Raw genomic sequence first — 54,347 nt, forward strand, 5'->3', positions numbered from 1 at the left:
CCCGGCGCCCGGGGTGCCCTCCTGCGCGGCGAGAACCGGCGACCGGGCGAGCAGGAAGACACCCACCGTGAGCAGGAGGGCGCCGAGCACCCCGCCGAGGACCCAGAGTCCGCCGGCCACCTGCTCGCCGAGCAGACCGACCCCCCACAGGAACGCGAGGATCGGGTTCCCGAGCGTGAGTCCCGGCTGCGAGGCCAGCAGGCGCCCGGCCCGCAGCCCGCTCTGCAGGGTCCAGAACGCCACCGGGGCCACGGGGATCAGCAGGTAGCTCTGCCAGGTGGCGAAGACCTCGCCGAGGCCGCCGACCGCCAGCGCGTCCGCCATCGCCTTGATGATCACCGCGACGAACCCGGAGCCGACCCCGGCCGCGATGCCGAAGAAGGCCGCCTTGCCCACCGCCCGCGACGACCGGGCGATCGCGACGCAGACCCCGAGCGCCAGCAGCGTCACCAGCGTGCCGAGGATCCAGCGCAGGTTCCCCGCCGCGAGCGCGTCGCCGCCGTGCGGGCGCAGGCTCGCGAGCATGACGACGAGGCCGACCGACATCAGCCCCACCACGGACCACTCGTAGGGCCGCAGCGCGCCACCGAGGATCCACCAGCCGACGAGCAGCGTGAACGGCAGCTCCATCACGAGCACCGGCTGGACCAGCGAGATCGACCCGAGCTGCAGGGCCAGCACCTGGCACAGCACCGCGCCCACGAAGATCGCGGTGCCGAACAGCCACGGCGGCCGGCGCACCATGTCGCGCAGCGAGCCGGCGGACCGCCCCCGCTGCCGGGCGCTGTCCTGCGCGGCCTTGCGCTGCAGGGTGAGCGCCAGCGCGTTGCCCAGGCAGGCCAGGAGGACGAGCACCACGGCCATTCGGGTGCAGCCTCTCGTCGCGTACGGCGGATGACGATGACCCCGGTCATCCACAACCGACGCCTTCCGTCCCCATTGTCCACAGGGCGTGATCGCGGCGACCCGTCGGGTGGTCGGCCGACCTACCGTGCGCGACGTGGCGAGACGGGCCCCACGGCGGGACGACGACGGCGGGCGGGCCCTCGCGCGGTCGCGGTTGCCGACCGGGTGGCGGCGGGCCGTGCTGGTGCGCCGCGGGGTGGCCGGGCTGCTCGCGGTCCTCGCCGTGGTCGTCGGCGTGCTCTCGGCGACGTCCCCGGCGGTGGTCGGCGCACCCGCCGTGGTCGCGGCCCGCGACCTCTCCCCCGGCGACCCGCTCGTCGCGGCCGACCTGGTCGTGGCGTCCCGGCCGCCCGACACCGTGCCCATGGGGGCGCGGACCGTTCCCGACGAGGTCGTCGGGCGCCGGCTCGTCGGAGGCGTGCGGGCCGGGGAGGTGCTGACCGACGTCCGGCTGGTGGGCCCCGAGGCGGCGCGGGCCGCGGTCGGGGCACCCGACGCGGCGGGGGTGCCGCTGCGCCTCGCCGACCCGGCCATCGCGTCGCTGGTGCGACCGGGCGCGCTGGTCGACGTCGTGGGCGGCGCCGGGGCCGGGCGCGACGACGGGGCGGTCCTGGCGTCCGGGGCCCGGGTGCTCACCGTGCTGCGGGGCGACGAGCGCTCGTCGTCGGCGCCGCTGGTGGTGGTCGCTCTACCGGGCCCGGAGGCCGCACGGGTGGCCGCGGCGACGATCGGCCGCGACGTCACACTCACCCTGCGGTAGAACGCGCCGTCGGCTTGACGCGACTGCTGCGCCCTACTCCCGGTCGTGGTGGGGCGGGCGCTCGTCGGTGTACCAGCGGTCGGGCACGCCCTCGGCCGCGCGGTCGGCCTCGTCGCGCTCGTCCGCGCTCGCCGGGGAGGTCGGACCGAACAGGGCCTCCCGCGCCCGGCGCCGGGCGGCGTCGGCGCGGGACTCGCCCTCGGTCAGTTCTCCTCCAGGCCGGAGAGCTCGGCGATCACGTGCGAGATCAGCGGCGTCAGGGTCGCCATGCCGTCGCGCACCGCCGCGCGCGAGGCGGCGAGGTTGACCACGAGGGTCGAGCCCGACACCCCGACGAGCCCGCGGGAGAGTCCGGCGTCGACCGCGCCCGCGGCGAGCCCGGAGGCGCGGATGGCCTCCGCGATGCCGGGGATCGGGCGGTCGAGGACGCCGGCCGTCGCGTCGGCGGTGACGGCGCGCGGGGACACGCCGGTGCCGCCCACGGTCACGACGAGGTCGACGCCGCCGATCACCGCGGTGTTCAGCGCGTTGCGGATCGCGACCGACTCGCCGGGCACCACGATCGTCCCGTCCACCACCAGGCCGGCCTCGCCGAGCAGCTCGGTGACGAGCGGGCCCGTGTTGTCGATGACCTCACCGGTCGACACGCGGTCGTCGACGATCACGACGAGCGCGCGGCCCAGCAGATCGTCGCCGCCGCCCAGGGGACCGTTGCCCATCGACGTCACCTGCGGGAGCTCCATACCCCCAGACCCTAGTCGGCGGTCGTCGTGCGCCTACCGTGGCGTCGTGCGCGTCCTCCTGACCGGCGGAGCCGGTTTCATCGGTTCCGCGATCGCCGACCAGCTCGCCGATCGGGGCCACACCCCGGTCCTGCTCGACGCCCTCCTGCCGCAGGCCCACGCCGACGGCAAGGCCCCGGAGTGGACCGACCGGTACGAGCTCGTGCGCGGCGACGTCCGCGACGCCGACCTGCTCGACCGGCTCCTGCCCGACGTCGACGCCGTCTGCCACCAGGCCGCGATGGTCGGGCACGGGGTCGACCCGAACGACGGGCCCGCCTACGCCGAGAACAACGACGTGGCGACCGCGGTGCTGCTCGCCGCGATGTACCGCTCGGGCCACCGCAGCCTCGTCATGGCGAGCTCGATGGTCGTCTACGGCGAGGGGCGCTACTCCTGCCCCGAGCACGGTCTGCAGCCCCCGCCCGCCCGCACCCAGGCCGACGTCGACGCCGGCCGGTACGACCTCCCGTGCCCGGTGTGCGGCCGCGACCTGCAGGGCGAGCTGATCCCCGAGGACGCCCCGCTCGAGCCGCGCTCCATCTACGCCGCCACCAAGCTCGCGCAGGAGCACCTCGCGGTGGCGTGGGCCCGCGCGACCGGCGGCCGCGTGCTCGCCATGCGCTACCACAACGTCTACGGCCCGCGGATGCCGCAGAACACGCCCTACGCGGGGGTCGCCTCGATCTTCCGATCGGCGCTCGAGCGCGGCGAGGCCCCGCGGGTGATGGAGGACGGCCGGCAGCGGCGCGACTTCGTCCACGTCAGCGACGTCGCCGGGATCAACGTCGCCGCCCTCGAGGCCGCCGACGACACCACACCCGTCGGCACGTGCGTCCCGCTGAACGTGTGCTCGGGCGAGGTCCGCACGATCGCCGATCTGGCGGGCCAGCTCTCCTCGGCGATGGACGGGCCGGAGCCGCAGGTGATCGGGGGCGCCCGGCCCGGCGACGTCCGCCACGTCACCGCCGACCCCGCCCGCGCGGTCGAGGTGCTCGGCTACCGGGCGCAGGTCGGGTTCGCCGAGGGCATCACGCGCTTCGCCACCGACCCGCTGCGCGCGGCGGTCGGCTCCTAGCCCGGAGCTCCCGACGAGGCCCCGGGTGACCCGGGGCATCGTCGGGAAGGGCTACCAGGTGGTGAACAGGAGGCTGTTGACCGCCAGCGCGAGCACCGCCTGGGCCGCGAGCCACCACCGCGCCGAGCGGGGCGGCAGCAGGGCGCAGGTGAGCACCATCCACGTGCCGAACGGCAGCCAGATGCGCTCGACCTCGGACTTCGAGAGCCCGGAGAGGTCGGCGGCCGCGACCGCGAGGACCGCCCCGGCCACGAGCGCGAGCACCGCGAGCGGTGCGCGGCGGGGCCACCAGGCCAGGCGGCGCAGGCCGGCGACCACGGCGGGGCCGAGCGCCAGCGCGAGCGCCGCGAGGTTCGCCCACACCCAGTACTCGTACGGACGCCGCAGCCCGTACTCGCCCACCTGGTAGTAGCGCAGCTTGACCTGCTCGTAGCCGTCGAACCAGAAGAAGCCGCCGAGGTGGAAGGCGCCGACCACCGCCAGGACGCCCACCGCGGCCACGGCGAGCGGCCACCAGCGGCGGACCAGGACCGCGATCACCATGGGGATCAGGCCCGCCGCCGCGAGCCCGTAGGACAGGAAGAGCGAGGCCCCGAGCACCACCCCGGCCAGCAGGGACAGCACCGTGCCGAGCACCCCGCGCCGCACCGAGCCGAGCGCCAGCAGCGCGACGCCCCAGGCGAAGACGCCGGCGAACATCCCGTCGGCCGACACCCCGACCCACACCGCGCCCGGGAACAGGATGCCGAACGGGATGTAGCGCCGGGCGAGGTCGCGGCCGGCCTGCACGGTCTCCGGGGCGGGCGGGAGCGTGACCGGGCCCCACCGCAGTCCGCCGAGCGCGCCGATCGTCACCGCGACGGCCGTGGACGCCGAGGCGCCGACCAGCAGCGTCACCAGCCCGGCCGGCTCACCGCCGGGCCCGAGGAGGTCGGCGATCCAGACGTAGACGAGCGTCGCGAGCGGCGGGTGCCCGGAGGCGTGCGTCACGAGGGTGTCGGGGGTCATCCCGACGATGCGGTCGGCGAACGTCGTCAGGAAGGGGCCGAGGCCCGGGTAGCGCCGCACCTCGACCAGGTACTCGGTCGGCGTGGTGAGGCGGTCGACGATCCCCGGCCCGTACCCGTCGATCAGGGCGAGGGAGAACGTCCAGGCGGCCGAGGCCACGAACGTGAGCGCGAGCAGCGGGCCCCAGCGCAGGCGGGCGGCGACCGGCGGGCCGACCAGGACCACCACCACCGCCACGAGCACCGCGGCCACCCCGCCGCGGCGGAAGTGCGGCATCCACTCGGCGAGCACGGGCGGCCAGCCGACGAGGATGTCGACCCCGCGGTCGATCGCGTCCCAGCCGTAGAGCGACGCGGCGGCGACGAGGGCGCAGGCCAGGAGCACCGCGACGACGTCGCCCCGGAGCCGCGGACCGCGGCGGGCGGCGGGATCGGGCGCGTCGCCCTGGGGGCGCGTGGGCCCGAGCACGGTGGACATCGACACGGAGAGTACGAAGCGGGCGTGGTGCCGCCGTGAGCAGGCCCCACACGGACGTGTCCCGTCGGCCGACCGGCGCAGCTTCACAGGGCCTTCACGGTCGAGGGAGGAATCGGACCCGCGTGCGCGCGTCCACGGGCGACCTCATAGCGTGACCGCGATGAACGGCCGTGTGGATGTCGTGCTCCCGTGCCTCAACGAGGTCGAGGCGCTCCCCGGCGTGCTGGACGCGCTGCCCGAGGGGTTCGACGCGGTGGTCGCCGACAACGGCTCCACCGACGGCACCCACGAGCTCGCCGCGGCCCGCGGTGCGCTCGTGGTCCACGAGGCCCGCAAGGGCTACGGCGCCGCGGTGCACGCCGGGCTGGAGGCGAGCCGCACCGAGATCGTCGCCACGATCGACGCCGACGGGTCGCTCGACCCCGCGGAGCTCCCGGCGATGGTGCGGCTGCTCGAGGACACCGGGGTCGACATCGTCGTCGGGCGGCGGGTGCCCGCGGCGAAGGGGGTCTGGCCCTGGCACGCGAAGCTCAGCAACCGGGTCCTGTCCGGGCTGATGCGGGCGCGGGGCGTGGGAGTGCGCGACATCGCACCGGTGCGGGTGGCCCGGCGGGCGGCACTGCTCGAGCTCGGGGTTACGGACCGCGCCTTCGGCTACCCGCTGGAGCTGTTGATCCGCGCCGGTGCCGCCGGCTGGACGGTGCGCGAGGTGGACGTGGCCTACCGGCCGCGGGCGGGGGGACGATCGAAGGTGTCGGGTTCGGTGCGTGGGACGTTCCGTGCTGTCCGGGACATGACGAAGGCTCTGGTGCGTGGCCCCCGGACGCGGGTGAACCGGTGACCACCCCGGCTGCGAACGCGCCGACCATGCAGTCCGACCTGGTGGGACCCGAGACGGTCCCGCGCGTGGTGGTGGTCCTGGCCAAGGCGCCGGTACCCGGCCGCGCGAAGACACGCCTGATCACCCCGGGCACCGTGAGCCCCGAGGGCGCCGCGGCGATCGCCGCCGCCGCGCTGCTCGACACGCTCGACGCCGCCGTCGCGACCCCCCGGGCCCGCGTCCTCGTCGCGCTCGAGGGAGACCTCGCCCACGCCGTGCGCGGCGAGGAGATCCGGGCCGCGATCGCGCCCCTGACCGTCGTCGGGCAGCGCGGCGAGTCGCTGGGCGAGCGGATCGAGGCCGCCCACGTCGACGCCGCCGAGGCCTTCCCCGGCGCGGTGAGCGTGCAGATCGGCATGGACACCCCGCAGGTCGACGCCGGCCTGCTCGACGAGGCGCTGCGGGCGGTCGAGGGACGCGCCCAGGCCGCGCTGGGCCTGGCCCTCGACGGCGGCTGGTGGGTCCTCGCCCTGCGGGATCCGCGGCGAGCCGCGATCATCGCCGGGGTCCCTACTTCCCGCGACGACACCGGTCCCCGGACCCTGGACGCCCTGCGAGCCGCCCTCGGCCGCACGGAGGTGGCGGAGCTGGAGCCCCTGTCGGACGTGGACACCGCCGACGACGCCGTCCGCGTGTCCGAACTGGCACCCCACGGTCGTTTCGCCCACGCGGTCGGCGACCTCATCGGAGTCCCCGGAGGTGTGAGTCCGTGACGTCTGTGACCCCGACGGCCCAGTCACCCATGACGCAGCCGTTCGCCGTCGTCGACGCCGCCCGCGAGCGGGCACGCCACGACGGACCCGTGGTCACCGCCACGGTCTTCGACGCCGCGCTCGCCGGCACCAGCCACCGGCTGGTCCGCACCGACGGCGCGGTGATCCCCCTGGCCGTGCAGCGCTGGCAGGACGACGCGGACGACGACGACGGCTGGCTGCTCGAGCGCTGCACCGGAGCGACCCTCGACCTGGGGTGCGGCCCCGGCCGCCTCGTCGTGGCCCTCGCCGACCGCGGCGTCCCGGCCCTCGGCGTCGACGTCTCGCTGCAGGCGATCCACCGCTGCCTCCAGCGGGGCGCGGCCGTGCTGCACCGTGACGCGTTCGAGCGCCTGCCCGGTGAGGGCCGCTGGGAGCACGTGGTGCTCGCCGACGGCAACATCGGCATCGGCGGCGACCCCGTGGCCCTGCTGAGCCGCTGCCGCGACCTGCTCGCCGACGGCGGCACCGTGCTCCTCGAGCTCGAGCCCGGCGCCGGCCTGTGGCAGGGCGCGGCACACCTCGAGCGCGACGACGAGCTCGAGGCACCCGGCGAGCGCCACACCTGGTTCCCGTGGGCCGTGCTCGGCCCCGGGGCCGTCGACGAGGTGGCCTCGGCCGCCGGACTACGGGTCACCGAGCGGCACCTGCCCGCCGACGTGGCCGACGCGGCGGGCCCCACCCGCTGCTTCGTGGTGCTCGCACGGCGCTGACGTCGGACCGCACCGGTCCGGGACCCGGACCGGTATTCACCCGATGACGCGGCTCCCGAGCGTCACCGGCACCTGACGCGGGGCGCCGCCCGCGGTGCCCACCGTCAGGGTCACCACCTGGCCCGGGGCGCTCGACTGGATCGCCGCGACCAGCGCGTTCGCGTCCGCGATCGCACGGTCGTCGACCTTCGTCACGAGGTCGCCCGCCTGCAGGCCGGCGTTGGCGGCCGGGCCGCCCGGGGACACGCTCGCGATCGTCGCGCCGCGCGGCCCGCCGTTGGCCACCTGCACGCCGATGATCGCCTGGGTGGCGCGCCCGCTCTGGATGAGCTCGGTGGCGATGCGGCGGGCCTGGTTCATGGGGATCGCGAACCCGAGGCCGATCGAGCCGCCCTCCTGCCCGGCGCTGCCCGAGGTCACGCTCGCGATCGCGGTGTTGATGCCGACCACCCGGCCGGCCGCGTCGGCGAGCGGGCCGCCGGAGTTGCCGGGGTTGATCGCGGCGTCGGTCTGGATCGCGTCGAGGGTGCTCTCCTGGCCCGCGCCCGAACCGCCGGCGGCCACCGGCCGCTCGAGGGCGGAGACGATGCCGGAGGTCACGGTGCCGGAGAGCCCGAGCGGCGACCCGACGGCCACCACCGCCTGGCCCTGGCGCAGCTGGTCGGAGTCGCCGAGGACGGCGGGGCGCAGGTTCCCGACGCCGCTCGCGCGCACCACGGCGATGTCGGCCGCCGGGGCGGTGCCGACGAGCGTCACGGGCGCCGCGGTCCCGTCGGCGAACACGGCCTGCAGGCCGCTGCCCCGCCCGGCCGCGAGCACGTGGTTGTTGGTCATGATCAGCCCGTCGGCCGAGAGGACCACGCCCGAGCCCTCACCCGACGAGCCCACGATCTGGACCGTGCTGGGCAGCACCGTCGCGGCGATCGCCTCGACCGAGCCCGCGGGCGCCGGCGGCAGCGGGTCGCCCGACGCGACCTCCAGCGAGGTCCCCGAGGTCGACCCCGACGAGAACAACGACCCCGCGATCGCGCCGCCCACCAGGCCCGCCACCAGCGCGAGCACCGCGACCAGCACGAGCCCGGCGCGCCCGACCGACCCGCCGCGCCCCCCGAGCATCCCGCCGCGCCGCTGCTCCGGCGGCGGCGCGCCCCAACCGCCGCCCGTGTCGGCCGGGAACCCGCCGGGCGGGGTGGCGGTCATCGGTCCCGACGAGGGCCCCGGCGCGGCCGACGCGCCCCAGCCGTAGTCGGACTCCGCGGAGCGCGGCGCGGGGTCGCCCTGGGTGCCGAGCGGAGCCCCCGACCAGGAGCGCGGCTGGTCCGACCAGCGCACCCCGGGACCCTGCGGCCCGCCGAGCCCCGGGCGCTCGATCGTCGCCGCGTCGAGGTCGGAGCCCCGACCGCGCTCGCCGTCCGCCCCCGGCCCCGCGTCGGGGCCCGGCTCGCCGTCGGGACGGGACGCGCTCTCGCTCATACGGACAAGCCTCCCCCATCGCCGCGACGGGGGCCCGACGGGGAGGATCGGTGACGATGACGAGCACCGGCACCCCGCCGACCGACGCCGGGGCGAGTCCCGCCGACCGGCCGGAGGGCCCTCCCGCCCCCTCGGGGTGGCACCTCCTGCTGGAGATCCCGCTGCGGCGCCGCGTGGCCATCCTGGTCTCGGTGGGCGCGGGCCTGCTCGTCGCGCTGATCTCCGTCGCGGTGTTCCTCACCGCCTACCGCGCGCTCTACGACCAGCTCGACGAGAGCCTCGTCGAACGCGCCACCGCGGCCTCGTCGAGCGACCTCGCCGACCCGACGCTGCTGCTGCGGGTCGTCTCCTCCGACGCGCTCGCCGCCGGCGACTTCCGGGTGGCGCTCGTCGGCTCGACCGGGCGGGCGCTGTTCATCCAGGGCAACGAGCCGCCCATCGGGCCGCAGGAGTACGCCGTGGCGCGCGGGGAGCCGCAGCCGCCGCGCACCGGCGTCGTCGACGGCGGGGCCTACCGCGTGGTCGCCGTCAGCTCCGGCGAGGGACGGGCGCTCGTCCTCGCCCAGGAGCTGGAACCGACGCGGCGCACCCTGTCCCGGCTCGCGATCGTCCTCGTGGTGGTCGGCGGCATCGGGGTGGTGCTGGCCGCGCTCGTGGGGGTGGCGATCGCCCGCGCCGGGCTCCGACCCGTGGAGCGGCTGATCTCGGCCACCGAGCGGGTGGCGAGCACCGGCGACCTGCAGCCGATCACCGTCACCGGCGGCGACGAGATCGCCCGGCTGACCCGCAGCTTCAACGCCATGCTCGCCGCGCTGGCCAGCTCGATCGACCGGCAGCGGCGCCTCGTGGCCGACGCCGGGCACGAGCTGCGGACCCCGCTCACGTCGCTGCGGACCAACCTCGAGCTGCTGGTCGCCGCCGAGGAGGGCGCCGCGTCGGGGCGCGCCGACGCGCCGCGCCTGTCCGCCCAGGACCGCGCCGAGCTCACCGCCGACCTGCGCGCGCAGATCGACGAGCTCGCCACCCTCGTCGGCGACGTCGTCGAACTGGCCCGCGACGACCCGCCCGAGATCGCCGCCGAGCACCTCGACCTGTCCGAGGTCGTGGAGCGCGCGCTCGACCGGGCGCGGCCGCGGGCCCCCGGCGTCACCTTCGACGCGACGCTCGCGCCCTGCGAGATCGTCGGCGACTCGAGCGCGTTGGAGCGGGCGATCCTGAACCTGCTCGACAACGCGGCCAAGTGGAGCCCGCCGGGCGCGACGGTCTCCGTGGTGCTGCGCGCCGGCGTCGCCCCCGAGCGGCCCGGGACGGCGGTGCTGGAGATCGCCGACGCCGGACCGGGGATCGCGCCCGAGGAGCGCCACCTCGTGTTCGACCGGTTCTTCCGCTCGGTCGACGCCCGGACGATGCCGGGGTCGGGGCTGGGCCTGTCGATCGTCGCGCAGACCGCGGCCCGCCACCACGGCGGCGTCTCGGCGCACGAGGCCCCGACGGGCGGGGCGCTGCTGCGGTTCTGGGTGCCGCGCGCGTAGGTGCGCTGCGCGCCTGTGCGCACTTTCCGGGGCTATAGCCCCGGAAAGTGCTCACGAGCGGAGCACATACCCGACCCCGCGGACCGTGTGGATCAGCCGCGGCTCGCCGTCGGCCTCGGTCTTGCGGCGCAGGTAGCCGATGTAGACCTCGAGGGCGTTGCCGGTGGTCGGGAAGTCGTAGCCCCAGACCTCCTCGAGGATGCGGCTGCGGGTGAGCACCCGGCGCGGGTTCGCGATCAGCAGCTCGAGCAGGCTGAACTCGGTGCGGGTCAGCGTGATGTCGCGGTCGCCCCGCTTCACGTCCCGCGTCACGGGGTCGAGGGACAGGTCGGCGAAGGTCAGCGGCTCGGGGTCGGCGGCACCGGTGTCCCGCTCCTCCTGCGGGCTGCGGCGCAGCAGCGCGCGCAGCCGGGCGAGCAGCTCCTCGAGGGCGAACGGCTTGGCCAGGTAGTCGTCGGCGCCCGCGTCGAGGCCCGCCACCCGGTCGGAGACGGCCTCCCGGGCGGTGAGCACGAGCACGGGGAGGTCGTCCCCCGCGCCCCGGAGCCGACGGCACACCTCCAGCCCGTCGAGGCGCGGCATCATCACGTCGAGCACGAGGGCGTCCGGGCGCTCCGCCTGGATCGAGTCGAGGGCCTGCTGGCCGTCGGTGGCGAGATCGACCTGGTAGCCGTTGAACGCCAGGGACCGGCGCAGCGAGTCGCGCACGGCCTTGTCGTCGTCGACGACGAGAATCCGCATGCGCCCACTATGGGCAGGCGTCCTGAGAACCACCTGAGCTCTGCTCGCTCAGAACTCCACGCGCATGAGCCCGACGACCTCGGCGCGCCAGTCGGCGTAGGCCTGGCCGATCTGGGCGTCGTCGCCCGAGGCGTCCGTTCCCGACGACGGGCCCGTGCCGGTGGCGCGCGCGGCGATCTGCTCGCCGGTCCAGCTCCGGTCGGCGACCCGCACGGTCAGGCGCGCGGGGGCCCGCTCGGCGCGCAGGGCGTGGGCGAGCACGCGCAGCATCGCGGCACGGGCGTCGGCGTCGTCGGGGGCGTCGACGTCGATGTTGGTCTGCCCGCCGACGAGCATCACGTTCGCGTCGGGCGCGAGCGCCGGCAGCACGGTGGCCGCCGCGCGGAACCGCGAGAGCATGCCCTGGGTGAGGAACTGCTCGACCTTGGAGACCACGCTGCCCTCGGTGGGCGTCATCGCCACCGGCAGCTGCACGTAGGCGTCGAAGTTCTGTCCGTCCACGGCCTCGCCGAGCCGGCCGAGGTCGTCCACGACCACCACGTCCGCCCCCGTCGCCTTCACGGCCGAGGTCACCTCGTCGAGCCGCTCGCCGCCACCGGTCACCAGCACCGTCGTCATGCCCGGCACCCTAGTTCGCCCACCCGCGCCGCGGCAGCAGCGGACGCCCGAAGATCGGTTCAGCCGTAGAGATCGACGACCTCGGCGGCGCGTGTCGCCATCAGCGCGCGCACCTCCGGCGGGTCGAGGACCTCCACGCCCGCGCCGAAGCCGAGCAGAATCCCGACCGCCGCCCCGGGCGCGCGGAAGGGCAGCCGGACCACGCCGGCCTCGTCGTCGGGCTCCGGCGGGCCCACCAGCTGCGCCGCGACCACCCGCTCCAGCATCGCCCGCCGGTCGTCGGGGAGACGCACCCGCACGACGACCGCGTCCGGCGCCTCATCGAGGCGGTCGCGCAGCGCGGCCCACGCCTGCGCGAGGTCGCGGTCGTCGGGACGGCGGGCGGGGACACCGGTGGCCCCGACCTCGCGGACGCGGTCGACCCGGAACAGGCGGGGCTCCCCGCGCCGGGCCGCGACCAGGTACCAGGTGCCCGCCTTGCTCACGAGGCCGTACGGGTCGACCGTCGACCAGCCCTCGTCGCGGTAGCGCACCCGCGCCCGCTCGTCGGCCGCGACGGCCCGCTCCAGCGCGGCCAGGACGGCGTCGTCGGGGTCCTCCCCCGTCCGGCGCCAGCCGCGCTGCTCGACGAGGACGGTGCGCCGGGCCCGCACGATGTCGGGGCGCCGCGCCTCCGGGACCGCGGCGAGCAGCTTGCGCGCCGCCGAGGCGAGGTCGCGGCCGAGCGCCCCCGCGCGATCGTCGCCCAGGGCCAGCAGGGCGCGCATCTCGGCGTCGGTCAGGCCCGAGACGTCGGTGCGGAACCCGGGCATGAGCACCACCCCGCCGAGGCGGCCCCGCTCGGCGTACACCGGGACGCCCGCCGCGGAGAGCGCCTCGACGTCGCGCGCGACGGTCCGCGTCGACACCTCGAGCCGGCGGGCGATCTCCGGGGCGGGCAGGCGACCGTGCGCCTGCAGGAGCAGCAGGGTGGCCAGCAGCCGGTCGGAGCGCACTCCCGGGATTCTCCTCCGAATCACGACAGCACGTGTCAGGTATCGCGGCGCACTCTCCCTCGCATGACCACCACCTCCGGTGTCCGCACTGCGGCCATGCTGACGCTGAACGTCACGAACGGGGCATGTACGGACCACGTCCTGCACCCCGACGGCCCGTTCTCCCTCGCCGCCGCCCGCGGGTCGGTGCGGGACTGGCCCCCGCTCTCCCGCTTCGCCGCCGGGCCCGAGGACGACCGGCCCGACGCCCCGCTCGTCCTCGCCACGATCGCCGACGACGACCTCGCCCCGGTCGCGTTCGCGGTGTCACAGGAGCATGCCGACGGGCCGGTCGAGGTCGCGATCGTCGGCACCGGCGATCCCGACCGCGCCCTCGCGCAGATCGCGCGCATCCTCTCGCTCGACCACTCCGGCGCGGGACTCACCGACGTGGCCGGGCGCGACCCGGCCGTCGGCGCCGTGCTCGCCCGCCACCCGGGACGCCGACCGGTCCTCTTCGGGTCGCCCTACGAGGCCGCGGCGTGGGGCGTGATCTCCACGCGCATGAGGGTGCGGCAGGCGGTGACGCTCGTCCGGCGGCTCGCGGCGGAGCACGGGACGCGGCTCGAGGTCGCCGGCCGGACCGTCGACGCGTTCCCGACCCCGGAGGCGCTGCTCGCCCTCGACGAGATACCCGGGCTGCCCGGGGAGAAGGTGCGCCGGCTGCACGCCGTCGCCCGCGCGGCCCTCGACGGCGACCTCGACGCCGCCCGGCTCCGTGCCCTCGGCCCGGTGGGCGCCCGCGCGGCAGTGTGCCGCATCCGCGGTATCGGCGGGTTCTGGGCGTCGCTGATCTGGCTGCGCGCCTGCGGCGTGGTCGACGAGTGGCCCGACGAGCCCCGCGCCACCGCCGCTCTCGCCCGCCTGCACGGCCGCGACCCGGCCGGGTTCCCCGACGCCGGGACCCTCGCGGAGGCCACCGCCCCGCTCGCCCCCTACCGGACGTGGATCGCGTTCCTGCTGCGGATCACGGGCGCCTGAGGGCTCGTCAGTCGGCCAGCCGCTCGGCCGACATCAGGGACACCCCGCCCATCGACGTCGCGACGTCCTCGTCGAGCGGGCGGCGGTAGGCGACGGCGAGATCGCGGGCGCTGACCCGGAGGGTCTTCCAGCCGAGCTCGGCGAGGTGCGCCTCGGGCGTCCGGTCGCGCGGGTCGAGGTAGACGAGGTCGCTGATGTCGACCCCGATCATCTGCCGCATCCGGGCGAAGCCCGGGTCGTCGGCGAAGGCGGAGGCGACCTCGGCGAAGTGCTCGACGGCGATGCGGCTGCCGGGCGCGGACAGGGACTGCACGCGATCGAAGAGCAGCGTCTCGGCCTCCGGGGGCAGGTAGGGCAGCAGGCCCTCGGCGAGCCACGCCGTGGGGACCGCCGGGTCGAAGCCGGCGGCGGTGAGGGCCGCGGGCCAGTCGTCGCGCAGGTCGGCGGTGACCGGGACGCGGTGGACCGTGGCCGTGGCGTCGTGGGCGCCGAGGACCTCGTCCTTGAACCGGAGCACGGCCTCCTGGTCGATCTCGTAGACCGTGACGTCGGCCGGCCAGGGCAGGCGGAAGGCGCGGGCGTCGAGGCCGGCGGCGAGCAGGACGACCTGGCGCACCCCGACCGCCGTGGCCTCGGCGAAGAACTCGTCGAAGAAGCGGGACCGCACGCCCATGTAGGTCGACATGATCGACCACATCTCGTCGGTGTCGGCCTGCGCCGACGCGGTGCCCGGCAGGGCCACGTCCATCCCGGCGTCGTCGACGAAGGCCTGCGCGTAGGGGTCGTCGACGAGCGGATCCTCCCGCCGGCTCTCCACCGCCCGTGCCGCCGCGACGCCGAGCGCCGTGGCGCCGACGCTGGTCGTGATGTCCCACTGGTCGCCATCGGTTCGCATAGCTAACGAATACCCGCCGTACTCGGACGGAAGCGGACAGTGCGTATCAGCTCACACGGTGCCCGTGAGCGCCTGGATCGCGAGACTGCTCGCACCCACGAGCACCCAGAGGGAGGCGCCGAGCAGGAGCGGGCGGCCCCCGGTGCGCCGGAGGTCGGCGACCCGCATCGAGAGCCCGATGCCGGCGAGGGCCGTGGTGATGAGGAACGTGCCGAGCGCGGTGAGCGCCGGGTGCCACGCCTGCGGCACCACGCCGACCGTCGTCAGCACCGAGGCGAGGACGAAGCCGACGAGGAACGGCGGCACGAGACGGAACCAGGACACCCGCTCGCGGGCCCCGTCGTGCCGCGCCGTCCACGACACCAGGACCAGGACGACCGGGATGATCATGAGGCTGCGGGTCAGCTTGACGACGATCGAGTAGGGGCCCGCGTCGCCGCCGTAGGCGTACCCGGCCGCGACCACCGACGACGTGTCGTTGATCGCGGTGCCCGCCCAGAGGCCGAACGCGTGCGGGTCGAGCCCCAGCAGGTGGCCCAGCGGCGGGAACGCGAGGACCGCGACGACGTTGAACACGAAGATCGTCCCGACGGCGTAGGCGACCGTGGAGTCGCGCGCCCGCACCACCGACTGCGTCGCCGCGATCGCCGACGCCCCGCAGATCGCGGTGCCGACGCCGATGAGCAGCGTCGTCGTTCCCTCCACCCGCAGCCACCGCCCGAGCAGCCACGCGCCCCCGAGCGCGACGGCGAGCGTGCCGAGCATGACCGGCAGCGAGGACACCCCCACCGACACCACCCGGCCCAGCGACAGCGTGGCGCCGAGCACGACGATCGAGGTCTGCAGCACCGGACGGGACGCGACGGCGAGCCCCGGACGCCACCGGTCGCCGGGCGCCAGCACGCTCGCGACGAGCACCCCCAGGACGATGCCGAACACCGGGCCCCCGACCACGGGCACCTCCGCGCCCGCCGCCGTGGCGACCCCGGCGACGACGAGCGCCGCCCCGAGCCCCGGCAGCGTGTCCCGCAGCCGCGTCGCCGCGCCCCGGACGACGGTGCCGCCCGCGGTCGACTCGACGAGCATCCTGGACCTCCTCCACGAAATGTCCGTACCTTGGTGTCCGGACATTAGACCGGGCAGGATGGGCGGTCAACGGGGGAGGTGGGCGTCGTGGGACCGAGAGCGTTGACACGCAGCGGCGGGAAGCCGCTGTGGGGGCAGCTGCAGGACGACCTGCTGCGGCGCATCCGGGTGCACGACTTCGACGGCGGCGCCTTCCCCGGCGAGCTGGCCCTGATGGACCAGTACGCGGTCAGCCGCCACACCGTGCGCCAGGCGCTCGCCCAGCTGCGGGCCGACGGGATCGTCGTCGCCGAGCGCGGCCGGGCCCCGCGGATCGGGAGTCCCGGTCCGCCCCCGGGGATCGACCAGCCGGTGGGCGAGGTCTACAGCCTGTTCACCTCGGTCGAGGAGTCGGGCCGGGCGCAGCGCAGCGTCGTGCGCCGCCTCGAGCGGGTGGCCGACGGCGTCGTCGCGAGCCGGCTGGGCCTCGAGGAGTCCACGCCGCTGCTGCTGCTCGAGCGGCTGCGCCTCGCCGACGACGAGCCGCTGGCGTGGGACCGGGTGTGGCTCCCGTTCGCCGACGCCGAGCCCCTCGTGGGGGCCGACCTCACGCACACCGCCCTCTACGCCGAGCTCGCCGCGCGCACCGGCCTGCGCGTCGACGGCGGCCGCGAGCGCATCCACGCCGAGGTGGCCGACGAGGCCGTCGGACCGCTCCTCGACGTCCCCTCCGGCGCCCCGGTCTTCCGCATCGCCCGGCTCGGCACCGCCGCCGAGCGGCCGGTCGAGTGGCGCCAGACCCTGATCCGCGCCGACCGGTTCCACCTCACGGCCGACTTCGGCGCCCGCCCGGCGTCGTGGTCGATCCAACGCGACGACGTCCCTCTGGGAGGCCACCGATGACCGACATCGATCCCGACGAGGCCCGGCGTCGGCTCGACGCCGGCGAGGTCGTCCTCGTCGACGTCCGCGAGCGGCACGAGTGGGCGGCCGGGCACGCCCCGGGCGCCCTGCACCGCCCCCTCGGCGAGCTCGACCCGGCCGAGTTCGCGGGCCGCACCGTCGTGACCACCTGCCGGGGCGGCGGCCGCGGTTCCCGCGCGGCGACCACGCTCGCCGACGCGGGGGTCGACGCCGCGAACCTCGCGGGCGGGCTGCGCGGATGGGCGGAGGCCGGCGGGGCGGTGGTGCGCGACGACGGCACACCCGGCACGCTCGACGCATGAGCGCCACCGAGCAGTCCCTCGCCCGCTGGCACGACATGGTGGAGCGCCGCGACATGGGCGGGCTCCGCGAGATCGTCCATCCCGAGGCGGTCTTCCGCTCCCCCGTCGCGCACACGCCGTACCCCACGGCCGACGCCGTCGTCCTGGCGCTCTCCACGGTGCTCACGGTCTTCGAGGACTTCCGCTACCACCGGACGTTCCTCTCCGGCGACGACGCGGTGCTCGAGTTCAGCGCGACGGTGGGCGGCCGGTCGCTGCGCGGGGTCGACCTGATCCACTTCGACGAGGCCGGGCTGATCACCGAGTTCGAGGTGATGGTCCGCCCGCTGTCGGGTCTGCAGGCCCTCGGGGCCGCGATGGCCGAGCGGATCGGGCCGCAGCTCAGCGCGTACTCGTGAGGGTGACGCCGGCGTGGTGACGACCGTCGGTCGGGTGGCCCGTCGTGCCCCGGGGACGGACACGCGACCCGGTCCCGTGGTCGTCGTGCTCGCCCTGGCCCTGCTGGCGCCGGTGGTGCTGGTCGTCGGGGTGCTCCTCGCGCAGGCGGTGCAGCACGCCGGCGGGTACGACCCGGTCCGCCAGACCGTGAGCACGCTCGCCGGGCGGGGCGCCGACGAGCGCTGGGTCATGACGACGACGCTGTTCCTGCTCGGCCTGATCTACCTGGCGGTGGCGGCCGGGCTCCGGTCGGTGCCGCGGGCCGGCCGGGCGGTGCTCGCGCTCGGGGCGGTCGCGCTGGTCGTGGTCGCGGCCGCCCCGCAGCCGGCCCGGGGGAGCTCGGCGGTGCACATGGCGGCGATGGCCGTCAGCTGCGCCGCCTGCGGGCTCTGGCCGCTGGCCCTCGTCGCCGACCCGCGGTCGCCCGGGCCGCTGCGCCGCCGCTCGCTCGCCGCGGTGCTCGCCGTGGCCCTCCTGGTCGCGTGGCTGTGCGCGCAGGCCTGGACCGACGGCACCTGGCTGGGCGTGGCCGAGCGGGTGGTGATGCTCGGCGAGACCGTGTGGCCGATCCACGTGGCGTACCTGGCGTGGCGGGCCGCGGTGGCGCCGTCACGGCGGCCGGCGCGGCCCGAGCGGGTCACGGTGGCGCTGAGCTGCCTCGGGCTGCCGGTGTTCCTGGCCGGCCTCCTCGCCGCCCAGGCCGCCCAGCCCTCGCTCGACCCGCTCTCGTTCTCGCTCAGCGCGCTCGCGAGCCTCGCGGCCACCGACCGCTGGATCCTGACGACCACGCTGATCGTCGTCGGGGCCCTCAACGTCCTCGTCGCGCTCGGGCTGCGGCGCGTCCCGGCCGCGGGCCGGGTGCTCCTGGGCTCCGGCGGCGCGTTCCTCGTGGTCACGGCCCTGTTCCCCCAGCCGGTGCACGGGGTCGACCCGGTCCACATGGTGGTCGGCGGCCTCGCCTGGTTCGGCTTCGGGAGCTGGCCGCTGGCGCTCGTCGCCTCCCGCACGACGACGCCGCGGGTCCGGGCGGCCTCGGCGGCGGTCGTCGGGCTGGTCGCGGTGCTCGTGGGCTGGTTCGTGTGGGAGATGGTCACGAGCGGCTCCTGGTACGGCGTCTCGCAGCGGGCCGCCTTCGTCGCGATGTGCGTCTGGCCCGTGGTGATGGCCGTCCACGGGGCCCGGCGGAGTGGGGCCACTCACGACTCCCCCGGAGCCGACCGCCCCGTAGTCTGACTCGGTGGCGCACAACAGGTCCCACGCCAGGGGCGTGCTGCCGAGGGAGGCGGGACGGTGACGATCACCCACGAGCAGGCAACCATCGCCGATCCCGCGCGGGTCGCCGCCGTCCGCGCGACCGGCCTGCTCGACACCGAGCCCGAGGAGGCCTTCGACCGGCTGACGCGCCTGGCCGCGGACGTCGTCGGGGTGCCGATGGTGTTCGTGACGCTCGTCGACGACCGCCGCTCGTACTGGAAGAGCACGGCCGGCTTCGACGCGGGATCACCGGCCGAGCGCCAGAACGCCGTCGAGGACTCGTTCTGCCAGTTCGTGGTGGCCGCGGGCGACGAGCAGACGATCGGCGACACCCACGCCGACGACCGCACCCGCGACATGGCCGCGGTCGAGGTCCTCGACATCGCCGCCTGGGTCGGTCTGCCGATCGCGGCGAAGGACGGCGAGGTCCTCGGGACCTTCTGCGCGATGGACACCCGCCCGCGGCGCTGGAGCGACCGCGACCTCGAGGTCCTCCGGACGATGGCCCAGGCGGTGGCCGGGGAGATCGCGCTGCGGGTGGCGCTGCGCGACACGCAGGAGGCGCAGGCCGAGGCCGAGCGCCACGCGCTGCTCGCCGTGGCCAAGGCGGCCGAGGCCACGGAACTGGCGACCACGCTGCAGCAGAGCCTGCTGCCCACCGAGCTCCCCCGCGTCCCCGGCATGGAGGTCGCGGCGCGGTACTGCCCGGGCGGGCGGGGCGCGGAGGTGCTCGGCGACTTCTACGACCTCTTCCCCGTGCCCGGCGGGTGGGGTGTGGTGATCGGCGACGTCTGCGGCAAGGGCCCGTGGGCGGCGCGCACCACGGCGCTGGCCCGCTCCACGGTGCGCGCGGTGGCGCACACCGAGAGCCGCCCCGAGGCCGTGCTCACCGCGCTCAACGAGGTGCTGCACGTGTGGTTCGGCGGCCACCGCAGCTTCGTCACCGCCGTCTACGCGACGTTCGTCCCGTCGGGGTCGGGCCTCGACGTGGTCGTCGTGAACGGCGGGCACCCGCCGACGTTCGTCCTGGACCACGACGGCGGCGTCCGGGGTCTGCCCGAGGGCGGGCGACCGCTGGGCCTGTTCCCCGACGCGCACGTCACCCGCGAGGAGCTCCACCTCGGGCCCGGCGACGGCCTCGTCCTCTACACCGACGGCGTCACCGAGGCGCGGGTGCGCGGCGGCGAGCAGTTCGAGCTGGACGGCGTCGCCCGCACCCTCGCCGCGCTCGCCCCGGGCGCCGGCGCCGAGGCCGTGGCCGACGCCCTCTGCGACGCGGCCATCGCGCACGCCGACGGGACGGTGCCCGACGACACCGCGGTGGTCGTCGTGAAGCGCGTCGCCGACTAGCCCCAACGGCGTCGGGCCCTCCCCCGTCGTCAGCGGGCGGCGCGGCGCATCGTCAGGGCCAGCCCCAGGTCCGCACCGCCGCGGAAGATGAAGCCCAACGCGATGAACAGGGCGAGCACGCCGATCGCCGTGCCCGGCGAGAACAGGAGGGCCAGCGCGGCGAGGGCACTGATCACCCCTAGCGTGATGTTCCAGCCGCGGTGCTCGCGGGACGCCGCAGCGGCCAGGAAGTCGTTCACCGCGGTGATCACGAACCAGAGGATGAGCCCCCAGACCATCACCAGGATGCCGCCCCCGGGATTGAAGACGACGAGGATGCCGGCGACGAGGGCGAGCACACCGAACGCGGCGAGCCACCCCCGACCGGTCGATCCCGGTCCGGCCCGCAGCGCGAGCGCCACCTCGACGACACCCTGGACGACGAGACCGATGCCCAGGAAGATCGCCGCGCTGAGGATCGTCAGCCCGGGGAAGAAGAGGGCGATGACGCCGACGACGATGCCCAGGACGCCCGAGACGGCGAGTCCGCCCCACTGGTCGGGGGTCCGCGGTGCGAAGGCGGTACGGCCGGCTGATCGAGTGGTCATGGCTGATCCGTTCCTGGAACCGCTCGCGGTTCCTGATGGGTGGACGTTCCGCCGCCGGTGCGGCGCCGGTCGTGCGGCCCCTCGTCGTCGGGCACCGAGGGGGTGGACGCCGTCGCCGACGTGGCAGCGGTACGGCGTTCGAGGGCGGCCCGCGTGATCCACGCGGCCGCGGTGGCGAGGACGGCGGCCGGCAGCGCGTCCAGCCCGTTGCCGCCGACGAGGATCGCGGCGAAGATCAACGAGCCGAAGACCAGGCCCGTGCTCGCCGCGGTGCCGGCCGCGACGCCGACGGCGACCGCCCACGTCGGCGAGGCGCCGAACACGATCACGGCGACGGTCGCGATCCCGATGCCGAGGAAGATCGCCGGGAAGACCGGCCCTCCCCGGAAGCCGCAGCTCAGGCACACGGCGTAGCCCAGGGCCTTCGTCGCCACGACGACGAGGAGCAGCAGGACGGACTCCTGGGCGACGAGCTGCGGGATCGCGGCCTGCCCCGAGAAGAGGACGGCCTCGGCGGACCCGGTCAGCAGGCTCGAGCCCTGGGCGAGGAGCCCGACCGCGGCACCGCCGGCGAGGAGCAGGCCCAGGACCGGGGCGCGCCGGCCCGGTGGGCCCCGGCGGGCGGTGCGCACGGCGAGCCGCCGGACCGCGGCCACCAGCAGCGCGGCCCCGACACCGACGACCACGGCCAGAGCGAGATCGGCGACGTGGGTGCCGACGTAGGGCGGGAGGTCACCGACCGCGAGTCCGGGGCGGTCGAGGCCGGCCCACTCGCCGAGGCCCGTGAAGAGCACGTAGCCGACCGCCGCTGCCACCAGTCCGGGGAGGAGGGCCGCGAGGAGGGCGACCCCGGCGGCGCCACCACCGAGGACGCTCGCCTCGAGCAGCAGCATGCCGGCGACGAGGGGGCTGCCGAACAGGGCCGAGATCGCGGAGAACGATCCGGCGGTGGCCATGACGCCGGTGGCGCGCGGACCGGTGCGGACGATGCGGGTCAGGACCACCCCGACGACCGAGCCCAGCGCGATCAGTGGTGCCTCCGGCCCCAGGATCCCGCCGAAGGCGAGGGTGCCCAGGGCGGCGAGTGCGATCCCGGGGGCGTGCTGCCAGGGGGTCGGTGCGACGACGATCCCGTCGAGGGGCTCGTGGCCCCCGTCGCCGGGCAGGAGCAGTCGGGCCGCCCCGACGATCGCCGCGCCGACCACGGGGAGGACGACCACCAGGTACCACGGCGGACCGTCGTGCCCGAGCGCGCGCGGCAGGTCGGTCCAGAGCCACACCTCGCACTGGTGCACGAGGGCGATGAACACCGCGGCCAGGAGAGCGGCGGGGACACCGACGACGGCGCCGAGTCCGGCCAGACCGACCAGGTCGCGGGCGGACGGCGCCCCGGGCAACGACATCCGGATCACCCCCACGGTCCGTGCGCCGAACGGGTGGCGACCGGCCCAGGTGTGACTACTGTGAGGTGAGCAGTGGAGCACGACATCCTGGTCGTCACAAGCGACGTCAGCCGGATGCGCTGCAGTCGATCACTCTTGGCCACCGCGCAGCGCAGGAGTTGCGCCCATCAGGGCTACGGCCGCTCGGCCAGCTCCGCACCCAGCACGGCCGAGAGGACCAGGAGCAGCCCGAGGACCACCAGCCACGAGAGGAGGGCGACGGCGACGCCGAGCAGGCCGTACCGGGACGCCTCGCGCGACAGGGCGGCCGGGAGGTACGTGGCCGAGACCGCGACCACCACGGCCTGCCCGACCCCGGTGAGGGCGGCCCCGGGCAGCAGGGCCCGCCACGCGATGCGGCCGCCGAGCAGCACGCTCTGGACCGGCCACCACAGCAGGGTCGCGGCGACGGCGTGGACGACCAGTTCGACCGCGAGGTGTCCGTCGAGCACCGCGGACGCGGAGCCGACCAGGGCCAGGGCGATCAGGCCGACGCCGAGGACCCCGGCGGCGGCCAGGCCGTGCACCCAGCCCCGCAGCCCGGTGCGCGGGAGCCGGTACGCCGACACGTAGGTGCGCTGCAGCGCCCGGGTGAAGCCCAGGACGGCCATGACGAGCAGCACCCCACCGAGAACGGTGGTCGCATCGGCGCCGGGCGGCTCGCGGACCAGGAGGGACAGGGCCGCCGCCGCGTCCGTGGGCAGGCCCGCCCCGTCCACGACCGCCGCTCCCGTCGACTCGCGGACCCCGGCGGGCAGGAGGGCCGAGACGACCACGATCAGCGGCACCAGGGCGACGAACGCCTGGGCCGAGAGCGCCAGGGCGCGGTCGTACCCGTCGATCGCCCTCATGCGTCGCAGGACGCGCAGGACCAGAGCGCCCTCGTGCCGGGCGACCACGGCGGCGAGGCCACGTCCGGAGTCCGGGTCGGCGCGCCGCACGGCTCTCGACCACCGCATGCGCCTCGCTCCGGGGTCGACCAGCGCCGACCAGGTTCGTCACTCCAGGTGATGCTCTCCGACAGAGTCCCGGTCACCGTCACAGAGAAGCACCGGAAACGCCCCGCTCCCGCCGGAAATGTACTCCAACCGCAACCCTGTGAGCGGGGTCACGGAACTCAGCGTGACAGTACGGTGCAGCGATGAGCAGCCCCGCCAACGGTGCCGCGCCGGCCGACGGACCGGCCGAGATCGCGCGCGTCGGCGCCGGGGAGACACTCCCCGGTGCGCGGAACGGTGCGGCTCCACCGGGGGGTGGGTTCCCGCGCGGCCTGACGTTGCTGCTCGGGGTCGCGGCCGCGGTCATCGTGGTCGCGGGCATGCGGGCCACGGCGTGGCTCATCGGCCCACTCTTCCTGGCCCTGATCATCGTGATCGCCGCCCACCCGGTGCAGGGCTGGCTGCGACGCCGGGGCTGGCCGGTCTGGGCCGCCACCCTCGCGCTCATCCTGGTCGTCTACGCCGCCCTCCTGGCCCTGGCGGTGGTCCTCCTGGTCTCGGTCGGCCAGCTCGCGACGGTTCTCCCGCAGTACGGCGCCCAGTTCGACGCCCTCCTCGTGTCGGTGCAGCAGACCCTGGTCGGCCTCGGGGTCGGACCCGAGCAGATCCGGGCCGCCACGGCCGGCATCAGCGTCGGCTCGGTGGTCGGTGCCGTCGGCGGCATCGTCTCCGGACTGTCGGGCCTGCTCAGCGTCGTCGTCCTGATCCTCGCCCTGCTGCTGTTCTTCATCGCCGACGCCGCCACCTTCGGGGACCGCCTCGACAGCATCGCCGCGGACCGCCCGCACATCGTCGGAGCGCTCGAGAGCTTCGCGCGCGGGACCCGCAGCTACCTGGTCGTGACGGCCGTGTTCGGCGCGATCGTCGCCGTGCTCGACGTCGCCGCCCTCGCCGTCATCGGCGTGCCGCTCGCGGTGCTCTGGGGGGTGCTCGCCTTCATCACCAACTTCATCCCGAACATCGGCTTCGTCTTCGGGCTCGTCCCGCCCGCCATCCTCGCCCTGCTGAGCGGGGGCTGGCCGATGTTCGTCACCGTCGTCGTCGTGTACTGCCTGCTGAACGTCGTGATCCAGTCGCTGATCCAGCCCCGGTACACGGGCAAGTCCGTGGGACTCTCGGCCACGGTCACCTTCGTGACCCTGCTGTTCTGGGCCTGGGTGCTCGGGCCGCTCGGCGCCCTGCTGGCCCTGCCGATGACGCTGCTGGCCAAGGCCCTGCTCGTCGACATCGACCCGCGCGCGCGGTGGGCGGAGGCCCTGCTCCGGACCGACGCGAAGGAGGCCGCGACCACGCCCGCCCCGGGGGACACCGCGGTCCCCGTGCTCCCCTAGCCGTCCATGGCGCGCGAGGACCCTCGCGGACCGACACGGCTCCGGGTGGGCGCGACCCTCACGAGGGCGCTCGCGGACGCCGTCCTCATCGTCGTCCTCTACTACCTCCTCCCCCTGACGACGACGGTCGACCTCGGCACCCTCGTCACCCTGGTCCTCGGGCTCGTGACCCTGACCGCGCTCGTCGGGTGGCAGATCCGGGCGATCGCCCGCTCCCCGTATCCCACGCTGCGCGCCGTGGAGACGCTCGCCGTGGTCGTCCCGGCCTTCCTGGTCCTGTTCGCCGCGACGTACACGCTGCTCGCCCAGGCCCACCCGGCCGCGTTCACCCAGCCGATCTCCCGCACCGACGCGCTCTACTTCACCGTCACCGTGTTCGCCACGGTCGGCTTCGGGGACATCTCCGCGACGTCGACGGCCGCCCGTGCCGTGGTCACCCTGCAGATGGTCGCCGACCTGCTGCTGCTCGGGATCGTCCTGCGCGCGATCCTCGACGCCGTGCAGCGCGGTCACGGACGCCTCGCGGCGCAGCAGCGGAAGTGAGTTCGCGACCGGCGATGAGTCCTCGGTCTCCGCCCGGTCCTACCGGTGTGCCCCTCTCCCCCCGCCTCGCCGCGATCGTCGACGCCCTCCCGCTGGCGCCCTCGTCCCGCGTGCTCGAGATCGGCTGCGGCGCGGGCGCCGCCGCCCGCGCGGTGGCGCGCCGGGTCCGCCACGTCCACGCCATCGACCGGTCGCCCGCCGCGATCCGCGCCCTCACGACGGCCGGCGCCGCCGAGATCGCCGCGGGCCGACTGTCGGTGCAGTGTGTGGCCGTCGAGGACTTCGTGTCCGGTCCCGACGACGAGCCCTTCGACCTGGCCTTCGCGGTGCGGGTGGGTGCGCTGGACGGGCGGCACCCGCGGCTCGAGGGTCGGGCGCTCGCGGCGGTGCGGGCGGCGCTGCGGCCGGGCGGACGGCTCGTCGTGGACGGCGTCGAGCGGGTGCTCGATGCTGCGGCGGGAGACGCCGACCGGTACTGAGCACCCGCTCGTTCAGGTCTCGGCCGAACCGATCAGGTCCTGCACCCGCCGGTCGAGCCGGGCGAGGGCCTCCGGGTCGCCCTCCCGGCGACCGGCCAGGCCGGTCACCGCTTCCGCCAGCACGCCGTCCGCAGCCGGCTGCGCCGACCACGACCGACCGAGGACCGCGGCCTCGAACAGGTCCTGGGCGGGATGGACCGGCACCGCGTAGAGACGAGCGAGGTCGCGGGAGAGCGCCCGCACCGTCTCGGCGTCCTCCTCATCCGTCGCGCCCCCGAACATCGAGCCGGATCGGTGCCGGAGCAGGCGACGCAGTGGTGCCACGTCGTGGAACCGGCCGGCAGACAGCACGAAGAGGACGAGCGGATAGCCGTGCTCGCCCCGCCAGCCCACGCTGTGTTCGACGACGTGTCCCCAGAGCCCGACACAGCCCAGAACGGTTCCGACGCCGTCCTGTGCGTTCGGCAGGAGGCCGAGCCCGGCCGAGGCGTACAGACCGCAGCGGCACTCCGACGACGGGCACGGTGTGCAGCCCGAACGGCAGGTCGCCGAGGTCGGGCTGCGGTGGGCCCATGGCAGCGGACGCACCGGAGACACGAGCTGCGGGCCGCGCTCGCCGTCGAGGACGTTCCAGATCCGCCACCCCGCGACCGGTTCGGCGAGGTCCGGGGCGAGGGTCACGCGTCGGTCAGGTCGGCCTGCCGTCGAGCCGCGGCACGTGGGGTGGGCGAGGTGGGTGACGGCGGCAGTTCGGCGGCCCGAGCCGGTCGGTCGCCGTCGGGGACGGGGCTGACGATCGGCTCGACGACGAGCGTCCGTACTGGCTCACCGATGTTCACGAGGCTGCCCTCCACGCGGCGGCCGACCCCACGGGGACTCCGCCAGTTGTCACTCGAATGGGTGAACAAAACTGTACCCCCATCTTGTGTCACAGGTCACGTGCCCGCCCATGGTCATCGCGGGCGGGCGCCGGACGAGGACCCGGAGGACGGCCGGGCGCTACGCTGACCCCGGGCCCCCGTAGCTCAGGGGATAGAGCACCGCTCTCCTAAAGCGGGTGCCGCAGGTTCGAATCCTGCCGGGGGCGCCAGGTCCGTCGCGGCGGACTCATCCCGCCCGACGACTCTCGGCCGCGGCCTTCAGACCCGCCGCCTCGAGCTCGACGTAGCGCCGCGAGAGACTCCCGAGGAGCAGCCCGACGACCGGAGCCAGGGGCCCGCTCTGGTCGAGGGTCAGGACGATCCTGCTGGTGCCATGGTCGCGGGCGTACACCTCGTGGCCCCCGACGGTCGTCACGGCGGCGTTGGCGACCGCCCAGCTGAACGAGCGGCCGGGCTCCAGCTCGGTCACCGTCCACACCTGCGTGGGCAGTCGCGGCTGCCGGACCCGGGCCCGTCGCCCGAGCGCGACCTCCCCGTCGAGCAGGTCGACCGAGGTCATCGAGGCCGTCCACCGGGGCCACGAGACGACGTCGACGACCACGTCCCAGAGCACCTCCGGCGGCGCGTCGACCTCGCGTTCCACCACGATCCAAGCCATGTACCAGATGGTACAACGAGGACCGGGCCTACGGTCGGGAATCGTGACGTCGTCCGCGCGTGACCGGCTGCTCGAGGCCGCCGTGGCGCACTTCGCCGAGAACGGTCTCCGCGACCAGAGCCTGCGCGCCATCGCGACCGCCATCGGCAGCAGTCACCGGATGCTGATCTACCACTTCGGCTCGCGAGAGGGCCTGCTCGCGGACGTCGTCGGGGTCTGCGAGGCCCAGCAGCGCGAGCTCCTCGGGGAGGTCGCGAGCGCGATCGCCGCGGGCGACGACCCGCACACCCTGCTGATGGCGTTCTGGCACCGCGTGCTCGACGCCGGGCTGCGGTTCGGCCCGCTGTTCTTCGAGCTCTCGGTGCACGCGATGCGCGACGAGCCGCACGCCCGGTCGTTCCGGGTCTCCCTGGTCGAGCCGTGGCTCGAGGTGCTGACGCCGCTGCTCGCGCGGCTGGGGGACGACGGTCCGGAGGCGGCGGCCCGCGGACGTCTCGGGCTCGCCGTCACGCGGGGGTTGATCCACGACGCGCTGGTCACCGGCGACACCGAGGCCGCGACCGCCGCGATGGAGGACTTCCTCGACGTCGTCGTCGCCCGTCCGGGCGGTGAACCGCTGCCCCCGTGACCGAGGACGTCGGATCCTCCGCCCGCCGGGTCACGGCTCCGGCTCGATCAGGTCGAGCAGGATCCGCTGCAGCTCGACGCGGTCGCGGTCCGGGATGCGGCCCAGTCGGCGGTCGAACTCGGCCGCGAGCGCCGCGAGCGCCCGGTCCCGCGCCGACTCGCCCTCGACGGTCAGGACGAGCCGGTGGCGACGCAGGTCGGCCTCGTCGATCTCCCGACGGAGGAATCCCTTCGCCACCAGGTTGCGCACGTACACGGTCATGCTCGGCTTCGGGATCACGAGCCTCGCCGCCAGCTCGGCCGGGTACGGCGACGCCGCCACCTCGGCGAGCACGAAGAACTCCTTCGTCTCGAGGGAGAGCTCGGCCAGCTCGGCACTGCAGGCCTCGAGCACGACCGTCAGCAGGCGGTGGTTCAGCGACCACAGCTGCGCGGCGTCGATCGGCACCGCAACCCCCTCCTCGTCGTTCAGTATCATACCAGTACGAACATGTACTATCCGCTCCGAGGAGTTGCCGTCCCGTGGCTCCCGGCCGGCCGTACTCGAGAGGACGAGCCCAGGTGCTCCAGCACATCACGATCCCGCGCGGGCCGATCGAACTCGCCGCCGACCTGTACCTGCCCGACGACGTCGGCGACGAGCCGGTGCGCGCCGTGGTGCTCTCCACCCCCGGCAGCAGCGTGAAGGAGCAGATCGGGGCGAACTACGCCTCGCGCCTCGCGGCGAGGGGTATCGCGGCCCTCGTGTTCGACCCCGCCCACCAGGGTCGGAGCGGCGGTGAGCCCCGGGACCTCGAGGACCCCTACCGGCGCGGCGAGGACATCTCCTACGCCATCGACGCGCTGAGCACGGTCCACCCCGTCGATCCGGAACGCATCGGCGTTCTCGGCATCTGCGCCGGCGGTGGGTACGCGGTCCACACGGCCCGGACGGACCACCGCATCAGGGCCGTCGGGACGGTGGTGCCCGGCGACATCGGGACCTCGTTCCGCAGCTTCCCGCCGGACGGCCCGGTGGCCGCGCTCGACGCCCTGGCCGACCAGCGGCTCGACGAGGTCCGCGCCGGAGCGCTGTCGCGGTCACCGTGGTTGCCGGACACTCCGGAGGAGGCGACGGACGCGGGGATCGACGACGTCGACACCCTCCAGGCGATCACGTACTACCGCACCGGGCGGGGCGGCAGCGAGCACTCGACGAACCGTCGTCTCTCCCGCGGCGACCCGCTCCTCCTCGGGTACGACGCCTACCACCTGGTGGACCCGCTGATGACCCAGCCGTTGCAGGTCGTCCTCGCGGGTCGGGCCGGGTCGACGGGCTCGTACGAGTCGGGGATGCGGCTGTGGGGCCTGGCACCGCGACCGGTCGACCTCATGGTCGTCGAGGGCGCCGGCCACTACGAGATGTACGACGTCCCCGAGTACGTCGACGCCGCGGTGGCCCGGCTCGTGGAGTTCTACCGCGACCACCTGTGACCACCGGACGTCATCCGGTCGCCGCGTCCGACTCCTCGTCGTCGGCCTTCTCGGCACGCGCGGCCCGCACCCGGACGACGCCGGACTCCAGGTCGAGCCCGACCACGCGGCCGCGCTCACCGTTCTCGTCGGAGTCCTCGACCCCCTCGAGCTTGGGAGCGCGGAAGATGCCACCGAACGCCGTCATGCCGCCAGGATAGGAGCGCCGACGTCGGTCGACGTCAGGTCGCGACGACGCGGACGAGCCGCCCCGGTCACGCGCCGCGGGAGTCCGGCCGCAGGCTCCCCACCACCAGGTCCAGGAGCCGCTCCGCCTGCTCCCGGCCGGCGTCCCCGGCCGGGGTCCGCCAGACCGCGCCCATGAGCAGCAGGACGTCGTCCGGGTCGAGGCCCGGACGCAGACTCCCGTCGACCTCCCCCGCCGCGAGGAGCGTGCGGATCGCCTCGACGACCGGTCCGTACGCCTCGGCCGTTGCGGCGTCGTGGTTGGCGGGAGTGAGGGCCTCGCCAAGCCCGTGCTTGAGCCGGATCAGGCCCGCGAGCAGCGCGAACCAGGACCGCAGCGCGGCCGGGGGCGGCTCGGCGGCCAGCAGCCCGGGCACCCGGTCGACCAGGTGCTGCACCTCCGCCCGGTAGACGGCCAGCACCAGCGCCTCGCGGTTCGGGAAGTGGCGGTAGAGCGTCCCCGCCCCGATCCCGGCGCGCTTCGCGACCGAGTTCAGCGACGCCTCGCCGTCCTCGGCGAGCGCCGCCGCCGCGACCTCGAGGATCCGCGCCCGGTTCTGCCGCGCGTCCGCGCGCTCCGTCGGGCGTCGCTCGGGCATGTCCCTCCTCTCGACCAAACGGAGAGTTCTCCGGTAACGTCCTCGTCGCAGCGGAGAATTCTCCGCTTCATCCGACCACGAGCCCCGGAGGCCCGGCAATGGACTACGTGAAACTCGGCTCGACGGGCCTCGACGTCTCGCCGATCGCGATCGGGGCGATGAGCTACGGCGAGCCCGACCGTGGACACCCGGTGTGGTCCCTCGGCGAGCAGGCGGCCCGGCCGCTGATCGAGCACGCCCTCGCCGCGGGGATCAACTTCTTCGACACCGCGAACATGTACTCGAACGGCTCCAGCGAGGAGATCCTCGGCCGGGCCCTCCGCGACTTCGCCGACCGCGACGCGGTCGTCATCGCGACCAAGCTGCGCCACCCGATGCGGCCCGGCCCCAACGGTCGGGGCCTGTCGCGCAAGGCGGTCATGACCGAGGTCGACCACAGCCTCACCCGGCTCGGGACCGACTACATCGACCTCTACCAGGTGCACCGCAACGACCACGGGACACCGCTGGAGGAGACGCTCGAAGCCCTCGACGACCTCGTCCGGGCGGGCAAGGTGCGCTACCTCGGGGCGTCGTCGATGCACGCCTGGGAGTTCGCCAAGGCGCTGCACCTGCAGGAGCGCCACGGCTGGGCCCGGTTCGTGTCGATGCAGGACCACTACAACCTGCTCGCCCGCGAGGAGGAGCGAGAGATGATCCCCCTGTGCCTGGACGAGGGTGTCGGCACCGTCGTCTGGAGCCCGCTGGCCCGCGGTCGCCTCGCCCGCGCGTGGGACGACGCCCGGTCCACCGCGCGGGCCGAGACCGACGGCGACTACGCCGACCTGCTCTACTCCCCCGCCACCCGGGACGCCGACCGCGGGATCGTCGACGCGGTCGGCTCGGTCGCACACCGCCACGGCGTGAGCCGGGCCCAGATCGCCCTGGCGTGGCTGCGCCGACAGCCCGTCGTCACCGCTCCGCTGGTCGGCGCCGGCAGCATCGAGCAGATCGACTCCGCCGTCGCGTCCCTGCAGGTCGAGCTCACCGACGACGACGTCCGCGCCCTCGAGACCCCCTACACGCCCCGCCACGACTTCCAGGGCGTCTCCGACGAGGCGGAACTGGAGGCCGTCCGCGCCCGGGTCCCGGGGATGGCACTGGCCTGACCGACGACTGCTTGCCCGGTGGCCCGGCGACTGTTCTGATCCCCGGACGTGGGCCTCCCCGCTGCCGCTGCCGACCCGCGATCGACCCGGACCGCGCCGGGCCTCGCGATAGCCCTGCTCTCCGGGCTCTCGTTCGGACTGGCCGGGCCGTTCGCCGCGTCCCTGCTCGCCACCGGGTGGTCGCCCCTCGCGGTGGCGCTCGCCCGGCTCGCGGGCACCGCGGTCCTGCTCGCCGTGCCGCTCGCGGTCGTCGTGGCCCGCGGGTGGCGGCCGCGCCCCGGTCACCTGCGCGCCGTCGCCGTCTACGGCGTCGTTCCCCTGGCCGGGGCCCAGGTCTGCTATTTCGGCGCGGTCGAGCGGCTCTCGGTCGGCGTCGCGCTGCTGATCGAGTACACCGCCCCGGTGCTGCTGCTCGGCTGGATCTGGGCGCGGACGGCGGCACGTCCCCGGCCGGCGACGCTGCTGGGCGCGGCGCTGGCGGTCGTCGGGCTGGTGCTCGTCCTGGACGTCGCGCGGGGCGCGGCCGTCGACGTCGTCGGGGTGGCGTGGGGGCTGGCGGCCGCGGTCTGCCTCGCGGCCTACTTCCAGCTCTCGGCCGCCGCCGGCCACGGCGACGACGACGAGGGCGGGCCGACGGCGATCGTGCTCGTCGCCGGCGGGACGGTCGTGGGCAGCGCGGTGGTGGTGCTCGTCGGGCTCGTGGGCCTGCTGCCCCTGACGGCGACGAGCGCGGCGATCGACCTCGGCGGGTGGAGCGCCCCGTGGTGGGTGGGAGCCGCGCTGGTCGCCGGGGTGTCGACGACGCTGGCCTACCTCACCGGCATCGCGGCCGTGGGGCGGCTCGGGTCGCAACTGGCCTCGTTCGTCGGGCTGAGCGAGGTGCTCTTCGCCGTGCTCGGCGCCTGGTGGCTGGTCGCGCAACGCCCGGCCCCCACGCAGGTCGCGGGCGGGGTGCTCATCGTCGCCGCGGTCGCCCTCATCCGCTGGGCCGAGCCCGGGTGAGGCTCCGCCTGTGTGCGTGCGTTTCCGTGCCTGAGCACGGAAACGCACGCACGAGAGCGCAGGTCTAACGCTTCCGGCACGCGTCGTAGATCGCCTTGTACTGCTCGTCGGTGATGCGGCCGTCGCTGTGCGCCGCGTCCATCGTCCGCACCCAGCCCCCCTCCGGGAACGGCTCCGTGTCGGCGACGCTCGTCCGGGCCGGCGTCGCGTCGGGCCATTCGTGCTCCGCCAGCGCCGCGACGGTCTCGTCGAGCGTCACCGTCCCCGCCTCGAGCGCCAGCAACCACCGGTCGGCCACCGAATCTCCCGGCTGCCACGATCCCGTCATCCGACCCTCCATCGTGAGCCCCGCCACATCGTCGTCGCCGAGACTAGGGCGCCCGCACCCGCGCCGCCTCCCGCGTCAGGTGATCGCGCTCCGGGACGCTCGGCGCGACCGCGGCGGCCTCGGCGTACAGCTCGGCCGCGCGGGCGCGGTCCCCGGCGCGTTCGTGCAGGTGGGCGGCGGCGGCGGCGTGACGGGGGACGCCGGGGTCGACCCCGGCGAGCGCCGCCAGCCCGGCCTGCGGTCCGTCCGCCTCCCCCACGGCGACGGCGCGGTTGAGCCGCACCACCGGGCTGTCGGTGAGCGCCAGGAGCTCGTCGTACCACTCGACGATCTGCGGCCAGTCGGTCTCGGCCGTCGAGGGGGCGTCGGCGTGCAGCGCGGCGATCGCGGCCTGCGCCTGGTACTCGCCGAGCCGGTCGCGACCCAGCGCGGCCTGCAGCACCGCCACCCCCTCGGTGATCATCGCAGTGTCCCAGCGCGACCGGTCCTGCGCGGCGAGCGGCACCAGCCGCCCGCCGGCGCGGGTGCGGGACGCGCGGCGCGCGTGGTGCAGGAGCATCAGCGCGAGCAGGCCCGCGGCCTCGGGGTCGTCGGTCATCCCGACGACGTGGCGGGCGAGCCGGACCGCCTCCGCGGCCAGGTCGAGCTCGCCGCCGTAGCCCTCGTTGAACACCAGGTACAGCACCCGCAGCACCGTGGCGAGGTCGCCGGGCCGGTCGAGCGGCAGGCCCTCGAGCCGCCGCTTGGCCCGGCTGATCCGTTGCGCCATCGTCGCCTCGGGGACGAGGTACGCGGCCGCGATCTGCCTCGTCGTCAGGCCCCCCACCGCCCGCAGCGTCAGCGCGACGGCCGACGCCGGCGGCAGCGTCGGGTGGGCGCACAGGAAGTAGAGCCGCAGCGTGTCGTCGGCGCCCGTGACGGTCCCGGCGGGCGGCTCGAGGTCGACGGCGAGCTCCCGGTCGCGCCGCGACGCCTCGGCCCGGGCGCCGTCGAGGAACCGCCGCCACGCCACGGCCACCAGCCACGCCTTCTCGTCACGCGGCGGGTCGTCGGGCCACGCGTCGAGCGCCCGGATCAGCGCCTCCTGCACGGCGTCCTCGGCCGACGCGAAATCCGCGCCGCGCCGGACGAGGACGCCGATCACCGCGGGAACGAGGTCCCGCACCAGGGAGGGGTTCACCCGTCGGCCGTGGGGACGCCGGTGAGGAACGGGCGCACCTCGAGCCACTCCCGGATCGGCTCGCCGCCCGCCCCGGGCGCCGCGGACAGCTCCCCCGCCAGCTCGACGGCCCGGTCCCACGACTCGACGTCGATGATCATCCAACCGGCGATGAGGTCCTTGGTCTCGGCGAACGGCCCGTCGGTGACCGGCGGCCGGCCCTCGCCGTCGTTGCGGACGAACGCCCCCTCGGACGAGAGCGCCTGGCTGTCGACGAACTCGCCGTTGCTCTGCAGCTTGTTCGCGAAGTCGGTGATGTACTGCAGGTGTGCGTCGACCTCTGCCGGCGTCCAGCGGTCCATCGGCACGTCGCTGCCGCCGGGGGTCGGGGCGCCGCGGTAGTGCTTGAGCAGCAGGTACTTCATGGTGGTCCTCCTCGTCCGGAGCGGTCCTCGTGGCCGCTCGTGCCCCTGGGACGGAGCCGACGACCCGGTCTCGACATCTCCGCCGACCTTTTTCCTCCGGCCCCGGGACCCGGTCGCGCGCCGGTAACGATCCTGGGCCGGGGCGCCGCGCGCGCCCATGATGGGTGCTCCGAAGCGACCGAGGAGGCGACGTGCCGGAGACCGTGTTCCGCGTGGACCAGGCGAAGTCGATGCGCGACCAGGACGTGCCGGGCCACAACCGCTGGCACCCCGACATCCCGGCGGCGGCCTCGGTCCGCCCGGGCGACGTGTTCCGCATCGAGTGCAAGGACTGGACCGACGGCCAGGTCCGCAACGACGACTCGGCGAACGACATCCGCGACATGGTCCTCGACCACAACCACATGCTCTCGGGCCCGATCCACGTCGAGGGCGCCGAGCCGGGCGATCTCCTGGTGGTCGACTACCTCGACCTGGGCCCCGCGCACAGCGCGGCACCCGGCGTCGGGTCGCAGGCCGGCGAGGGCTGGGGCTACACCGGCATCTTCGCCAAGAGCAACGGCGGCGGCTTCCTCACCGACCACTTCCCCGACCCGGGCAAGGCCGTCTGGGACTTCCAGGGCAAGTACGCCACCTCCCGGCACCTGCCCGGGGTGCGGATCGCGTCCAACGTCCACGCCGGGCTCGCCGGCTGCGCCCCGTCGGCGGAGCTGCTCGCCGTGTGGAACCGCCGCGAGCAGGCCCTCATCGACACCGACCCCGACCGCGTGCCGCCGCTGGCCCTGCCACCGCTGCCCCAGCACGCCCTGCTCGGGACGATGACCGGGACCGACGCCGAGAGCGCGGCGCGCGAGGCGGCGCGCACCGTGCCCCCGCGCGAGCACGGCGGCAACGTCGACATCAAGAACCTGTCCATCGGGTCCCGCGTGCTCTACCCCGTCTACGTGCCCGGCGCGAAGTTCTCCATCGGCGACCTGCACTTCGCCCAGGGCGACGGGGAGATCAGCTTCTGCGGCGCGGTGGAGATGGGCGGCTACGTCGACGTGTACGTCGACCTCATCAAGGGCGGGGTCGACAAGTACAAGGCGACCATGCCGATCTTCCAGCCCGGCCGGCACGAGCCCCGCTACGACGAGTTCGTCTCCTTCATCGGCATCTCGGTCGACGAGGGCGGCACCCAGCACTACATGGACGCGACGGTCGCCTACAAGCAGGCCTGCCTGCACGCGATCGACTACCTCACGCAGTTCGGCTACACCGGCGAGCAGGCGTACCTCATCCTCTGCGCCGCGCCGATCGAGGGCCGGGTGAGCGGCATCGTCGACATCCCCAACGCCTGCTGCTCGCTCTACGTCCCCACCGGGATCTTCGACTTCGACATCCGCCCGAACGGCGACGGGCCCACCGTCGTCGACCGCGGCCAGTGCGCGACGGCAGGCTGACCCCCGTGCCCGCACCCACCGACCACCAGCTCTTCGACCTCGGCGACGTCGTCCTGCAGCACGGCGCGACGCTGCGCGACGCGGTCCTCGCGTACCAGACCTACGGGACGCTGAACGCCGACAAGTCCAACGCGATCGTCTACCCGACCTGGTACTCCGGGCGGCACACCGACAACGAGTGGCTCATCGGGACCGACAAGGCCCTGAACCCCGACGAGTACTTCATCATCGTGCCGAACATGCTCGGCAACGGGCTGTCGAGCTCCCCGAGCAACACCCCGCCGCCCTACGACCGTGCCCGGTTCCCGCACGTCACCTTCCACGACCAGGTGGAGTGCCAGTACCGACTGGTCACCGAGCACTTCGGGATCACGACGCTGCCCCTGGTCACGGGGTGGTCGATGGGCGCCGGGCAGACCTACCAGTGGGCGGTCAGCCACCCGGAGATGGTGCAGCGGGCGGTCCCGTTCTGCGGGTCGAGCGTCACCAGCCCGCACAACCAGGTCTTCCTCGAGTCGATCGCGGCCGCCCTGCGCGCCGATGCCGCGTTCGCCGAGGGCTGGTACCGCGACGACGCCCGGCCCACCAAGGGCCTCCGCGCCTTCGCCCGGGTCTACGCCGGGTGGGGGTTCTCGCAGGCGTTCTACTGGCAGGAGGAGTGGCGCCGCCTCGGGTTCTCCTCGCTGGAGGACTTCCTCGTCGGGTTCTGGGAGGGCTTCTGGCTCGACGAGCGCGACCCCAACAACCTGCTCGCGATGGCGTGGACGTGGCAGCACGGCGACGTCGGGCAGACCCCGGGCTTCGGCGGGGACACCGTCGCCGCGCTGAGCTCGATCCGGTGCCCGCTGCTCGCGATGCCCGCGGAGAAGGACCTGTACTTCCCGCCCGAGGACGAGCAGTGGGCCTCGCAGCACATCCCGCGCGGCGAGGTGCGCGTGATCCCCGGGGTGTGGGGCCACTTCGCGGGCGGGGGCGCCAACCCCGAGGACGTCGCGTTCATCGACCGCGGGATCCGGGAGGTGCTCGCCGCGGAGGGGAACACCACCGCGTGATCGTCGGGGTCGGGTGCGCCCCGGACGTGTCGGCGACGTCACGTCCGGGGACCCCCGTGGACACGATGCACCCGGGATCGACCACGTCCCCACCGCCCGACGGTCCCCGCGGGGTGCTCGACGAGACGCGGACGGGCGGGGTCGCCGCACACGACGGCCCGGACGTCCAGGACGGGACCACCCGTGTCGCCCCTCGACCTCGAACGCTCCCTCGGTCGCGCCGCCGCGCGCCTCGGTGTCGTCGCCGCCCTGACCGTCGGAGCAACCGGCGTCGGCACGGCCGGTGCCGACCCCGCCCAGCCGGTCCCGCCCCCGCCGCCCCCCGGGGCGCCTGCGGCAGCACCGGCCGCGCCCCCCGCACCGCCGCCCGGGGCACCGGTACCGCCTCCCGGGGCACCCGTACCGCCTCCCGGGGCCGTGCCCGTGAGGTTCCCCGCGCCGCCGCCCGTGCCCGCCGTCCCGCCGGGCCCCTGGGACGGGATCGCGCAGTGCGAGACCGGCGGGGACTGGCACGCCGACACCGGCAACGGGCGCCACGGTGGGCTGCAGCTGAATCCCCGGACGTGGGCCGCCTACGGGGGCGGCGAGTTCGCGCCGCAGGCCGACCGGGCCAGCCGGGAGCAGCAGATCGTCGTCGGGGACCGGGTCCGGGCCGAGCAGGGCTGGGACGCGTGGTCCGGCTGCGCCGAGGGGATCACCCCGGGCTGACCGATGCGGGCGGGCTCGACCCGCCGTCAGCCGAGAGCGTCGATCTTGCGTTCGAGCAGGGCCCGCTCGCGCTCGTTGCCGCAGCGGTCGGCGGCGGCGCGCAGCTCGGTGCGGGCCTCGGAGCGCCGGTCGAGGCGGGAGAGGAGCTCCCCGCGGACCGCGGGCAGCAGGTGGGAGTGCGCCAGCGCACCGGCGGCCACCAGCTCGTCGACGATCGGGAGCGCGGCGGCGGGGCCCTGCGCCATCGACACCGCCACCGCCCGGTTGAGGTCGACCACCGGCGACGGCGCGAGCTGCCCGAGGGCCTCGTAGAGGAGCACGATCCGGTCCCAGTCGGTCGCGCTGACCGACGCCGCGATCGCGTGCTGCTCGGCGATCGCCGCCTGCAGCCCATAGGCGCCCAGGCCCCGGCCGACGGCCGTCGCGCGGGCCAGCGCCGCCCGCCCGCGCCGGATCGCGGCGCGGTCCCACCGGCGGCGGTCCTGGTCCTCGAGCAGGACGGGGGCGCCGTCCGGCCCGGTGCGGGCGGGGAAGCGCGCCGCGGTGAGCTCGAGCAGGGCCACCAGGCCGTGCACCTCCGGCTCGTCGGGCACGAGCCGGGCCAGCACCCGCGCGAGCCGCTGGGCCTCTCCCGCCAGGTCGAAGCGGATCACGCGGTCGCCGGAGCTCGCCGACGCGCCCTCGGTGAAGACGACGTACACCACGCCGAGCACCGAGCCGAGCCGTTCGGTCCGCTCCCCCGCCGGCGGGACCGCGAACGGCACCCGGGCCGCCGCGAGGGTCTTCTTCGCCCGCGTGATCCGGGCCTGGACCGTGGCCGTCGGGACGAGGAACGCCGAGGCGATCTCGTCGCTGGTCAGGCCGCCGACCACGCGGAGGGTGAGCGCCACCCGGGCCTCCCGGGAGAGCACGGGGTGGCACGCCGTGAAGATCAGGGCGAGGACGTCGTCGTCGATGCGGTCCGGGTCCCACAGGACCGCGCCGGCGTCGCGGGCCGGGTCGGCGGAGCCGCCACCGGTGGCGACACCGCCCTCGCCCAGGTCGCGGGCGAGGGCGGCGTAGCGGTCGTCGAGCGCGGAGCGGCGGCGGAACGCGTCGATCGCGCGGCGGCGCCCCACCGTCAGCAGCCACCCGGCCGGATTCCCGGGCACGCCCTCCCGCGGCCAGTGCACGAGCGCCTCGGCCAGCGCCTCCTGGGCGAGGTCCTCGGCGAGCGCGACGTCGCCGGTGTAGCGCGCGAGGGCCCCGACGATCCGGGCGGACTCGATGCGCCACACCGCGGCGACGGCCTCACGACCGGTGGGGTCCATGCCCGGTCTCCGCGCCCCGATCCGGCGGGCTCAGAGCTGACCGGTGGCCTCGCGCCACGCCCGCTCCTTCTGCACCCACTCGTTGTCCTGCGGGAACTCGTCGATGCTCGAGACCCGCCGGATCTCGGTCATGAAACCCGCGCCGACGCCGGGCGCCCGCTTCGCCCACTCGACGGCCTCCTCCTTCGACGCCACCTCGAGGAGGTAGAAGCCGCCGAAGAGCTCCTTGGTCTCGCCGTAGGGCCCGTCGGTCACCACCGGCGGCTCCGACGAGTGGTCGACGACCACGGTGTCGGCCGGGTCGTCGAGTCCCTCCATGGCGAGCAGCACGCCGGCCCGGACCAGCTCATCGTGGAACCGGCCCATGACCTCGAGCATGTGGTCCATGTCGACGTCCGCCACCGAGGCCCAGCCCTCGTCGGTCGCGCGCATGATCAGCATGTACTTCACGGTGTCTCCCCGGGTCGGTCAGGGTCCTCGTCGGACCCTCTCACCCACGGGTCGAACGGGGACGCCGCGGATCGACGCGTCCGGCGGAAACCGGTCGGCGGCCCACGCCGTTTCGGCACGGGGTGGCTCCGGCAATCCGCCGCGACCCGTCGTCGAACACCAGGGAGCACCCTCCGCATGTCGAACCCGCAGCCCGCCCAGAGCCAGGAGCACCCCGGCTTCGAGGCGGGACTCGACCCCCAGGCCGACCACGGGGAGCAGAGCTACCGCGGCTCCGGCCGGCTCGAGGGCAAGGCCACCGTGATCACCGGCGGCGACAGCGGGATCGGGCGGGCCGTCGCGATCGCGTTCGCCCGCGAGGGCGCCGACGTCCTCATCGGGTACCTCCCCGCCGAGGAGGAGGACGCGCGGGCCACCGCCGGGTGGATCGAGGACGCGGGCCGCACGGCCGTGCTCGTCCCCGGCGACCTCGCCGACCCCGCGCACTGCCGCGAGATCGTCGACCGCGCGGTGTCCGAGTTCGGCCGCATCGACGTGCTCGTCAACAACGCCGCGTTCCAGATGAGCCGCCCCACCCTCGAGGACGTCCCCGACGAGGAGTGGGACCAGACGATCGCGGTCAACCTCGACGCCCTGTTCCACGTGACGAAGGCGGCCCTGCCGCACATGCAGGCCGGGGGCTCGATCATCAACACCACCTCGGTGAACTCCGACCAGCCGCCGCCCCAGCTGATCGCCTACGACGCCACGAAGGCCGGCATCGCGAACTTCACCGCCGCGCTGGCCCAGCAGTACGGGCCGAAGGGCATTCGCGCCAACAGCGTGGCCCCGGGCCCGATCTGGACCCCGCTGATCCCGGCGACGATGGAGCCGGAGGAGGTCGAGCAGTTCGGGGCGGGCACGCCGCTGGGTCGCCCGGGACAGCCCGCCGAGCTCGCGCCGGTCTACGTCATGCTCGCCTCCGACGAGTCGAGCTACGTCTCGGGGGCCCGCATCGCGGTGACCGGCGGCATGCCGATCCTCTAGGCGATCTTCCCGACGACCGCCGGGGCGGGCCAGGATGGGGATCTCACCCGCCCGCCCCGGAGGCCGCCGATGACCCCCGACGTGCTCGACGCCGTCGTCGTGGGGGCCGGGTTCTCCGGTCTCGCCGCGCTGCACCTGCTCCGGGAGCGCGGCCTGCGCGTCCACGGGGTCGACGCGGCGGCGAACGTCGGCGGGACGTGGTGGTGGCACGCGTACCCGGGCTCGCACCTCGACTCCGAGGGCCACCTCTACCAGTACTTCTTCGCCGAGCAGCTCTTCCGCGACTGGGGATGGAGCGAGCGCCACCCGGCGGGCTACGAGGTGCAGCGCTGGCTGCGCTTCGCCGCCGACCGGCTCGACCTGCGTCGACACCTCTCGCTCGCCACCCGCGTCGTCGGGGCCCGGCACGACGACGGCGCGTGGACGCTGCACACGGAGCGCGGCGACGTGCTGAGGGCCCGCCACCTCGTCGCCTGCACCGGGCGGCTGCCGGTGGAGCCCGACCTCGACGTCTCCGCGTTCGCCGGCGAGGTCCTGCGCACCGCCGACTGGCGGGAGGACACCCACGACCTCACGGGGCGACGGGTCGGCCTCGTCGGGACCACGGCGGCGGCGATCCAGCTGGCCCCGACGGTCGTCGAGCAGGTCGCGCACCTGACGGTGGTCGCCGACGGCCCGCGCGACGTGGTGCCCCGCGACAACCCGGTCTACGGCTGGATGGAGCGCGACGCCTACAAGGCCGGGTTCGAGACTCTGCGCGACGCCCCGCCCGACGATGCGCCTCCCGCACCCGACCGGGCCGCCATGCGGGCCCGACTGGCCGACGACCGGCTCGTGCGCCTGCTGGTCCCCGACGGCGCCGGCGCCCGGCCCGTGCGCGACGACAACTGGCTCGAGCTGTTCGCGCGGGGGGACGTCGACCTCGTGGAGCGCGCCGACGTGCGGGTGGTCGCCGACGGGCTGGCGGTGCGCGGCGGCGTCGTCGGGCTGGACGTCCTGGTGGTGACCGACGAGTTCGACGCGGGCCCGCCGGCCCTCACCCGGCTGGGCGTCGCCCCGGACGCCCCGGGCCTGCACCACGTCGTCGCGCCCGTCGACGGGCTGACGCACTCGTTCGACCTGCTCGCCCAGGTGCGGGAGACGGTCGAAGCGATCGCCGGCTGATCTACGGCCGGCGGCGCATCCGGTCGATCGCGGCGAGGTCGCGGCGGGAGAGCTCGACGTCGAGCGCCCCGAGGTTCTCGGCCAGCCGCCCGGGGTCCGACGACTTCGGGAACACGACGAGCCCGCGCTGCAGGTGCCAGCGCAGGATCACCTGCGCCGGGGTGGCGCCGACCCGCTCGGCGACCCGGCGCGCCGTCGGGTGCGCGACGAGACGGCCCTCGCGCAGCGGGCCCCACGACTCGGTGACGATCCCGCGACGCCGGTGGAAGCGCTGCATCGCGCGGTGCGGGGTGCGCGGGTTGACCCGGATCTGGTGCACGGCGGGCACCACGCCGGTGGCGTCGACGAGCTCGCGGACCCCGCGGCGGGAGAAGTTCGACAGCCCGATCGAGCGCACCCGGCCCTCGTCGCGCAGCGCGCACATCGCCCGCCAGGTCTCGACGTCGGCGCCCTTCGGCCGGTGGATGAGGAACAGGTCGACGTAGTCGGTACCGAGCCGGTCCAGGCTCTCCGCGAGGGCCGCGCGGGCCTCGTCGTACCCGTGGCGGCCGTCGTCGAGCTTCGTCGTGATCCAGACGTCCTCCCGCGGCACTCCCGAGGCCCGCAGCCCCTCCCCCACCTGCGCCTCGTTGCCGTAGCCCTGCGCGGTGTCGACGTGGCGGTACCCGAGCCCGAGGGCGGTGCGCACCACGCGGGCCGTGTCCGGCGGCGGCACGTGGTAGACGCCGAACCCGAGCTGCGGGATCGGGGACCCGTCGTTCAACGTCACGCGCAGATCGGCCACGCCAGCGATGATGGCGTCCATGAAGGTGTCGGCGCTGACCCGCTACCCCGTGAAGTCCATGCTCGGCCAGCTGCTCGACGAGGCCGCCGTCGGCGAGACCGGCCTCGAGCGCGACCGGTGGCACGCGCTGGTCGACCCGACCACCGGCTACGTCGCCAGCGCGAAGCACCCGCGCCTGTGGCGGCGGCTGCTGCAGTACTCCGCGGCGGCCGACGGCGGGTCGGTGCGGGTCACCACCCCCGACGGCGACGTCCTCGACGCCGACGACCCCCGCCTCGTCGAGGTCCTCACCGCCGACCTGGGGCGCGACGTGGCGATCAGCGCGGTGCGCACCGTCGGGTCGCAGGTGGAGCGGCCCGACCCCGAGGACGTGATCGCGCGGGGCGTCGAGGCCGAGATCGAGGCCCCCACCCTGGAGATCTCGCAGGGAACCGCGGGCGACACGTTCGTCGACCACTCCCCGATCCACCTGATCACCACCGCGACCCTGGAGCACCTCGGGATCGAGGCCGCGCGCTACCGGCCCAACCTCGTCCTCTCCGGCGACGTCGAGCCCTTCGTCGAGAACGGCTGGATCGGCCGCGAGCTCACCGTCGGCGAGGTGGTCCTGCGCCTCACCCTGCCCACCCCCCGCTGCGCCGTGCCCACCCTCGAGCACGGCGACCTGCCGGCGAACAAGAAGGCACTCACGCCGCTGCTCACCGAGAACCGCCGCGAGGTCCCCGGATTCGGGGTGCTGCCCTGCGCCGGCGCCTACGCCGAGGTGGTCCGCCCGGGCACCGTCCGGGTCGGCGATCCGGTCACGGTCGCCTGAGGCCCAGCCCGATACGGGGCGATCGGGACATAAGCTCCCCGTCATGCTGACGGTGGTGACCCGGTGAGCGCCGGCCTCTTCGCGCTGTTCGACGACGTCGCGGCGCTCGTCCGGCTGACGACGGCCTCGCTCGACGACGTCGCGGGCGCGGCCGGGCGGGCGAGCGCGAAGGCCGCCGGCGTGGTGGTCGACGACGCCGCCGTCACCCCCCGCTACGTGCAGGGCCTCGAGCCGAAGCGCGAGCTGTCGATCATCGGCCGGATCGCCCGCGGCTCGCTGATCAACAAGATCGCGATCATCCTGCCGCTGGCGCTGCTGCTCAGCCAGTTCGCGCCCTGGCTGCTCACCCCGATCCTCATGCTCGGCGGCTGCTACCTCGCCTACGAGGGCGCCGAGAAGGTCTGGGAGAAGATCACGGGGCACGAGGAGGCGGCCGAGGAGCGCGAGGAGGACGCGGCGAGCGACCCCGCCGAGCGCGAGAAGAAGGTCGTCTCCTCCGCGGTGCGGACCGACTTCATCCTCTCGGCCGAGATCATGGTCATCGCGCTGAACGAGGTGGCCTCCGAGGGCCTCGTCTCCCGGGCGATCATCCTGGCGGTGGTCGCCCTGGCGATCACCGCGCTCGTCTACGGCGTCGTCGCGCTCATCGTGAAGATGGACGACGTGGGCCTCGCGCTGGCGAAGCGCGACGCCGGGGCGATCTCGACGTTCGGGCGCGGGCTGGTGAAGGCCATGCCGATCGTGCTCGCGACGCTGTCGAACGTCGGGATCGTGGCGATGCTCTGGGTCGGCGGGCACATCCTGCTGGTGGGCGTCGACGAGCTCGGGTTCCACCCGGTCTACGAGTTCGTGCACCACCTCGAGGAGCTCGTCGGCGGCGGCTTCCTCGGCTGGCTGGTGAACACGCTGGCCTCGGCGATCATCGGGGCCGTCGTCGGCGGGATCATCCTCGCGGTCGCCCACGTGATCCCCTGGCCGCGCCGCAAGGCCGCCCACGCCTGAGGGACCGGACCGGACCGGGCGGGGTCAGCGGACCAGCCGCAGCGCCGGCCGCGCGGGGGGTGCCGGGTCGGCGTCGGAGAGCACCTGCAGCGCCTCGATGAGGTAGTGCAGCAGGGAGGCGGGCGGGATGGCGCGGGAGAGCCAGACCTCGCGCGTGTCGGGATCGGCGACCCACGCCGTCCGCCCGTCGAGCTGCTCCCAGTACACGCTCACCCCGGCCTCCCGCAGCAGCGGCAGGGCGGCCATGGGGTCGGGGCCCGGGTCGGGCGTCGCGTTCACGTCGGGGTCTCCGCGCCCGGGTCGGCACCGGATCGGTGTTCGTTGAAAGTTGGGCCGAACCACCGCGCGGCGTGCCGCAACCGGCGCAACCGGCGCCGCTGCTCGTCGGGAACGGCCCGCCCGGAGCGAGCGGCACTGCCGCTGCTTCTACGCGCGCGAGAGTGCCGTTCGCTCCGAGCGGGGCGCGCGCGACGGTGGCGGCTGCCTGACGTCCGGTGTCAGCGATGTGTCATCGCTGACACGGGGGGGGGCTAGGTGAGCCGCTGGTAGAGGTCGGTGACGAGCAGCGTCAGGAACAGCGCCGACGAGGCTCCGAGCAGCACGTTCGACAGCCAGCCCGAGCGTCCCCCGGCGGCGACGCGGCGGGAGTTGAGCAACAGCATCAGCGTGATCGCGAGGAACGGCATGAACACCGAGCCCAGCACGCCGTAGACGAGGGTGAGCCCGAACGGCCGGTCGATGAACAGCAGCACCATCGGCGGGATCGTCAGCCAGAGCAGGTACCCGCGGTAGGGCCAGGACCGTTCGACGACGCGCGCGGCGTAGGCCTCGTCGCCGGCGGGCTCGTCGCCGACCGCGGCCTCCTCGGCGTCGCGCCCGTGGGGCAGCCGCACGGTGCGGACGGTGTCGGCGAAGAGCAGGCTGACCCCGTTCCACACGCCGAGCAGCGAGCTCGTGGTGACCGCGAGGAAGCCGACGAGGAACAGGATGCGGGCCCACTGGCCGTAGTCGGCGCCGAGGACCTCGCCGAGGGTCAGCAGCCCCTGGTCGGACTCGGTGAGGTCCTGCCCCAGCAGCAGCGTCGACCCGACGATCAGCATGGCGACGACGAAGACGCCGGTCATCACGTAGCCGACGGCGTTGTCGAGCCGCATCATCGACAGCCAGCCGGTGCCCTTCCAGCCCTTGGCGAACATCCAGTAGCCGTAGGCCGCCATGGTGATCGTGCCGCCGACGCCGCCGATCAGGCCGAGCACGTAGACGGTGGAGCCGGCCGGCAGCCGCGGCACGAGCCCGCTCGCGAGGGCGCCGAGGTCGGGGCTCACCAGCACGGCCACCGACACGACGGTGACGAACTTGAGCGCCACGAGCGCCGTCATGAACTTCTCGAACACCTGGTAGCGCTGCGCCCACACCAGCGCCAGCCCGACGACGCCCGCGATCATCGCCCAGTAGCGCACCGAGAGACCGCCGAACAGGGCGTTGAGCGGCAGGCCGACCGCGGACATGGCCGTGGCGCCGTAGACGAAGCCCCAGATGACGATGTAGACGGCGAAGAAGCCGGTGGCCCAGCGCCCGAGCCGGCGCCAGCCGTCGAGCAGCGTGGTGCCCGACGCGAGGTGCCAGCGGCCCACCCCCTCGCCGAGGGCCAGCTTGAGGACCGTCCCCAGCAGCGCCGCCCACAGCAGGGCCGTGCCGTACTCGGCGCCCGCGACCATCGTCGCGACGAGGTCCCCGGCCCCCACCCCGGCCGCGGCGGCGAGGATGCCGGGACCGAGGCTGCGGAGGCGGGCGGCGCCCGTCGGCGGCGTCAGCGGCTGGGCGGGGTCCCGCTGGACCCGGGCGTCGTGCGTCATCGGGGCTCCTCGGACGGCGGTGACCGTTTCGTCCCACAGCCTGACGACGAACGCAACCGTTTCCGTTCTGCGGGAGGGGCGTGTCCCAGGTCACCAGCCGCACCGCACCATGGTCGGACCGTCCCACCACACGGAGGCTCCCCCGTGCCCGAAGCCCCACCCCGGTCCGACATCCCGGTCAGCGACGTCGACCTGTTCGCCGACGACGCCCGCGTCGACCCGTACCCGATCTACGCCGAGCTGCGGGACATGGGGCCGGTGGTCCACATGGCCCGTCACGGGCACTACGCCCTGCCCCGCTACGCCGACGTCCGGGCCGCGCTCATGGACTGGCGCACCTTCTCCTCGGCGAAGAGCGTGTTCGTCGACGAGGAGACCAACGCGAACCTCGAGGGCATCACGCTGTGCTCCGACCCGCCCGACCACACGATGATGCGCTCGGTCCTCGGGCGCCCGCTGCGGCCCGACCGGATGCGGGAGATCACCCCGACGATCGAGGCGGAGGCCGACCGCGTCGTCGAGCGGGTGGTGGCGGCCGGCCGGTTCGACGCGGCCACCGAGCTCGCCGAGCACCTGCCGATGGCGGTGGTGTCGACGCTGGTCGGGCTCGGTGAGGAGCACCGCACGAAGATGCTCGAGTGGGCCGCGGCCATCTGGGACGTGCAGGGCCCCCGCAACGAGCGGTTCCTCGACGCGGGGCCGAGCGTCGGGGAGTTCCTCGACTTCGCCGCGAACGACGCGGTGCCCGGGAAGATCGACCCCGACGGCTGGGCGGCCCACCTCTACGAGGCCGCCGACCGCGGGGAGATCCCGCGCGAGAAGTGCCCGGTGATGATGCTCGACTACGTCACCCCGAGCCTCGACACCACGATCCTCGGGATCACCTCGATGGTCGCGCTGTTCGCGCGGAACCCCGACCAGTGGGACCTGCTGCGCTCCGACCGCTCGCTGATCCCGCACGCGATCAACGAGTCGCTGCGCGTGGAGACCTCGGTCCCGCAGTTCACGCGGGTGCTCACCGACGACCACGAGATCGACGGGGTGGCCCTGCCGAAGGGCAGCCGGGTCGCGCTGCTCTACGGCTCGGCCAACCGCGACGAGCGCAAGTACCCCGACCCCGACCGCTTCGACATCACCCGCAAGCCGTCGGACCACCTCGCGTTCGGGCGCGGCGAGCACGTGTGCGTGGGCATGCACCTGGCCCGCCTGGAGATGTCGGCGCTGCTCGAGCGCCTCGCCGACCGGGTGGCGCGGTTCGAGATCGTGGACGCGAAGCCGATGCTGAACAACGGGCTGCGCGGCTACGAGCGGCTCGAGGTGAGCGTGTCCTGACGATGGAGGAGTTCACGCTGCGGGCGATCGGGCACGTGTCGTCGGCGCTGCGCGACCGCGACGGGGCGCCCCGACAGGCCGACGAGGGCGCCCCCGAGGCGTGGCTGGACCTCGACCCGGAGCTCGCCGACGGCTACGCCGACCTCGCGGCGGGCGACGAGATCGTCGTCGTCACCTGGCTGCACGAGGCCGCGCGGGACGTCCTCGTCGTGCACCCCCGCAGCGATCCCACGCGCCCTCCGACCGGGGTGTTCAGCACCCGATCGCCGGCGCGCCCGAACCCGCTCGGCCTGCACACGGTGCGGGTGCTCGCGGTCGACGGCCACCGGGTCCACGTCGAGGCCCTCGAGGCGGTCGACGGCACGCCCGTCGTCGACCTCAAGCCCACCCTGGCGGCGCGCCGCCAGGATCGCTGAGGAGCCCCCGGCACGACGACGGCCCGGGTCGACCGCGTGGTGCGGTCGGCCCGGGCCGGTGAGGTGCCGGAGGCCGGTGAGTACTAGTCCGTGCCTGGACACGGACTAGTGCTCACGGGTGCTCACTTGACGTCGTAGCGGTCCAGCATCATGACCTTGTCCCAGGCAGCGACGAAGTCGCGGACGAACTTCTCCTCGCCGCCGTTCTCGGCGTAGATCTCCGCGACGGCGCGCAGCTCGGAGTTCGAGCTGAACACGAGGTCGTTGCGGGTACCGGTCCAGCGGACCTCGCCGTCGGTGCCCCGGGCCTCGTAGAGCCCCTCCTCCTCGGCGACCTTCGCCCAGGTGGTGTTCATGTCGAGGAGGTTGGTGAAGAAGTCGTTCGTGAGCTGCCCGACGCGCTCGGTGAACACGCCGTGCTGCGAGCCGCCCGTGTTCGCCCCGAGCACCCGCAGACCGCCGACGAGCGCGGTCATCTGGGGCGCGGTGAGGTCGAGCAGGTTCGCGCGGTCGACCAGCAGGTACTCGGCGGGCAGGCTGTGTCCCTTGCCGAGGAAGTTGCGGAACCCGTCGGCCTTCGGCTCGAGGTAGGTGAACGAGTCGACCTCGGTCCACTCCTGGCTGGCGTCCGTGCGGCCCGGGGTGAACGGGACGGTGACGGAGACGCCGGCGTCGGAGGCGGCCTTCTCGATCGCCGCGCACCCGCCCAGCACGATCAGGTCGGCCAGCGAGATCCTCCCGGACGACTGCTGGATGCCCTCGAGGGTCGACAGCGTTCGGCGCAGCTCCTGCGGGTCGTTGACCTCCCAGTCGATCTGCGGGTCGAGACGCACGCGCGCCCCGTTGGCGCCACCGCGCTTGTCACCGATGCGGAACGTGGAGGCCGAGGCCCAGGCCGCCTTGACGAGCTGGGAGACGGTCAGACCGGAGTCGAGGACCTGCTTCTTGAGGTCGGCGATCTCGTCGGCCGAGACCAGCGGGCCCTCGTGCTTGGGCACCGGGTCCTGCCAGATCTGCGTCTCCTGCGGGACCCACGGGCCGACGTAGCGGTCGATCGGGCCCATGTCGCGGTGGGTCAGCTTGAACCAGGCGCGGGCGAACGCGTCCTGGAACTGCTCGGGGTTCTCGAGGAACCGCTGCGAGATCTCCTTGTAGATCGGGTCGACCTTCAGGGAGATGTCGGTGACGAGCATGGTGGGCTGACGCGTGAGCTCGTTGGTCTCCGGGTCGGGCACCGTGTTGGCGCCGCCGTTGTCGACCGGGCGGTACTGCCAGGCACCGGCCGGCGACTTGTGGAGCTCCCACTCGTAGCCGAACAGGTTCTGGAAGTAGCCGTGGCTCCACTTCGACGGCGTGGAGGTCCAGGTGACCTCGAGGCCGGAGGTGATGGTGTCGCGGCCCTTGCCCTTGCCGAAGCCCTGCTTCCAGCCCAGGCCGCCCTCCTCGATGGAGGCGCCCTCGGGCTCGGGGCCGACGTACTGGTCGGGGTCGGCCGCGCCGTGGGTCTTGCCGAGGGTGTGGCCCCCGGCGATGAGGGCGACGGTCTCCTCGTCGTTCATCGCCATGCGGCCGAAGGTCTCGCGGATGTCGCGCGCGGCGGCCAGCGGGTCGGGGTTGCCGTCCGGGCCCTCCGGGTTGACGTAGATCAGGCCCATCTGCGACGCGCCGAGCGGCTGCTCGAGCTGGCGGTCGCCGGTGTAGCGCTGGTCGGCGCCGAGCCAGTAGTTCTCCGGGCCCCAGTAGGTCTCGTTGTCGGGCTCGAAGACGTCGGGACGCCCGCCGGCGTAGCCGTAGGTGGTGAACCCGGCAATCTCGAGCGCGCGGTTGCCCGCGAGGACGATGAGGTCGGCCCAGGAGACCTTCTTGCCCCACTTCTGCTTGACCGGCCAGAGCAGACGGCGGGCCTTGTCGAGGTTGCCGTTGTCGGGCCAGCTGTTCAGCGGGGCGAAGCGCTGCATGCCCATGCCGGCGCCGCCGCGGCCGTCGGCGAGGCGGTAGGTGCCCGCCGAGTGCCAGGCCATGCGGATCATGAAGCCCGAGTAGGTGCCGAAGTCGGCCGGCCACCAGTCCTGCGAGGTCGTGAGCGCGGAGTCGACGTCGGCGGCGAGCGCGTCGAGGTCGACCGACGCGAACTCCTTCGCGTAGTCGAAGTCGGGGTCCATCGGGTTGGAGGCCTGCGTGTGGGCGCGCAGGATGCGCAGGTTCAGCTGGTTGGGCCACCAGTCGACGTTGCCGCCGCCTTCGGTCGGGTGCGAGAGCCGGCCCGCGTGGACCGGGCAGCCGCCCGCCTCCGCGGTGTTCATGTCGGCTTCGCGGGTGACGTGCTCAGACACGAGTGATCCCTCCGGATGGTTGTGCGGTGGTGGGAGCGGCGGCGGTGCCCCGACACGACGGGCAGAGCCCCCAGAACACGACTTCGGCCTCGTCGACCACGAACCCGTGGTCGTCGGAGGCGGTCAGGCACGGGGCGGCACCGACGGCGCAGTCGACGTCGGCGATGACCCCGCACGAGCGGCACACGAGGTGATGGTGGTTGTCCCCGACCCGCGTCTCGTACCGCGCCGCCGAGCCGGTCGGCTCGATGCGGCGCACCAGTCCCGCCGCCGTGAGGGCCCGCAGGACGTCGTAGACGGCCTGGTGGGACACGGCGCCGAGATCGGCCCGGACGAGCCCGATGATCGCGTCGGTGTCGAGGTGCGGGTGGTGATGCACCACGGAGAGCACCGCGACTCGGGGACGCGTCACACGCAGACCGGCCTCACGCACCTGGCGCTCGAACTCGGCCGTCGTCGTCATCGTCCCCGAGTGTGCCCTCCAGACTGGAATCAATCAAGTTTCCGCCATGAGCGGCAGATTCGGTCGCACCGCCCTCACAACGGCCCGACGACCGTGTCGTCCACGTGTGACACGAACATGAAGATCGACGAAGGTCCTGTGGGGACTGGCACCGGAGCCGCGAGTCTGTGAGCATCGCCATGAGTGCATGTGTGACGCGAGTCGCGGCATGCCGACGCGAGTTCCGACGTCGAGGAGGACGATCTGTGAAGACCAAGGCCGCAGTGGTGTACGAGACCGGCAAGCCCATCGAGATCGTCGAGCTCGACCTCGCGGGCCCGGAGGAGGGCGAGGTCCTCATCCGGTACACCCACGCCGGGCTCTGCCACTCCGACGTGCACATCGCCCACGGCGACCTCGAGGCGCGGCTCCCGATGGTCCTGGGCCACGAGGGCGCGGGCATCATCGAGGAGGTCGGTGCCGGCGTCACGCGCGTGAAGCCGGGCGACCACGTCGTCTGCTCGTTCATCCCCAACTGCGGCGTCTGCCGCTGGTGCGCCACCGGCCAGCAGGCCATCTGCGACATGGGCGCGAACATCCTTTCCGGCGAGCTCCCCAGCGGCCGCTTCCCGTTCACCGGCCCCGGGGCCGAGAAGAACTACGGCGCGATGTGCATGATCGGCACGTTCAGCCAGTACGGGACGATCAGCCAGACCTCCGTGGTCAAGGTCGAGGACGACCTGCCGCTGGACAAGGCCGTGCTCGTCGGCTGCGGTGTCCCCACCGGCTGGGGCTCGGCGGTCTACGCGGCCGACGTGCAGCCCGGTGAGACGGTCATCGTCTCCGGCGTCGGCGGCATCGGCATCAACGCCGTGCAGGGCGCCCGCTTCGCGGGCGCGAAGAACCTCATCGCGGTCGACCCGCTGGAGAACAAGCGCGAGAAGGCGATGGAGCTCGGCGCCACGCACGCCGTCGGCTCCATCGAGGAGGCGGCCGACCTCGCCCGCCAGATGACCAACGGCAACGGCGCCGACAAGGCCGTCGTGACGGCGGGCCTGGTCACCCAGGAGATCGTCACCGGCGCGTTCGACGCCATCGGCAAGGGCGGCACCGTCGTCCTCACCGGTCTCAACAAGCTGACCGAGACCAACGTCCAGCTGCCGGGCTCGATCATGACGCTGTTCAAGAAGACGGTGAAGGGCACGCTCTTCGGCGACTGCAACCCGACCACGGACATCCCGAAGATCCTGGGCATGTACCAGAGCGGGGACATCAAGCTCGACGAGCTGATCACGAAGACGTACACCCTGGAGCAGGTCAACGAGGGCTACGACGCCCTGCTCAACGGCGACAACGTCCGCGGCGTCCTGATCCACGAGCACTGATCAGCGACCGACCAGAACGGAGTACCACCGCGTTGGCGGACACCGTCGCCACCGTCGGGCGCGGCCGGGAGACCGAGCTTCTCCAGGCCGCGCTCGACGGCGGTACCCATGTCGTCCTCGAGGGCCCGCCGGGTACCGGGAAGTCGACCCTGCTGCGCGGGGTCGCGCACTCCCGCAGCATCGGCTTCCACTTCGTCGAGGGGAACGCCGAGCTGACCCCGGCGCGGCTGGTCGGGCACTTCGACCCGGCCCGCGTGCTGGCCGACGGCTACGTCGAGGAGATCTTCGTCGACGGGCCGCTGGTCTCGGCGCTGCGCGAGGGCGGGCTGCTCTACATCGAGGAGCTCAACCGCGTCCCCGAGGAGACCCTCAACGTCCTCATCACCGTCATGAGCGAGGGCGAGCTGCACGTGCCCCGGCTCGGGCGCATCGCCGCGGAACCCGGCTTCCGCATGGTCGCGGCGATGAACCCGTACGACGCGGTCGGCACGGCGCGCATCTCCGCGGCGCTGCACGACCGCACCTGCCGGATCGCCATGGGCTACCAGTCCGCGGCGGACGAGACGCAGATCGTGGCGGGCCGGGCCCCCGTCACGCCCGAGGGCTGGCGCGAGAAGGCCGTCGAGCTGGTGCGCCGGACCCGGGAGCACAAGGACCTGCGCACCGGCTCGTCGGTGCGCGGGGCCATCGACCTCGCGCGGGTCACGGTGTCGCTGGCCGCGGCCCGGGACCGGGCGGTCGACGACTGGCGGGTCGGGCTCGACGCCGCCGGCGTGGCGCTCTCGGGCCGGATCAAGGTGATCGAGTCGGCCCGACGGACGCCCGAGGAGATCATCCGCGAGCTCTACGAGGCGGTGTTCGGGCGCGAGCCGTCGGACTCCGACCCCAGCGACTCGTCCGGGGACGATGATGCGTCGGGGGGAGCCAGAGCCCGCCCGGCGCGGGCAGCGGGGTAGACAAGCCGTCCCGGCAGAAGGCGGCGCCCAAGACGTCGCGGTCGGACCTCGCGCGTCGGCACGAGGACTTCGAGTCGGTGTCCCCGCAGGTCGGGGAGATCGACCAGGAGGCCTTCGACGCGTTGATGCGCGAGGACCCGGGTGCGGCGATGGAGCTCGTCGTCGACATGACGAAGGCGACCGACGAGACGCTGCGGGAGAAGGCACGCCGGCTGGCGGGCACGATCCTGCTGGAGCGTTCGAAGGTCGGTCCGTCGCGGGCCCGGGGCTCCTCCAAGCTCCGGCTCCGCCCGGCCGACCGGGGCGGCGACCTCGACGTCGACGCCTCGATGGCGGCCCTCGTCGAGGCGCGGGCGTCGAACCTGCCGGCCCACCTCGAGGACCTCCAGGCCGTCGACTGGGCCCAGCCGGGGATCGCGCTGTGCCTGCTCGTCGACACGTCGGGCTCCATGACCGGCGGCCGCCTCGCGGCGGCGGCCCTCACGGCGGCCGCGTGCTCCTGGCGGGCACCCGAGGAGTTCGCGGTGGTGTCGTTCGAGCGGGAGGCCACGGTGCAGCGCGGACTGCACCAGCCGACGCCCCCCGAGACCCTCGTCGACCAGCTCTTGGCCCTGCGCGGGCACGGGGTGACGGGGCTGTCGGCGGCCATGCGGTCGGCGGCCGACCAGCTCGCGGCGGCGCGCTCGTCGCGGCGGGTCACCGTGCTGCTCTCCGACTGCCGGTCCACCGACGACAAGGACCCGATCCCGCTCGCCGCGTCCCTGGACGAACTCCTGATCCTCGCGCCGGCGGACGACTCGTCCGACGCCGAGGCACTGGCGGCCGCGGTCGGCGCGCGGGTGGAGACGATGGCCGACCCGTCGGAGGCCGCGGCGGCGCTGGCCAGGTTGCTCGACGCATCGTGAGCACTGATCCGTGTCCGGACACGGATCAGTGCTCACAGGCGCGCAGCGCACCTCACGCGCGGAGCACCTCGGCGAGGAACGTCGCCATGGCGTCGACGGAGCGGAAGCGCTCGATGTCGAAGTCGTCGAGCGGCAGCTGCACGGCGAACGTCTCCTCCAGCGCCACGATCAGCGTGACCAGGGCGAGGGAGTCGATCAGACCGGCCTCGAGGAGGTCGGTCTCCGCGTCGGGCACGTCGATCCCGGCCCGGTCGCTGACGACCTCGGCCACCCGGTCGCGCAGCCGGCCGTGGTCGGTCTCCGTCACCATCACTCGCTCTCCTTCGGCGCCGGCCGGAAGCGCTCACGCAGCACCGGCCGGTCGATCTTGCCGTTCACGTTCTTGGGCAGCTCGTCGAGGACGAGCCACTTGGCGGGGACCATGTAGCGCGGCAGCAGTCCCGTCACGGCCCGGCGCATGTCGTTGACCGGGAGCTCGGCGCCCTGGGCGACCGAGTAGGCACAGCAGATGGTGGTGCCCTCGAAGCCGCCGAGGTCGACCCCGACGACCGCGCACTCGCGCACGCCCGCCACGGTGTTCACCGCGGTCTCGACCTCGCCGAGCTCGATGCGGTAACCGCGGCTCTTGATCTGGGAGTCGGTGCGCCCGAGGAAGTGCACGACGCCGGCCTCGTCGACGCGCGCCAGGTCGCCGGTCCGGTAGATGCGCTCGCCGTCGGGCCCGGTGACGAACGCGGCGTCGGTCTTCTCCTGGTCGCGCCAGTAGCCCGGCGAGAGCCCGACCCCGCCGATGTACAGCTCGCCGATCTCGCCGGTGGCCGCGGGTCGCCCGTCCTCGAGCACGACCAACGACTCCCCGGCGCAGGGCAGGCCGATCGGGACCGGCACCGACTCGTCGTCGGGAACCTGCGGCACGTCGTAGTACGACGAGGCGATGGTCGCCTCGGTCGGCCCGTAGAGGTTGGTGAACCGGACGCGGGGCAGCTTGCGCATCCAGTGCGCGAGGATCGGGGTGGGCAGCACCTCGCCGCACCACAGCAGCCGCTCCAGCGCCGGGAAGTCGTCCTGGGCCACCGCGTCGAAGCGCGCCAGGTAGGTGAGC

The 54,347-nt window shown here is 74.4% G+C and carries 60 protein-coding genes and 1 tRNA gene (2 of these 61 running past the window's edge); 32 read left to right on the forward strand and 29 right to left on the reverse strand.

Translation table 11 applies throughout. The features are described from left to right. Positions 1-864, reverse strand: the 5' portion of a protein-coding gene (locus tag ACFPBZ_RS16050; protein WP_378037080.1) for a DMT family transporter. It extends 39 nt beyond the left edge of the window; the window shows 864 of its 903 coding nt (coding positions 1-864); the start codon lies at positions 862-864; its stop codon lies off the left edge, out of view. A gap of 136 nt (positions 865-1,000) precedes the next feature. Between ACFPBZ_RS16050 and ACFPBZ_RS16055 the strand changes: the two genes are divergently transcribed. Further along, on the forward strand, positions 1,001-1,666 hold the full coding sequence (locus ACFPBZ_RS16055; RefSeq protein WP_378037081.1) for an SAF domain-containing protein: 666 nt from the start codon (positions 1,001-1,003) through the stop codon (positions 1,664-1,666). 203 nt (positions 1,667-1,869) lie between these two features. Here the strand turns inward: ACFPBZ_RS16055 and ACFPBZ_RS16060 are convergent, their stop codons facing one another. Continuing rightward, entirely contained in the window at positions 1,870-2,409 is a 540-nt protein-coding gene (locus tag ACFPBZ_RS16060) for a MogA/MoaB family molybdenum cofactor biosynthesis protein (RefSeq protein ID WP_378037082.1), read from the reverse strand. Between the two features lie 46 nt (positions 2,410-2,455). Here ACFPBZ_RS16060 and ACFPBZ_RS16065 point away from each other — a divergent pair, with 46 nt between their 5' ends. Further along, positions 2,456-3,526, forward strand: a complete 1,071-nt coding sequence (locus ACFPBZ_RS16065) for an NAD-dependent epimerase/dehydratase family protein (protein ID WP_378037083.1) — start codon at positions 2,456-2,458, stop codon at positions 3,524-3,526. 51 nt (positions 3,527-3,577) lie between these two features. Here the strand turns inward: ACFPBZ_RS16065 and ACFPBZ_RS16070 are convergent, their stop codons facing one another. After that, on the reverse strand, positions 3,578-5,011 hold the full coding sequence (locus ACFPBZ_RS16070; RefSeq protein WP_378037084.1) for a hypothetical protein: 1,434 nt from the start codon (positions 5,009-5,011) through the stop codon (positions 3,578-3,580). A 160-nt stretch (positions 5,012-5,171) separates the two neighbouring features. Between ACFPBZ_RS16070 and ACFPBZ_RS16075 the strand changes: the two genes are divergently transcribed. From ACFPBZ_RS16075 to ACFPBZ_RS16085, 3 genes are read left to right on the forward strand one after another with little or no spacing between them, the layout of a single operon-like run. Then, on the forward strand, positions 5,172-5,852 hold the full coding sequence (locus ACFPBZ_RS16075; RefSeq protein WP_378037085.1) for a glycosyltransferase family 2 protein: 681 nt from the start codon (positions 5,172-5,174) through the stop codon (positions 5,850-5,852). 26 nt (positions 5,853-5,878) lie between these two features. Beyond that, complete coding sequence (locus ACFPBZ_RS16080) at positions 5,879-6,604, forward strand: TIGR04282 family arsenosugar biosynthesis glycosyltransferase (RefSeq protein ID WP_378037142.1); 726 nt, start codon at positions 5,879-5,881, stop codon at positions 6,602-6,604. After that, positions 6,601-7,356, forward strand: coding sequence for a class I SAM-dependent methyltransferase (locus ACFPBZ_RS16085; protein WP_378037086.1), 756 nt, complete (start codon positions 6,601-6,603; stop codon positions 7,354-7,356). The genes ACFPBZ_RS16080 and ACFPBZ_RS16085 overlap by 4 nt, the downstream gene beginning before the upstream one ends. 36 nt (positions 7,357-7,392) lie before the next feature. Here the strand turns inward: ACFPBZ_RS16085 and ACFPBZ_RS16090 are convergent, their stop codons facing one another. Next, positions 7,393-8,829, reverse strand: coding sequence for a S1C family serine protease (locus ACFPBZ_RS16090; RefSeq protein ID WP_378037087.1), 1,437 nt, complete (start codon positions 8,827-8,829; stop codon positions 7,393-7,395). 56 nt (positions 8,830-8,885) lie between these two features. Between ACFPBZ_RS16090 and ACFPBZ_RS16095 the strand changes: the two genes are divergently transcribed. After that, positions 8,886-10,361: a HAMP domain-containing sensor histidine kinase gene (locus ACFPBZ_RS16095; protein WP_378037143.1), complete on the forward strand. Its 1,476-nt coding sequence runs from the start codon at positions 8,886-8,888 to the stop codon at positions 10,359-10,361. A 51-nt stretch (positions 10,362-10,412) separates the two neighbouring features. On the opposite strand, the gene ACFPBZ_RS16100 is transcribed toward ACFPBZ_RS16095, so the two are convergent. The 3 genes from ACFPBZ_RS16100 to ACFPBZ_RS16110 are packed head-to-tail and all read right to left on the reverse strand — an operon-like array spanning position 10,413 to position 12,715. After that, positions 10,413-11,102 (reverse strand): response regulator transcription factor, encoded by a 690-nt coding sequence (locus ACFPBZ_RS16100; RefSeq protein ID WP_378037088.1) that lies wholly within the window; start codon positions 11,100-11,102, stop codon positions 10,413-10,415. Between the two features lie 48 nt (positions 11,103-11,150). Next, on the reverse strand, positions 11,151-11,720 hold the full coding sequence (locus ACFPBZ_RS16105) for a hypothetical protein (protein WP_378037089.1): 570 nt from the start codon (positions 11,718-11,720) through the stop codon (positions 11,151-11,153). Positions 11,721-11,779: 59 nt separating this feature from the next. Continuing rightward, a complete protein-coding gene (locus ACFPBZ_RS16110; protein WP_378037090.1) occupies positions 11,780-12,715 on the reverse strand; it encodes a helix-turn-helix transcriptional regulator in 936 nt (311 codons plus the stop codon). 63 nt (positions 12,716-12,778) lie between these two features. Between ACFPBZ_RS16110 and ACFPBZ_RS16115 the strand changes: the two genes are divergently transcribed. Next, positions 12,779-13,735, forward strand: a complete 957-nt coding sequence (locus ACFPBZ_RS16115; RefSeq protein WP_378037091.1) for a DNA-3-methyladenine glycosylase family protein — start codon at positions 12,779-12,781, stop codon at positions 13,733-13,735. 7 nt (positions 13,736-13,742) lie between these two features. Here the strand turns inward: ACFPBZ_RS16115 and ACFPBZ_RS16120 are convergent, their stop codons facing one another. After that, positions 13,743-14,630: a class I SAM-dependent methyltransferase gene (locus ACFPBZ_RS16120; RefSeq protein ID WP_378037092.1), complete on the reverse strand. Its 888-nt coding sequence runs from the start codon at positions 14,628-14,630 to the stop codon at positions 13,743-13,745. A 51-nt stretch (positions 14,631-14,681) separates the two neighbouring features. Then, on the reverse strand, positions 14,682-15,716 hold the full coding sequence (locus tag ACFPBZ_RS16125; RefSeq protein ID WP_378037093.1) for a YeiH family protein: 1,035 nt from the start codon (positions 15,714-15,716) through the stop codon (positions 14,682-14,684). A gap of 87 nt (positions 15,717-15,803) precedes the next feature. On the opposite strand from ACFPBZ_RS16125, the gene ACFPBZ_RS16130 reads away from it, so the two are divergent. From ACFPBZ_RS16130 to ACFPBZ_RS16150, 5 genes are read left to right on the forward strand one after another with little or no spacing between them, the layout of a single operon-like run. Then, a complete protein-coding gene (locus ACFPBZ_RS16130) occupies positions 15,804-16,598 on the forward strand; it encodes a GntR family transcriptional regulator (protein WP_378037094.1) in 795 nt (264 codons plus the stop codon). Further along, on the forward strand, positions 16,595-16,921 hold the full coding sequence (locus ACFPBZ_RS16135) for a rhodanese-like domain-containing protein (RefSeq protein ID WP_378037095.1): 327 nt from the start codon (positions 16,595-16,597) through the stop codon (positions 16,919-16,921). Before ACFPBZ_RS16130 ends, ACFPBZ_RS16135 begins: the two co-directional genes overlap by 4 nt. Continuing rightward, positions 16,918-17,319 carry a nuclear transport factor 2 family protein gene (locus tag ACFPBZ_RS16140; protein WP_378037096.1) on the forward strand — a complete coding sequence of 134 codons (402 nt, stop codon included), beginning with the start codon at positions 16,918-16,920 and terminating at the stop codon, positions 17,317-17,319. Before ACFPBZ_RS16135 ends, ACFPBZ_RS16140 begins: the two co-directional genes overlap by 4 nt. A 13-nt stretch (positions 17,320-17,332) precedes the next feature. Then, positions 17,333-18,592, forward strand: coding sequence for a DUF998 domain-containing protein (locus ACFPBZ_RS16145; RefSeq protein WP_378037097.1), 1,260 nt, complete (start codon positions 17,333-17,335; stop codon positions 18,590-18,592). A 57-nt stretch (positions 18,593-18,649) separates the two neighbouring features. After that, positions 18,650-19,963, forward strand: a complete 1,314-nt coding sequence (locus ACFPBZ_RS16150; protein ID WP_378037098.1) for a PP2C family protein-serine/threonine phosphatase — start codon at positions 18,650-18,652, stop codon at positions 19,961-19,963. Between the two features lie 29 nt (positions 19,964-19,992). Here ACFPBZ_RS16150 and ACFPBZ_RS16155 read toward each other — a convergent pair whose 3' ends face one another. From ACFPBZ_RS16155 to ACFPBZ_RS16165, 3 genes are all read right to left on the reverse strand, one after another. Beyond that, positions 19,993-20,550 carry an HdeD family acid-resistance protein gene (locus ACFPBZ_RS16155; RefSeq protein WP_378037099.1) on the reverse strand — a complete coding sequence of 186 codons (558 nt, stop codon included), beginning with the start codon at positions 20,548-20,550 and terminating at the stop codon, positions 19,993-19,995. Further along, positions 20,547-21,953: a chloride channel protein gene (locus tag ACFPBZ_RS16160; RefSeq protein WP_378037100.1), complete on the reverse strand. Its 1,407-nt coding sequence runs from the start codon at positions 21,951-21,953 to the stop codon at positions 20,547-20,549. The genes ACFPBZ_RS16155 and ACFPBZ_RS16160 overlap by 4 nt, the downstream gene beginning before the upstream one ends. Before the next feature lie 173 nt (positions 21,954-22,126). Then, positions 22,127-22,951, reverse strand: a complete 825-nt coding sequence (locus ACFPBZ_RS16165; RefSeq protein WP_378037101.1) for a YhjD/YihY/BrkB family envelope integrity protein — start codon at positions 22,949-22,951, stop codon at positions 22,127-22,129. A gap of 182 nt (positions 22,952-23,133) precedes the next feature. On the opposite strand from ACFPBZ_RS16165, the gene ACFPBZ_RS16170 reads away from it, so the two are divergent. From ACFPBZ_RS16170 to ACFPBZ_RS16180, 3 genes are read left to right on the forward strand one after another with little or no spacing between them, the layout of a single operon-like run. Further along, positions 23,134-24,321 carry an AI-2E family transporter gene (locus ACFPBZ_RS16170; protein WP_378037102.1) on the forward strand — a complete coding sequence of 396 codons (1,188 nt, stop codon included), beginning with the start codon at positions 23,134-23,136 and terminating at the stop codon, positions 24,319-24,321. Positions 24,322-24,366: 45 nt separating this feature from the next. Beyond that, positions 24,367-24,864 carry a potassium channel family protein gene (locus ACFPBZ_RS16175; protein ID WP_378037103.1) on the forward strand — a complete coding sequence of 166 codons (498 nt, stop codon included), beginning with the start codon at positions 24,367-24,369 and terminating at the stop codon, positions 24,862-24,864. A 47-nt stretch (positions 24,865-24,911) separates the two neighbouring features. Next, on the forward strand, positions 24,912-25,343 hold the full coding sequence (locus ACFPBZ_RS16180) for a methyltransferase domain-containing protein (protein WP_378037104.1): 432 nt from the start codon (positions 24,912-24,914) through the stop codon (positions 25,341-25,343). 12 nt (positions 25,344-25,355) lie between these two features. On the opposite strand, the gene ACFPBZ_RS16185 is transcribed toward ACFPBZ_RS16180, so the two are convergent. Further along, entirely contained in the window at positions 25,356-26,024 is a 669-nt protein-coding gene (locus tag ACFPBZ_RS16185) for a hypothetical protein (RefSeq protein ID WP_378037105.1), read from the reverse strand. A gap of 333 nt (positions 26,025-26,357) precedes the next feature. Here ACFPBZ_RS16185 and ACFPBZ_RS16190 point away from each other — a divergent pair. Next, a tRNA-Arg gene (locus ACFPBZ_RS16190) sits at positions 26,358-26,433 on the forward strand. 17 nt (positions 26,434-26,450) lie between these two features. On the opposite strand, the gene ACFPBZ_RS16195 is transcribed toward ACFPBZ_RS16190, so the two are convergent. After that, on the reverse strand, positions 26,451-26,882 hold the full coding sequence (locus ACFPBZ_RS16195) for an SRPBCC family protein (protein ID WP_378037106.1): 432 nt from the start codon (positions 26,880-26,882) through the stop codon (positions 26,451-26,453). Between the two features lie 43 nt (positions 26,883-26,925). On the opposite strand from ACFPBZ_RS16195, the gene ACFPBZ_RS16200 reads away from it, so the two are divergent. Next, positions 26,926-27,510, forward strand: coding sequence for a TetR/AcrR family transcriptional regulator (locus ACFPBZ_RS16200; RefSeq protein ID WP_378037107.1), 585 nt, complete (start codon positions 26,926-26,928; stop codon positions 27,508-27,510). A 30-nt stretch (positions 27,511-27,540) separates the two neighbouring features. Here ACFPBZ_RS16200 and ACFPBZ_RS16205 read toward each other — a convergent pair whose 3' ends face one another. Next, positions 27,541-27,957 (reverse strand): MarR family winged helix-turn-helix transcriptional regulator, encoded by a 417-nt coding sequence (locus tag ACFPBZ_RS16205; protein ID WP_378037108.1) that lies wholly within the window; start codon positions 27,955-27,957, stop codon positions 27,541-27,543. Positions 27,958-28,070: 113 nt separating this feature from the next. On the opposite strand from ACFPBZ_RS16205, the gene ACFPBZ_RS16210 reads away from it, so the two are divergent. Further along, the gene (locus ACFPBZ_RS16210; protein WP_378037109.1) at positions 28,071-28,982 is read left to right on the forward strand and encodes an alpha/beta hydrolase; all 912 of its coding nucleotides are present in this window, start codon (positions 28,071-28,073) and stop codon (positions 28,980-28,982) included. 10 nt (positions 28,983-28,992) lie between these two features. Here ACFPBZ_RS16210 and ACFPBZ_RS16215 read toward each other — a convergent pair whose 3' ends face one another. Beyond that, complete coding sequence (locus ACFPBZ_RS16215; RefSeq protein ID WP_378037110.1) at positions 28,993-29,169, reverse strand: hypothetical protein; 177 nt, start codon at positions 29,167-29,169, stop codon at positions 28,993-28,995. A 67-nt stretch (positions 29,170-29,236) separates the two neighbouring features. Next, positions 29,237-29,806 carry a TetR/AcrR family transcriptional regulator gene (locus tag ACFPBZ_RS16220; RefSeq protein ID WP_378037111.1) on the reverse strand — a complete coding sequence of 190 codons (570 nt, stop codon included), beginning with the start codon at positions 29,804-29,806 and terminating at the stop codon, positions 29,237-29,239. 98 nt (positions 29,807-29,904) lie between these two features. On the opposite strand from ACFPBZ_RS16220, the gene ACFPBZ_RS16225 reads away from it, so the two are divergent. Next, positions 29,905-30,954: an aldo/keto reductase gene (locus ACFPBZ_RS16225; RefSeq protein WP_378037112.1), complete on the forward strand. Its 1,050-nt coding sequence runs from the start codon at positions 29,905-29,907 to the stop codon at positions 30,952-30,954. Positions 30,955-31,002: 48 nt separating this feature from the next. Beyond that, complete coding sequence (locus tag ACFPBZ_RS16230; RefSeq protein ID WP_378037113.1) at positions 31,003-31,956, forward strand: EamA family transporter; 954 nt, start codon at positions 31,003-31,005, stop codon at positions 31,954-31,956. 64 nt (positions 31,957-32,020) lie between these two features. On the opposite strand, the gene ACFPBZ_RS16235 is transcribed toward ACFPBZ_RS16230, so the two are convergent. From ACFPBZ_RS16235 to ACFPBZ_RS16245, 3 genes are read right to left on the reverse strand one after another with little or no spacing between them, the layout of a single operon-like run. Then, positions 32,021-32,284, reverse strand: coding sequence for a hypothetical protein (locus ACFPBZ_RS16235; protein WP_378037114.1), 264 nt, complete (start codon positions 32,282-32,284; stop codon positions 32,021-32,023). A 43-nt stretch (positions 32,285-32,327) separates the two neighbouring features. Beyond that, complete coding sequence (locus tag ACFPBZ_RS16240; protein ID WP_378037115.1) at positions 32,328-33,464, reverse strand: RNA polymerase sigma factor; 1,137 nt, start codon at positions 33,462-33,464, stop codon at positions 32,328-32,330. Then, a complete protein-coding gene (locus ACFPBZ_RS16245) occupies positions 33,461-33,868 on the reverse strand; it encodes a YciI family protein (RefSeq protein ID WP_378037116.1) in 408 nt (135 codons plus the stop codon). Before ACFPBZ_RS16245 ends, ACFPBZ_RS16240 begins: the two co-directional genes overlap by 4 nt. Before the next feature lie 191 nt (positions 33,869-34,059). Between ACFPBZ_RS16245 and fmdA the strand changes: the two genes are divergently transcribed. The 3 genes from fmdA (at position 34,060) to ACFPBZ_RS16260 (ending at position 37,070) form a co-directional block, all read left to right on the forward strand. Then, positions 34,060-35,310, forward strand: coding sequence for a formamidase (fmdA, locus tag ACFPBZ_RS16250; RefSeq protein ID WP_378037117.1), 1,251 nt, complete (start codon positions 34,060-34,062; stop codon positions 35,308-35,310). A gap of 5 nt (positions 35,311-35,315) precedes the next feature. Continuing rightward, complete coding sequence (locus ACFPBZ_RS16255; RefSeq protein ID WP_378037118.1) at positions 35,316-36,362, forward strand: alpha/beta fold hydrolase; 1,047 nt, start codon at positions 35,316-35,318, stop codon at positions 36,360-36,362. 423 nt (positions 36,363-36,785) lie between these two features. Continuing rightward, positions 36,786-37,070, forward strand: a complete 285-nt coding sequence (locus tag ACFPBZ_RS16260) for a transglycosylase family protein (protein WP_378037119.1) — start codon at positions 36,786-36,788, stop codon at positions 37,068-37,070. Between the two features lie 26 nt (positions 37,071-37,096). Here ACFPBZ_RS16260 and ACFPBZ_RS16265 read toward each other — a convergent pair whose 3' ends face one another. After that, positions 37,097-38,380 carry an RNA polymerase sigma factor gene (locus ACFPBZ_RS16265; RefSeq protein ID WP_378037120.1) on the reverse strand — a complete coding sequence of 428 codons (1,284 nt, stop codon included), beginning with the start codon at positions 38,378-38,380 and terminating at the stop codon, positions 37,097-37,099. A gap of 30 nt (positions 38,381-38,410) precedes the next feature. Beyond that, positions 38,411-38,830 carry a YciI family protein gene (locus tag ACFPBZ_RS16270; RefSeq protein WP_378037121.1) on the reverse strand — a complete coding sequence of 140 codons (420 nt, stop codon included), beginning with the start codon at positions 38,828-38,830 and terminating at the stop codon, positions 38,411-38,413. Between the two features lie 177 nt (positions 38,831-39,007). On the opposite strand from ACFPBZ_RS16270, the gene ACFPBZ_RS16275 reads away from it, so the two are divergent. Together ACFPBZ_RS16275 and ACFPBZ_RS16280 are read left to right on the forward strand one after the other, a co-directional pair. Then, a complete protein-coding gene (locus ACFPBZ_RS16275) occupies positions 39,008-39,856 on the forward strand; it encodes a glucose 1-dehydrogenase (protein WP_378037122.1) in 849 nt (282 codons plus the stop codon). 69 nt (positions 39,857-39,925) lie between these two features. Continuing rightward, positions 39,926-41,020 carry a flavin-containing monooxygenase gene (locus ACFPBZ_RS16280; protein WP_378037123.1) on the forward strand — a complete coding sequence of 365 codons (1,095 nt, stop codon included), beginning with the start codon at positions 39,926-39,928 and terminating at the stop codon, positions 41,018-41,020. Position 41,021: 1 nt separating this feature from the next. Here ACFPBZ_RS16280 and ACFPBZ_RS16285 read toward each other — a convergent pair whose 3' ends face one another. Further along, entirely contained in the window at positions 41,022-41,804 is a 783-nt protein-coding gene (locus ACFPBZ_RS16285; RefSeq protein ID WP_378037124.1) for an aldo/keto reductase, read from the reverse strand. A gap of 19 nt (positions 41,805-41,823) precedes the next feature. On the opposite strand from ACFPBZ_RS16285, the gene ACFPBZ_RS16290 reads away from it, so the two are divergent. Further along, the gene (locus tag ACFPBZ_RS16290) at positions 41,824-42,618 is read left to right on the forward strand and encodes an MOSC domain-containing protein (protein WP_378037125.1); all 795 of its coding nucleotides are present in this window, start codon (positions 41,824-41,826) and stop codon (positions 42,616-42,618) included. Between the two features lie 63 nt (positions 42,619-42,681). Further along, positions 42,682-43,620 carry a DUF808 domain-containing protein gene (locus ACFPBZ_RS16295; protein ID WP_378037126.1) on the forward strand — a complete coding sequence of 313 codons (939 nt, stop codon included), beginning with the start codon at positions 42,682-42,684 and terminating at the stop codon, positions 43,618-43,620. Positions 43,621-43,644: 24 nt separating this feature from the next. Here the strand turns inward: ACFPBZ_RS16295 and ACFPBZ_RS16300 are convergent, their stop codons facing one another. After that, the gene (locus tag ACFPBZ_RS16300) at positions 43,645-43,899 is read right to left on the reverse strand and encodes a hypothetical protein (protein WP_378037127.1); all 255 of its coding nucleotides are present in this window, start codon (positions 43,897-43,899) and stop codon (positions 43,645-43,647) included. Positions 43,900-44,150: 251 nt separating this feature from the next. Next, positions 44,151-45,476, reverse strand: a complete 1,326-nt coding sequence (locus tag ACFPBZ_RS16305) for an Nramp family divalent metal transporter (RefSeq protein ID WP_378037128.1) — start codon at positions 45,474-45,476, stop codon at positions 44,151-44,153. A gap of 144 nt (positions 45,477-45,620) precedes the next feature. Here ACFPBZ_RS16305 and ACFPBZ_RS16310 point away from each other — a divergent pair, with 144 nt between their 5' ends. Beyond that, a complete protein-coding gene (locus ACFPBZ_RS16310; RefSeq protein WP_378037129.1) occupies positions 45,621-46,808 on the forward strand; it encodes a cytochrome P450 in 1,188 nt (395 codons plus the stop codon). A gap of 2 nt (positions 46,809-46,810) precedes the next feature. Next, entirely contained in the window at positions 46,811-47,224 is a 414-nt protein-coding gene (gene tsaA, locus ACFPBZ_RS16315) for a tRNA (N6-threonylcarbamoyladenosine(37)-N6)-methyltransferase TrmO (protein WP_378037130.1), read from the forward strand. Between the two features lie 122 nt (positions 47,225-47,346). Here tsaA and katG read toward each other — a convergent pair whose 3' ends face one another. Both katG and ACFPBZ_RS16325 read right to left on the reverse strand, forming a co-directional pair. Next, complete coding sequence (gene katG, locus ACFPBZ_RS16320; RefSeq protein ID WP_378037144.1) at positions 47,347-49,527, reverse strand: catalase/peroxidase HPI; 2,181 nt, start codon at positions 49,525-49,527, stop codon at positions 47,347-47,349. A gap of 22 nt (positions 49,528-49,549) precedes the next feature. Next, a complete protein-coding gene (locus ACFPBZ_RS16325; RefSeq protein WP_378037131.1) occupies positions 49,550-50,020 on the reverse strand; it encodes a Fur family transcriptional regulator in 471 nt (156 codons plus the stop codon). A gap of 245 nt (positions 50,021-50,265) precedes the next feature. Here ACFPBZ_RS16325 and ACFPBZ_RS16330 point away from each other — a divergent pair, with 245 nt between their 5' ends. The 3 genes from ACFPBZ_RS16330 (at position 50,266) to ACFPBZ_RS16340 (ending at position 53,245) form a co-directional block, all read left to right on the forward strand. Next, positions 50,266-51,384 carry an NDMA-dependent alcohol dehydrogenase gene (locus ACFPBZ_RS16330; protein ID WP_378037132.1) on the forward strand — a complete coding sequence of 373 codons (1,119 nt, stop codon included), beginning with the start codon at positions 50,266-50,268 and terminating at the stop codon, positions 51,382-51,384. Positions 51,385-51,416: 32 nt separating this feature from the next. Further along, on the forward strand, positions 51,417-52,340 hold the full coding sequence (locus ACFPBZ_RS16335) for an AAA family ATPase (protein ID WP_378037133.1): 924 nt from the start codon (positions 51,417-51,419) through the stop codon (positions 52,338-52,340). Positions 52,341-52,417: 77 nt separating this feature from the next. Further along, positions 52,418-53,245, forward strand: coding sequence for a vWA domain-containing protein (locus tag ACFPBZ_RS16340; RefSeq protein ID WP_378037134.1), 828 nt, complete (start codon positions 52,418-52,420; stop codon positions 53,243-53,245). Positions 53,246-53,297: 52 nt separating this feature from the next. Here the strand turns inward: ACFPBZ_RS16340 and ACFPBZ_RS16345 are convergent, their stop codons facing one another. Both ACFPBZ_RS16345 and ACFPBZ_RS16350 read right to left on the reverse strand, forming a co-directional pair. Then, positions 53,298-53,555: an acyl carrier protein gene (locus ACFPBZ_RS16345; protein WP_378037135.1), complete on the reverse strand. Its 258-nt coding sequence runs from the start codon at positions 53,553-53,555 to the stop codon at positions 53,298-53,300. After that, on the reverse strand, positions 53,555-54,347 hold the 3' end of the coding sequence (locus ACFPBZ_RS16350; protein ID WP_378037136.1) for an amino acid adenylation domain-containing protein. The gene runs 800 nt beyond the window's last position; 793 of the gene's 1,593 nt are visible here — the last part of the coding sequence; its start codon lies off the right edge, out of view; it ends in the stop codon at positions 53,555-53,557. The genes ACFPBZ_RS16345 and ACFPBZ_RS16350 overlap by 1 nt, the downstream gene beginning before the upstream one ends.

It is taken from the genome of Actinomycetospora atypica (assembly GCF_042653685.1).
Lineage (GTDB): Bacteria > Actinomycetota > Actinomycetes > Mycobacteriales > Pseudonocardiaceae > Actinomycetospora > Actinomycetospora atypica.

What these genes read in the sequence shown, in the direction of transcription:
- ACFPBZ_RS16060 (WP_378037082.1), bottom strand. Translation starts at nt 2,409, where the DNA reads ATGGAGCTCCCGCAGGTGACGTCGATGGGCAACGGTCCCCTGGGCGGC.
- ACFPBZ_RS16070 (WP_378037084.1), bottom strand. Translation starts at nt 5,011, where the DNA reads ATGTCCACCGTGCTCGGGCCCACGCGCCCCCAGGGCGACGCGCCCGAT.
- ACFPBZ_RS16075 (WP_378037085.1), top strand. Translation starts at nt 5,172, where the DNA reads ATGAACGGCCGTGTGGATGTCGTGCTCCCGTGCCTCAACGAGGTCGAG.
- ACFPBZ_RS16080 (WP_378037142.1), top strand. Translation starts at nt 5,879, where the DNA reads ATGCAGTCCGACCTGGTGGGACCCGAGACGGTCCCGCGCGTGGTGGTG.
- ACFPBZ_RS16090 (WP_378037087.1), bottom strand. Translation starts at nt 8,829, where the DNA reads ATGAGCGAGAGCGCGTCCCGTCCCGACGGCGAGCCGGGCCCCGACGCG.
- ACFPBZ_RS16095 (WP_378037143.1), top strand. Translation starts at nt 8,886, where the DNA reads ATGACGAGCACCGGCACCCCGCCGACCGACGCCGGGGCGAGTCCCGCC.
- ACFPBZ_RS16100 (WP_378037088.1), bottom strand. Translation starts at nt 11,102, where the DNA reads ATGCGGATTCTCGTCGTCGACGACGACAAGGCCGTGCGCGACTCGCTG.
- ACFPBZ_RS16105 (WP_378037089.1), bottom strand. Translation starts at nt 11,720, where the DNA reads ATGACGACGGTGCTGGTGACCGGTGGCGGCGAGCGGCTCGACGAGGTG.
- ACFPBZ_RS16115 (WP_378037091.1), top strand. Translation starts at nt 12,779, where the DNA reads ATGACCACCACCTCCGGTGTCCGCACTGCGGCCATGCTGACGCTGAAC.
- ACFPBZ_RS16120 (WP_378037092.1), bottom strand. Translation starts at nt 14,630, where the DNA reads ATGCGAACCGATGGCGACCAGTGGGACATCACGACCAGCGTCGGCGCC.
- ACFPBZ_RS16125 (WP_378037093.1), bottom strand. Translation starts at nt 15,716, where the DNA reads ATGCTCGTCGAGTCGACCGCGGGCGGCACCGTCGTCCGGGGCGCGGCG.
- ACFPBZ_RS16135 (WP_378037095.1), top strand. Translation starts at nt 16,595, where the DNA reads ATGACCGACATCGATCCCGACGAGGCCCGGCGTCGGCTCGACGCCGGC.
- ACFPBZ_RS16140 (WP_378037096.1), top strand. Translation starts at nt 16,918, where the DNA reads ATGAGCGCCACCGAGCAGTCCCTCGCCCGCTGGCACGACATGGTGGAG.
- ACFPBZ_RS16155 (WP_378037099.1), bottom strand. Translation starts at nt 20,550, where the DNA reads ATGACCACTCGATCAGCCGGCCGTACCGCCTTCGCACCGCGGACCCCC.
- ACFPBZ_RS16160 (WP_378037100.1), bottom strand. Translation starts at nt 21,953, where the DNA reads ATGTCGTTGCCCGGGGCGCCGTCCGCCCGCGACCTGGTCGGTCTGGCC.
- ACFPBZ_RS16165 (WP_378037101.1), bottom strand. Translation starts at nt 22,951, where the DNA reads ATGCGGTGGTCGAGAGCCGTGCGGCGCGCCGACCCGGACTCCGGACGT.
- ACFPBZ_RS16170 (WP_378037102.1), top strand. Translation starts at nt 23,134, where the DNA reads ATGAGCAGCCCCGCCAACGGTGCCGCGCCGGCCGACGGACCGGCCGAG.
- ACFPBZ_RS16195 (WP_378037106.1), bottom strand. Translation starts at nt 26,882, where the DNA reads ATGGCTTGGATCGTGGTGGAACGCGAGGTCGACGCGCCGCCGGAGGTG.
- ACFPBZ_RS16215 (WP_378037110.1), bottom strand. Translation starts at nt 29,169, where the DNA reads ATGACGGCGTTCGGTGGCATCTTCCGCGCTCCCAAGCTCGAGGGGGTC.
- ACFPBZ_RS16220 (WP_378037111.1), bottom strand. Translation starts at nt 29,806, where the DNA reads ATGCCCGAGCGACGCCCGACGGAGCGCGCGGACGCGCGGCAGAACCGG.
- ACFPBZ_RS16225 (WP_378037112.1), top strand. Translation starts at nt 29,905, where the DNA reads ATGGACTACGTGAAACTCGGCTCGACGGGCCTCGACGTCTCGCCGATC.
- ACFPBZ_RS16235 (WP_378037114.1), bottom strand. Translation starts at nt 32,284, where the DNA reads ATGACGGGATCGTGGCAGCCGGGAGATTCGGTGGCCGACCGGTGGTTG.
- ACFPBZ_RS16245 (WP_378037116.1), bottom strand. Translation starts at nt 33,868, where the DNA reads ATGAAGTACCTGCTGCTCAAGCACTACCGCGGCGCCCCGACCCCCGGC.
- ACFPBZ_RS16265 (WP_378037120.1), bottom strand. Translation starts at nt 38,380, where the DNA reads ATGGACCCCACCGGTCGTGAGGCCGTCGCCGCGGTGTGGCGCATCGAG.
- ACFPBZ_RS16275 (WP_378037122.1), top strand. Translation starts at nt 39,008, where the DNA reads ATGTCGAACCCGCAGCCCGCCCAGAGCCAGGAGCACCCCGGCTTCGAG.
- ACFPBZ_RS16280 (WP_378037123.1), top strand. Translation starts at nt 39,926, where the DNA reads ATGACCCCCGACGTGCTCGACGCCGTCGTCGTGGGGGCCGGGTTCTCC.
- ACFPBZ_RS16290 (WP_378037125.1), top strand. Translation starts at nt 41,824, where the DNA reads ATGAAGGTGTCGGCGCTGACCCGCTACCCCGTGAAGTCCATGCTCGGC.
- ACFPBZ_RS16305 (WP_378037128.1), bottom strand. Translation starts at nt 45,476, where the DNA reads ATGACGCACGACGCCCGGGTCCAGCGGGACCCCGCCCAGCCGCTGACG.
- tsaA (WP_378037130.1), top strand. Translation starts at nt 46,811, where the DNA reads ATGGAGGAGTTCACGCTGCGGGCGATCGGGCACGTGTCGTCGGCGCTG.
- katG (WP_378037144.1), bottom strand. Translation starts at nt 49,527, where the DNA reads ATGAACACCGCGGAGGCGGGCGGCTGCCCGGTCCACGCGGGCCGGCTC.
- ACFPBZ_RS16325 (WP_378037131.1), bottom strand. Translation starts at nt 50,020, where the DNA reads ATGACGACGACGGCCGAGTTCGAGCGCCAGGTGCGTGAGGCCGGTCTG.
- ACFPBZ_RS16345 (WP_378037135.1), bottom strand. Translation starts at nt 53,555, where the DNA reads ATGGTGACGGAGACCGACCACGGCCGGCTGCGCGACCGGGTGGCCGAG.